The following is a 57251-nucleotide window of genomic DNA, read 5'->3' on the forward strand; positions in this document are numbered from 1 at the left end:
AAGTCGCGCGCTACGAGCCGATGCTGCCCTTCGAACCTGCCGTGATTGAACTTTCGCCAGCGGAGAGTCAATTGGACGCGTCGCTGGGATTTGGTTTTGCTCTTCGGGACGACCGCACCTACTGGATGAACGGTGCGCGGCCCGACGCCAGGGATCCGCGATCGCATGACATTCGGGGAGAGAGCTTCGAGCCGCCCGTGCAGTCGCGGAGCAGGCATCCGGAGGAAAACATTTCGGGGATTTCCAGCGATGACACATCGCTCTTCAACTCCTCCAGACGTCTGAGCATCGCGGAGCTGCCGCGGCAGGAGGTTGTTTCCATCGGTGAATTGCAGCATCTCGTGTCGGCGCGCCCGAATGCCGTCGGCAATCCCTGGGGCGGCGGTGTCAACGCGATATTTGATCAGGCCTTCCTATCGACCGTTCCGCGTTGGGCGCCATTTGACCCCTCCGATGAGGTCGCGCTTGCGAATCCGTACATTGAACTCCTGGCCCCCGCGACGATGCCGGTACCCCTGGGCAGCCCGACGGAGGTATCGCCGTCCTCGTCCGCAATCCTCATGGATCGTGATCATGCGGCGGAGTTCCTGCTTGTTCGCGGTGCATTCAACCTGAACTCCACGTCGGCGGAGGCATGGACGGGTGTGCTGGGGGGAATGAATATCGCAGACTGGGGTCATGGCGCCACTGGGGTCACCCATCTCAACAACGCTCATTTCCGGTTTGCCCACACAGCCCAGCACTTCAGCGCGGATCCATATCGAGCTGCCACCGCGGTTGATGCCTGCGCGCGTGGCGTGCGGACCCTGAGCCGGGAACAGGTGGTGCGCATGGCCGAATCGGTCGTGCGCTCGATTCGGATGCGTGGTGTGCCTTTCACAACAATCGCCGACTTCAGCAATTCGGGAGTCCTGGAGCAGGCGATTGCGGACGCGGGAATCAATGCCGAACTCCCAATGACCCTCGCGGGGTCGCCCGCATGGCTGTCCCAGGCCGACATTCTGAGCGCGATCGCTCCGTTCATCGTGGTGAGATCGGACACGTTCGTCATTCGGTGCTATGGCGATGTGAGAAATCCCGTCACCGGAGGCATCGAGGCGCGCTCCTGGTGCGAGGCGGTTGTCCAGCGGATCCCAAAATTGCGTCCGCCCGCCGATGGCAATGCAACGGATCCCCATGACGTCATCATGCCGGATCCCCTCCGTTATCCAACGGGGCGCGCATTTGTGGTTACCGGATTCCGGTGGCTCGGGCCGTCGGATATTTGAGCCTAGGGGGCCGCTGGATTGGGTTTGATCGGAATGGGAGTGGAATCGCGCGCGAGGCTGCGAAAGAAGAGCGAGTCCTTGGAGCCGAGATACTGCTCAAAAATGCCTGCATCGAGATTGGGAACATGGACGCGATCGGCTTCCTCCACGATGTTCAGACTGGGGAGATGCCAGGCTCTCAGGAGTTCCGGGAGCGAACCCATTGCTCCGACGACGAGCAGCAGCGCAAGAATCCTGCCCTCAAGCTGCCTGGCGTGCAGCGTGATTGAACGGGCAGCACCGGCCCAAAGCAGAAAGAGGGCGGGAATGGGTACGCGCATGCAGAAGTCGTTAAAGATGCCGAGGCGATAAAACGAAACGGAAAGCAGAACCACCGGGAGAAACCAGCAGACAAGGCGAGTCCATCGATCATCGGAGGCTCTTAGTTCACGGGCAAAAAAGTAAAAGATCCCCCATTCGAAGAGGTGGAAAAGCATGAACCGACCTCCGTCAGTGCGGATGTCAACGGCATCCCAAAGCCACGCTCGCGGGGGAGTGGATGTGGTGGAGTTGTAGTAGAGAATGGCCGCAAGAAGAATGGGAGCGGCGGCGAGATTCATCCAGTGAAGAGCCGCGCGACCGCGTCTGTCGACCAGGGCGAGCAGACAGAACGGAGCAAGGCCCATGACTGTGAACGGAGACCAGAACGCGGCGAGTGCGACCGGCAGGCCGATGCGGCTCAGACCGTCGTGCACGGGCAGCCGTGCAACCAGCAGGCCAATGACGAGCCAGGCTGCGATTGAATGCTGCGGCGCCCAGGTCAGCTGGGACATGTGTCCCGGAAAATTCAGAAAAAGCCAGCCGGCCCACCAATCGATGTGCTCCGTTCCCGCCAGCAGCGGCTCACCACTGACGAGTCGCTGTCCAAGGAAATCCAGACCGTTCGCGAACACGAAAATGATTGCGGTGAGCAGGGGTCTTTTCCTGACGAGCCGGATAAACCAGAACATTGCGAGGCAGACACCGAGCGCTGTCCACACAAGCAATGTGAAGCTTGCCCACCACCAACCGGCGACTTTTCCGACAAGTGCGGCCGGGAGATAATAGGCCAGGTAGTAGACAAGGGGAATTTCACTTTCGCCGACTTCGTAGGTGACCGGCCAGTGTGCCTCAACAAGATCCTTAAGAACGGCCGAATGCTTGTCCCAGTCCGGGTTCTGCAGGGTGAATCCGCCGGCTCCGGAATACAGGCTCCAGAGGCAGGCGATGGCGGCCACGATCACCAATGTCCAGAGCGGAAGGGCCGGCGCGGCATCCCCGCGCATGCGATCGGTTTCCCGCGGAGAGTTTGCCGCCTTGCTGGCGCCGGCGAAGGCGGATGCAAGGCACGCGGAAAGCGCCAATGCCCACATCCAATGCAACCAGCCCCAGATCCAAAGGACGACCGGGAAACCCAGGTAGGCCAGGGTCAGCAATTCGAGCCGCGCATCAAAGGCGGCAATGGGTGTCGATTTGTTGATCCAGCGGAAGGCGGGTGACGACATGGAGGGCGGCGTCGTATCAATGCGGATTGGTTCGATCAGCTAAAACGAGTTATGCGAATCCTGCGCAAGTCTTCTCCGATCGAAGTTGGTGCCAGAGGGCGGGATTGAACCGCCGACCAAAGGCTTATGAGTCCTCTGCTCTACCACTGAGCTACTCTGGCATTCCATTTTACCGCAATTACTTACAATTCAATTGATTCTCCAGTTGTCAATTGGCCGTTCGTCCCTGCGGCCTGCATCGAAATAATCCGATGGGCGGGCGAACAGGATTTGAAGCTATGTCGATCCTTGAATGTGTAAGAACGCGGACAGCGGACGGTATAATACGAAATTTTGCCGTCAAGGTTTCGTTGCAGGCACCCATCTGGCTGGGAAGGGCAACATCAGCCAGGGAAGGCCTCCCGCGCAAACTTGCCAGTGCCGAACGTCCCGCATTCAAAAGTGTGCGCAGATTGCTATGACCGCCAAGGACCACGCCAAACTTCCTGACATCCTCTGGATCGTCACAACGCAGTGGCGGGCACAGTCCCTGGGATATGCCGGCGACCCCAACGCGAACACTCCCCACCTTGATTCCCTGGCTAGACGCAGCGTGAACTATTCGCAGGCCGTCACGCCTCATCCGTTCGGACCCTTTGCTCGCGCCGCACTGCTCACCGGCCTGACTTCGCCGAAGAATGGAGTCCGCGAATACTTCGATCCCCTGCCGCACGGGAGCAGAACGATTGCGCATGAGCTGGGTGAACGCGGATATGACACGGCGTTCTTCGGAAAGTGGCAGCTCGGCGTGCGTGACAGGCAGGCTCCCCTGGTTGGAGAAACGCACGCCAGGGTCGTCATTCCAAAACACGCGCGGGGCGGCTTTCACGAATGGGAGGGCTTTGAAGGCGGATTTCTTCTCAATGATCCCTGGTTGCATGGTTCAGTTGAGCACCCTGTCCCATGCAGAGTGAGCGGGTATCAGAGCGAGGTTCTTGCAGACCGCGTCCTGGCCTGGCACGAGCGCAGAAAGTCGGATGCATCGAAGCCCTGGTTTGTGCTCTTGAGCCTGGAACCTCCCCATCCGCCGTATGACGCTCCCGCGAACGGAGTGCAGGCGCTCGACAGCGGCAGGATCGTGCTGCGCCCCAATGTTCCCCGCGGGGGCGAAGCAGAGATTCGGGCAAGGCGCGAACTTGCGGGCTATCATGCGCACATCACCGCGACCGACGCCGCGATCGGACGCCTGGTCGGCGCCCTGCCGGAGTCGGTCATCGTGGTGTTCACCTCGGTCCATGGCGACATGCACGGTTCGCACGGGCTGTTTCGCAAGGGCTGGCCGCATGAGGAAAGCATTCGAATTCCGCTGCTCGTTCGGAGTGCGCCCGTTCCGCCTGACACCATCTCCGTCAGTGACGAACCTGTCTCCCTGCTCGACCTTTTCCCGATGACACTTTCCTGGGCGGAAGGCAAAGCCTGGCGCTGCGAGCGAAGCGAAGCACTGATCTCCATGCCATCCGTCGTTTCGCTGCCGCATCAATGCGATCGCATCTGGAGGGGACGGAGGTCCCTGATGCGGAAGGTCGTCATCGCCGCGGACGGCGAAGACTGGCTGGACTTTGATCTGGCTGCGGACCCCCATGAACTGAAAAACCGGTCGCGGACCCGTGGTGGCGGAACTGTGTAGTTGAGGCGCCGATACAACTTCGGGCGGCTGACGGCTCCGCAACAGCAGGAACGTGTGCGGAATGCGCGGGCTTCCGCAAAATTGCCGCTTGCAGACGCCGGGCTTGCCTGCGCTCATGGCTGTTTTCACATGATTGCTCCTGAAACATTTTCCCATATCGAGAACATCAAGAAGCGTGCCGGCCACCTGTGGAGGTTTCTTTGACGTCGAGCAGAAGCAGCGCGAAATTGAGGCGATGGAGGCCCAGATGGGCGCTCCCGCATTCTGGGACAACAACGAGCGAGCCCAGAAACACATCGCCAAATTGAATGGGCTCAAGCGGGCGGTTGTGCCTGTCGCCGACTTTCACAGGAAGCTGGCGGACGTCGACGTGATGATCGAGCTCATCGAGGCCGCCTCGGAATCCGAACGCGAAGTCTATTCGACTGAACTCGACCAGCAGGTTGCGGCGATGGCCGTGGAACTCGATCAGATTGAGATCGGTGCGTTCCTGACGGGGCAGTTTGACCGTAACAACGCCATTCTCTCCATCCAGTCCGGGGCCGGTGGCACGGAGTCGAACGACTGGGCCGACATGCTCTTCCGCATGTACACCCGATGGGCGGATCGCCGGGGCTTCACAGTGGAGGTGCAGGATGTGCAGGCGGGGGACCAGGCGGGAATCAGCCGGGCGACGATGCTGATCAAAGGGGAGAACGCATACGGTTATGTGAAGGCCGAGCGCGGTGTGCATCGTCTCGTGCGCATAAGTCCGTTCGACTCGAACCAGCGGCGTCACACTTCATTCTGCGCGATCGATGTGATCGCGGAGATTGACGACGACATCAAGATCGAGATTCCGGACGATGAGCTGCGCGTCGACGTGTATCGGTCGTCCGGGAAGGGTGGACAGGGGGTCAACACCACCGACTCCGCGGTGCGCATCACCCACATCCCTTCGGGTCTTGTGGTCGTCTGCCAGAACGAAAGGTCCCAGTTGAAAAACAAGGCCTCCGCCATGAGCATCCTGAAGGCCAGGCTCTATGAAAAGCGGCTGGATGAGCAGCGGAGCGAAATGGAGAAGTTCTATGGCGAGAAGGGTGAGATTGGATGGGGAAGCCAGATCCGCAGCTATGTGCTGCAGCCGTACCAGATGGTGAAGGACCTGCGGACGGGTGTCAGCACCAGCGACACCCAGGGTGTGCTCGACGGTGATCTCGATCGTTTCATCACGGCATGGCTGCGCGCGGGCTGTCCCCGGCACAGAAACAAGGACATCCAGATGGACGAGTAGTCACCGGCATTCCGTGGGCAACAATCGTGCGATGCGGGTGCGAGGTTATTTCAACTCTCGAATGCTGGCCGGCGGCCGGGATGCTCATGCGGACGCCGGGGATGTGGATTCAACGCAAGTTTTGCGATTGCGGCCAAACTGGTGTTCCACGACGTTCGCATGCAATCCTCTCCTGTAGTCGTCGCAAGGTCATGCACCTTCCCCGGGGCTGCAATTACTTCACCGCAATCATGAAACTACTCCTGACCGCCGTGGCGCTCGCAATGGCTACTCCGCTCCTTTCGGCGGAGCGAATCGCTGTGATTCCCAAGGGAACCACGCACAATTTTTGGAAGTCAGTGGAGGCCGGTGCGCTTCGGGCGGGAAAGGAACTCGGGGTCGAAATCAAATGGAAGGGCCCGCTGAAGGAGGACGACCGCGCCCAGCAGATCAGTCTGGTCGAGCAATTTGTCGCCTCGGGAGTGTCAGCGATCGTACTCGCCCCACTTGATGACATTGCCCTGCGCGCGCCGGTGCGCAGTGCGGCGGAGAGAAAAATTCCCGTGGTCATTTTCGATTCACCTCTCAAGGCGGACTCCGGGAAGGATTTTGTGAGCCTTGTGGCGACAGACAACCGGCGGGGTGGCAGGCTTGCCGGGGAGGAGATGGCGAGGCTTCTTGGAGGAAAGGGGAAGGTCGTCCTTCTGCGCTGCATGGAAGGTTCGGCGAGCACCACCGACAGGGAGGAGGGGTTTCTGGAGGTGATTGCGCGAAGTCCGGGAATTGAGATCACCGTGAAGAATCGTTATGCAGGCCCCACCGTGTCCACCGCCCAGGATGCTGCGATGAATCTCCTCGACCGGATTCGTGAGGCTGATGGCATTTTCTGCCCGAACGAATCGTCCACGCACGGCATGCTGCTGGCGCTTCGCCAGACGGGACTGGCCGGCAAACGAACTTTCGTTGGCTTTGACGCATCGCCCGTGCTGCTGTCGGCACTGCAGCGCGGCGACATCCAGGCGCTCGTGGCCCAGAATCCGACCCGCATGGGATATCTTGGTGTCGTGACTGCGGTGAAGGCCGTTCGTGGCGAGCCGGTGGAGACATCCATTGACACGGGATGCGTGCTTGTCACGCGTTCGAACATCAATGACGCCGCGGTTCGAGAGGTGCTGGGAAGGTAGCCGTCAGGCGATGCCTGTTGCGCGACTCCGCCTTTCGGCGATTCACAAGTCTTTTGGAGCGACCCAGGCGCTCAAGGGGGTTGATCTCGAAATTGGAGCAGGGGAGGTCCATGGAGTGATCGGCGAAAATGGCGCAGGCAAGAGCACCCTGATGAAGGTTCTGGCTGGCGCCGTCACCGCTGACTCTGGTGTGATGGAGCTGGATGGCAGGCGTTTCGCGCCGGCCAGTCCGCTGGAAGCCCGGCGCGCGGGAGTCGTGATGGTGAATCAGGAACTCGCCATCGCGCCGCACCTGACGGTCGTGGAGAATATTGTGCTTGGCGACGAACCGGGGCGATTTTTTGTCAGGCGCGGCCAGGCGCGCCGGCGCGCGCAGGACGCGCTTTCCCGGTTGGGTCGATCCGACATCCCCCTGGATGCGCGTGCGGGGAGTCTTGGTGTTGCCGAGCAGCAACTCGTTGAAATTGCACGGGCGTTTGCGCTCGGCTGCCGCGTCCTGATTCTCGACGAACCAACCAGCAGCCTGACCGCTGCCGACGCCGCGGCGCTTTTCCGACTGGTCCGTGCGCTTCGCGATCAAGGTGAGTCGATCATTCATATTTCACACTTTCTCGAGGAAGTGCAGGTGCTGACGGATCGGTACACGGTGCTGCGCGATGGATTGACTGTCGCCACCGGTGAGACCTCGAAAAGCAATCCAAGCGAACTCGCCCAGCTCATGGTGGGACGAAGGATTGACGAACTCTATTCGCGCAGCCGGCGCACCCCTGGCGAGGTGGTCCTTCGGGCCATGACATTGAGGGGCCGGCGCCGAAACGTGTCCGCGAGCCTTGATCTTCGACGCGGAGAGGTGCTGGGAATCGCGGGTCTCGTTGGAGCCGGACGAAGTGAACTGCTGCGCATGCTCTTCGGCCTCGATTCACCGCAGTCCGGAAGGGTGCAGATTGAGGGTGACGACCGCCATTCAAACCCGATGCATCGCTGGCAGGCCGGAGTGGGAATGTTGAGTGAGGACCGCAAATCGGAGGGACTGGCCCTCAATCTTTCAATTGAAGAGAACCTCACGCTTCCCCGGCTTGGAGTCTGGTTGAGCCCCGGGCTATTGGAGACGGAAGCGGCCGGGTGGATCCAGCAACTGGGCATCCGCTGCACCGGGCCCCGTCAGGCTGCGATTGAGCTGTCCGGTGGCAACCAGCAGAAGATCGCGCTGGGGCGCCTTCTCAGAAACGATTGCGAAGTTCTGCTGCTCGACGAGCCGACGCGTGGGGTCGATCTCGGGGCGAAGCAGAGCATCTATCGACTCATTGACGAACTGGCTGGGAAGGGCAGGGCGATCATCATGGTAAGCAGCTACCTGCCGGAGCTTCTCGGCACCTGTGATCGCATCGCGGTCATGTGTCGTGGGCAACTGGGTCCGGCCAAGGACGTCGGGGAATGGGATGAGCATCGCATCATGCTCGCGGCATCGGGGTCGCATGGCGCAGAGATCACGTAGGGAGCCGCCTTCAGATTTGGACAACGATTCCACATGAAAGCAAAGAAGCTTCCTTCATCTGCCTCGGCATCGGTTGGCCGATGGCTCGCCAGCAGCGGGCCGGTGGTCGGCCTGCTGCTGGTGTGCGCCCTGTTTGCCGCCCTAAGGTACGAGACCTTCGTCACCTGGGACAACGCGGCGATCATTCTGCAGCAGACCGCCGTCATTGGAATCGCATCGCTGGGAATGACGCTGGTGATCATTTCCGGCGGCATAGATCTTTCCGTTGGCTCAATCATCGCCGTGGGCACCGTCGTCATCGCACTCTGCCTGACTGCAGGCATGCCACCCGGCATTGCGGCGGTTTGCGGCATTGCAGCGTCGGCGCTTTGTGGAGCGATCTCCGGCGCCTTGATAACAGGTCTGAGGCTTCTGCCCTTTGTCGTTACACTTGGCATGATGGGTGCCCTGCGCGGAGCGGCCAAGGGCATGGCGGCTGAGCAGCCCATCTACCCGGATGAAACGTGGTTGAGTGCATTCATGCGCCTGGGTGGAGTGGGATCGCTTCCCTTGGGCGTCTGGTTGATGCTTGGGCTTGCCGTCATGGTGGCGATCCTCTTGAGGCGAACCCGTTTTGGTCGCCACGTCTACGCGGTCGGCTCGAACGAGATGACGGCCCGCCTTTGCGGGGTTCCCGTCGAGCGGGTGAAATTCCTTGTCTATGTCATCGGAGCCGCCTTTGCAGGCGTGGCATCGGTTCTTCAATTCGGGTATCTGACAGGAGGGGACCCCACGACGGCTGTGGGGCTCGAGTTGAACATTATTGCCGCGGTCGTCATCGGAGGCGCGAGCCTGTCCGGCGGGCAGGGCGGCGTGCTCGGCACGCTGGTTGGCGCGGTCATCATGAGTGTCGTGGCAAATGGCTGCACAAAACTCGGACTGGCCAACTGGGTGCAGGAAATTGTCACCGGAATCATCATTGTCGCCGCGGTCCTGCTCGACTCGCTGCGCCGGCGATCGGACAGGCAGGGGTGAAGTGGGAATGGATTGGGCGGATGGATCCGCGGAGCGGGGCGCTAGCGTATTTGAACAGTCAATACATCCGGCTCCGCCGCCAGGATCGCCGCGATCTCCTGCGGAGTGGGGTGGTGCCGGTCCCTGAAGCGGATGTTCACCACACTGGTCTGCGTCTCGCCCCGGTTGTCGTGAAGGACCTCCGTGAGCAGCGGACTCAGGTGTCTGGATTGGAGCTTTTCGAGGATCTGTTCGTGTACGGCGGCCCCCCTTTTTGTCACCACAGTGAGTGCAAAAGTCTGTTCATTGCGGATTCGGGATCCGATGAAAGGCAGCGCGTAAAGAACGACCGCCGCCACAAGCACGCTGCACATGCCCAGGAACATCTGTCCGCTGCCGAAGCAGAATCCGATGACTGTTGAAAACCACATCAGCGCCGCCGTGGTCACACCCTGGACGGAAGGACCGTGCCGGATGATGACACCCGCCCCCAGGAATCCCATCCCGGTCAGAATTCCCGCACCGAGGCGACCCGGATCCGGACGCCAGCCCTGCGCAGGTCCACTGACGTGCGAGGTGTAGTAGATGTCGGAGAGGATCATGGTGATGGTTGCCGCCATGCAAACGAGGATGATGGTGCGAAGCCCCGCGGCGCGGCCCCGCCTCTCGCGTTCGAGACCGAGGAGAAGACCGGCGAGGAACGAGGCTGCAACGCGTTGAAGGATGTCGGCGATTTCCATGGCGAGACTGATCTGAAAGCGGGCCTGTACCTAGGACGGACCCGTGACGGAGGCAAGCGCACCGGAGCCATGTGAGGACACTGCCTGTTTCATGGGGCGAAGTTTTTTTGGGAAAATCCTAGTCAATCCTCTTCGGAAAGACTACCGTCAAGGTTCGCGCGACCGCATGCTTGTGCCTCAAGAGCCCCGCTGGACTGCAAGAGGCGCATGAAAAAAGTCGGCAGTCCCATTCAATCTATGAAACATGGCGCTATTCCAGGTTGGTTGCTGGCGGGATTCTTTGCAATGGCGGTGGCCACTCAGGCCGCGCCCATTTCCTCGGGCGAAAACAAGGATGGCACCATCATCGCCGGTGGCACGGAATCCTGGACCTTCACCGTCGCGGTGAACCAGACCATCGATCTTGCCGTCGGCGAACTCAGTGGCGGCACGAGTTTCAGTCCGAAAGTGCAGTTGTTCGGTCCAACCAACAATCTCATCACCTACGATTCAGGGGGGACGAGTGCGCGCATCAACCCGTACAGGGCGACGGTTGCGGGCACGTACACGGCCACGGTTTCCGGCTCGACGACAGCGCAGGCGGGAACCTATCGCCTGCGTCTTTACGTGACGCCTGGGGCGTTCACGGTGCCGGCTGGTGATGAGGGAGGGGCGCTGACCCTCGGATCAAATCACGCGGGCGCAATCACGGTGGGAGACCTTGACGCCTGGACAGTGAATGCGACGGCAGGAGAAACCATGGACTTCCGAATCGGCGAGGTATCGGGAGGCACGGCCTTCACGCCGCTCATCTATCTTTATGACCCGAATGGCGCGTCGGTGACCTACAACTACGGCGGCACCGATGCGCGGATAAATCACCGTGCGACGATCACAGGCACCTATACGCTGATCGTGGCCGGGTACAACGATGGTGACAATGGCACCTATGTCTTGAACGCGATCAAGAGCCCCGGAGCGTTTGTTGTTCCTGCTGGCGATGAAGGCGGACCGCTTGTATCCGGGCAGAATTACCCAGGCACAATCGCCGTGGGTGACCTCGATCCATGGACGGTCAATGTGACGGCGGGGCAATTTTTGAATTTTCGCGTTGGAGAGGTTTCAGGAGGCACGGCCTTCACGCCGCTCATCTACCTTTACGATCCAAATGGCGCGCAGGTGACCTACAACTATGGTGGCACGGATGCGCGGATTGGAGTGCGGGCAAATTTGAGCGGCACATACACTTTTGTCGTTGCGGGCTACAATGACGGCGACAACGGCACGTATCGACTTACATTCTCACGGTCACCAGACACCCCGGTCGTTCCTGCCGGCGATGAAGGTGGGCCATTGACCAACGGTCAGAACTATGCCGGGACGATTACGGTGGGCGACCTTGATATTTGGACAGTGAATGCGACTGCCGGCAACTATCTGCTCTTCCGAGTTGGGGAAGTGTCGGGTGGCACGGCGTTTTCACCCCTGGTCGCCCTGTATGACCCGAACGGTGCGCAGGTGACCTATGACTACGACAGCGTGGACGCACGGATCGCGCATCGTGCCAATCTGAGCGGGCTCTACACGTTCGTGGTCGCGGGTTACAACGATGGTGACCAAGGCACTTACAGGCTCACCTTCTTCCAGGCGCCGAATTCGCCTGTCGTGCCTGCGGGCGATGAAGGCGGGCCGCTGACCAATGGATTGAAACACACCGGCACGATCGCCGTTGGCGACCAGGACGCGTGGACGGTGAAAGCCAACGTGAATGACTACCTCTATTTTCGAGTGGGCGAAGCGTCGGGCGGCACCGCGTTCAGTCCCTTGCTCCATGTGTTCGATCCAAATGGTGCATTGGTGACCTACGACTACGATTCAGTCGACTCACGCATCGGCTTCCGCTGCAATATCGCCGGCACCTACACCGCGCTTGTGAGCGGATACAACGATGGCGATGCGGGCACCTACGACCTTCATTTTGTTCGCACACCTGTCACTCCACTTCAGGTGCCTGCCGGTGACGAAGGCGGAAACATTGGCAGCACGCCGGGAGTTGATGGAACGATCACTGTTGGCGATGCCGATGCCTATGTCGTGCTCGGAACCGCTGGCACGACGATCAACGTGACCGCAACGGAACTTTCCGGTGGGACCGCGTTCACGCCGCAGGTCGCCATCCTGGACACAGGCGGAAATATTGTTCGAAACACTTGGAATGCAACGGCCGCCACCACCACCTACACGGTCACAACGACCGGTCTGCATGTTATACTGGTGGCTGGATACAATGATGGCGATGCCGGCACCTATCGCCTCGTGATTTCGGGAGCATCGGCACCCGTCCTGCCCTCGGTCGCGGTGCAGCCGCTCTCACAGGGAGCGCCCCTCGGAAGCAACGTCACGCTCTCGCCAACCGTGGCTGGTTCAGGGCCGTTTGCGTATCAATGGAAGCGCAACGGCATCGAGATCCCTGGTGCTGAAAGTCTGAACTACACCCTCAGCAATCTCCAGCCCGCCAGCGCAGGCATCTACAGTCTGGTTGTCTACACGGAAGCCGGAACCACCGAAAGCGCGGGCGCGATTGTGGCACCGACGATCAGCACAAAGGTGACCGGGACCGCCTATGAGTTTGCCGGGGACATTCATCACCCCAACGGCAACGTCTACGATCAACTGCTGATAACCGGAACGGCGGCAACCTATACCTCCGATCCCGGGCAGATTGTGCGGGCTTCCTTCCTCGACTTGAATGACGACATCGTTCAACTTGAGTTCAGCGGACCTGGCTCTGTCACGGTCCAGATGGCGGGAGCCACCGGGCCTGCGACACCTGTCAAATACAACCAGCCTTCGGTGCAGTACATGCGCGGACAGGTGAGCATCTACCTTGTTGGTGCTACGGAGAACACGAATCTGGGCATCTATACCGTGGGGGTCATGACCAATCCCAACCCGGCGCTTTACGTCGCCGGTGCGAGTTTCGACGGATTTGCCGATCTTGGGTTGATCGCGATTCAAAGTCCTGACGGACGCTTCAGCGGCGTGCGCGTTGGCAGCACGGAATTGTTCGGCGACACGGGATACACGGGGATCTATGCTCCGGGCATTCGATTTGCAGGGCCGCTCAATCTCCACAACGTCTCCGCGAGCGGCACCGCCGCGCCATTCCTGCTGACGGGAACGATCGACACCGGACGGATCTCCATCACGGGAGGGGACCTCTTTCAGCCCAATGGCCGCGCTATCACGTTTGGCGATGTGTCCGACGTTTACATGGTCGCTGGAACCAACTCGCATGGAGTGCCGGCTCCGGCGCAGGTCAATCGCGGTGTGTTGATGCGGAACGGGGTAAACGTCACCAGCCAGGTCATTCACAACCCATAGGAAGGAATTGGCAGGAGGCAACGGACCGAGCGTTGCCCCTGCTTTTGGCCACTATAGGAAAATCCTGTAGGCAGGATTGCGGGTCTCGTCGGAGTACGGATAACCGAGATCCCTCAGGAAGCGTGCAAGCTGCTTTTCTGCAGATGGCAGGATCTGAAGGCCTGCGAGCACTCGTCCATGATCCGCCCCATGATTGCGGTAGTGGAAGAGACTGATGTTCCACTCGGCAGGCATGGAGGTGAGGAAACGCACGAGCGCGCCTGGTCGTTCCGGAAACTCGAATCGAAAGAGTCGTTCATGCCCGGCGAGCTCGGAGCGTCCGCCGACGAGATGGCGGAGATGCAGCTTTGCCATTTCATTGTTCGTGAGATCCATGGTTTTGAAACCCTGGCGGGAGAGATGGGCGGCCAGCTTGCTCCCCTCGCTCCGATCAGCCACCTGCACTCCGACAAAAATGTGCGCCAGGCGGGAGTCCGCGATCCTGTAGTTGAACTCGGTTACGTTTCTCCTGCCGAGTGTCTCACAAAAGCGCTTCAGGCTGCCAGGTGCTTCGGGAATGGTGACTGCGAACAGGGCTTCCCGATGCTCTCCCAGCTCGGCGCTTTCCGAGATGAACCGCAGGCGGTCGAAATTGAGATTGGCCCCCGACGCCACCGCGACAAGCGTCCTCCCCTTGATGCGGCGCTTTTCCACGTAGGCCTTGAGTCCGGCAATCGACAGCGCGCCAGCTGGTTCAAGGATGGCGCGACTGTCCTCAAAAACATCCTTGATTGCCGCGCATATGGCGTCCGTCCCAACGAGCACGATCTCATCGAGGTATCTTCGACAGAGGCGAAATGTTTCCCTTCCCACCTGTCTGACGGCGACCCCATCGGCAAAGAGTCCGACATGCTCCAACGCTTGTATCCGACCGGCCTGAATCGATCGGTGCATTGCATTGGAATCCGCGGGTTCGACGCCGATGACTCGAACCTCCGGCCTGACCTGCTTGACGTAGCTGGCGATGCCCGCCGCGAGGCCGCCACCGCCTATGGGAACAAAAATCGCATGCAGTTCATGCTGCAGCTGCTGGAGAATTTCCATGCCGATGGTTCCCTGGCCGGCGATCACATCCGGATCGTCGAAGGGATGAACCAGGGTCAGACGTTCGCGCAGCCGGATCCGCTCCGCCTCCGCGCTGGCATCGTCGAACGTGTCGCCGTGCAGGATGATCTCGGCGCCTCGTGCGCGCACGGCCCGGACTTTTACAGCCGGCGTTGTGACAGGCATGACAACAACCGCCCGGGTGCCAGCCCGCTTTGCGGCAAGAGCGACACCCTGGGCGTGATTTCCCGCCGAGGCGCAGATCACGCCGCGCGCGAGAGCGCCCGGGGAAAGCCGCGAAATCCGATTGCAGGCTCCCCGCAGCTTGAACGAATGAACGCTCTGCAGGTCCTCGCGCTTGAGCAGTACTGCGTTGTTGAGTCTGGCTGAAAGGGCGGATGCCTTGTCCAACGGGCTTTCGACAGCCACATCATAGACACGGGCCGTCAGGATTCTTGAGAGATAGTCCATGGGCGCTGGCGAGGCAGTGTGGAACGGGCTGATTCGGTCACTGGGTTGCCGTGATGCCTGCGGCATCGTGCAACATTTTCATTTCCGTTTCGGCAAGTGCGCGATTGAAAACCGCCAGACCGGCAAATCGGCCCATGGTGGCCTTGCCCTCGGGAAACATTGCACCGCCCGCATAACGGGCGCCGACGATGAAGTCCGAGCCACCCATCGGCTTTGAGCCGGCATGTTTGACCGGATCGTAGGAGAAAATCCCCCGCCCATGATAGTAGGGATTGAGGCCGCGGCTGCCGCCATCCGGACCTTCATGCAAAAAGTAGCGGTCGGTACGTTTGTGTTTCACTGGATCGAGCGTGCTTCGATCGAGCACACCATCGACGTAGGCGGAAAGCCACACGCCGTCATAGGTGAAACCGAGAGTGCACCAACGCTCCGTCGGAACATCGTGGGCGCTGACCGCATAGTCCGCGCACCAGGGGAAGGTGGATCCATCCGCCCGGCGCGTGACTCCGCCCTCGCTGGAGATGTGCGGGACGAGTTTGTTCGGACCGCCATAGGTTGGCATGTTGATCAGGAGCGCGTACTGGCGCGTACCGCTGTCGTCGGCGAACCCCTTTCCTTCGCTCCACATTCCGGCAATGGTCCGGCTGACAGCGAGATTCACCAGGCGCACGACAGCAAACATTGAAACCTGCGCCCGGGGTCCGCTGATGTTGAGGTCGCCGGTGTCCGCGTAGGCGATCTTGAGGAACTGATGTCCATTGAGTTGGGCGGAATAACCGGAAAATGCTCCGCCCTCCACGCGGGCGACCGGCCCGCCGACCTCGACGAGCGGATGCGGAAATCTTGTGCCAGAGGACAGGCGTGGCTGGCCCGCGGGTTCGCCGAATGTCCAAAACGCAACCAGTCCGGGCATTTTTTCCACAACGGCGCGGCCCTCACCCGGCGCGGCGGAAAGCACAGATGTGACCAGCAGGAGTAGAAACGACAGGCGGGAATACGGCGTTGCCGGGACGTCGGGCATTGGGAGTGCGAATGGTTGAATCAGCCTCGATTGCTTTCGGGCGCTGACAGGAACCCGGTGCGCAAGGCCGGTTCACTCAAAGCGCAGGGCGTCGATCGGGTCAAGTTTGGCGGCCTTGTGCGCCGGATAGAATCCGAAGGCAATTCCAACGAAGGCTGAGAATGCGACCGCACCCGTGACAGATGCGGTGGAAATCAGGACGGGCATGCCCGTTTGGATTGAAACAATCTGCGATGCCGCGATGCCGATGAGCACACCGAGGATGCCTCCGAGCATGCTCAGTATCATGGCTTCGATCAGAAATTGAATCCTGACGTCCCTGTCATGCGCCCCGATCGCAAGGCGGATGCCAATCTCGCGTGTGCGTTCTGTCACGCTGACGAGCATGATGTTCATGATGCCGATGCCGCCAACAATCAGGGACACTCCTGCTATCGAGCCGAGGAGAACCGTCATGGTTTTCGAGGTGGCAGTGGCGGCCTCGGCCAGTTCCAGCTGGTTGCGGACCGTGAAGTCGGGTTCCCGGTCTCCGCGACGCTGCTGCAGCAGGTCGGTGACATCCTGCTGGATGCGCGACATCATTTCCGGCGATTGTGCCTGGATGAGAATTGAACTCAAGTATTGCCGCCGCGCAATGCGACGCATGGCACTGGTGGTGGGCACTATGACTACATCGTCCTGATCCGAGCCAAAGAAGCTGAAGCCTTTCGACTTGAGAACCCCGAGAACCTTGAAAGGCAGGTTGCGGATGCGGATGGTCTGGCCAACCGGGTCGACGTCGGGATACAACTGCTGGGCGACTGTCTGGCCGATGACGGCAACCTTGCCGGTGCTGCGCATGTCGGCGTCGGTGAACATGTTTCCCTTGTCCAGATCCCAGGCCCGCACGCTGAGATAGCCTGGAGATTCGCCCATGACCGTTGTGTTCCAGTTGAGCCCGTTTGCGAGGATTTGCTGGCGGTCGCGCACTTCCGCGCTGATGGCGACAACGCCGAAGATTTCGCGCTCAATCGCCTCGGCATCCTCAAGCGTGAGGGTGCTTGCCGCCCCGAAGCCTCCCCGCATGCCCCCTGTGTTGGTGGATCCGGGAAATACAGTGATGACATTCTGCCCGAGGCTCGCGATCTGCGACTCCACCTGGTTCTTGGCGCCATTGCCGATGCTCACGGTCGCAATGACGGCTCCGACTCCGATGATGATGCCGAGCGCGGTCAGAATCGAGCGCATCTTGTTGCGACGAAGCGCCCGAAGCGCAATGACGGAGGTGGCGGTGATTCTCATGTCTGAACCTCAGGATGCCTGCGTCAGTTTTGCCGCGGCCTCCGCCTGGCGGATTCGCTGCATTTCAAGGTCGGAAAGCGAACGGTTCTGCACAGGCTCGTCGCGCACCAGCCGGCCGTCGCGAACGATCAGGTTGCGTTTGCAGAATCGTGCAATGTCCAATTCGTGCGTGACCATGACTATGGTTATTCCGCGCTCATTGAGTCTTTGGAAAACCCCCATGACCTCCACGGAGGTCTTCGAGTCCAGATTGCCGGTGGGTTCATCGGCCAGAAGGATCTGTGGATTGTTCACCAAGGCTCGGGCAATGGCGACGCGCTGCTGCTGGCCTCCGGAGAGCTGGTTCGGCAGATGATCGGAGCGGTCGGCGAGACCGACGAGCTCCAGGGCATCCATTGCCCGCTTCCGTTTCTCGCGCGAGGGGATCCGCCGCGGATTGTAGAGCATGGGGAGTTCGACATTTTCAAGCGCGGTGGTGCGCGCCAGAAGATTGAAGCCCTGAAAGACGAACCCCAGTTTCTGGTTGCGAAGATCCGCCCGCTCATTGCGGTCGAGATCCGAGGTGTCCACTCCATCGAGGAGATAGCGTCCCTTGGTCGGCCGATCGAGGCAGCCCAGCACATTCATCAGGGTCGATTTTCCAGACCCCGATGAGCCCATGATTGCAACAAACTCACCGGGTTCGATGATGAGGCTGATGCCTCGCACGGCATGCACCTCAACCTCGCCATTCGAGTAAGTCTTGTGAATGTCCTCGAGTTGAACGACGGCTTTCATGTCGCGCGTCGTCGAGCTAGAAGCGCCTGCCATGACTGCCACTGAAGGGATTGCTCGAGGGTCGGTTCGTATTGACTGGCGCCCCCCCCCCGTCGACGGTGATGCTTGTTATCAGGCGTTCGTTTTCCTCAAGTCCACTCAGAGCCTCCGTGTATGCGCCATCAGTAATGCCGACCCTGACCGAGACGGCCTCCGCCTTGGGGTGGTCTGCTGTTCCGGCGAGCTTGTAGACCGTGCGGGTGACGGCCTGGCCGCCACCGCGGCTGCCGAAGCGCTCGGGAAGTTCGATCCCGCGCTCCTTGGCCATCGCCTGCAGCCTGGCCATCGCATCAGCCGACGGAGGTCCGCTTCTAAAATCGACGCCTGCGTCAGCCATGAGCTGGCGCATCTGGTCGCGTCCACCGCCACCTCCCTTGGCTGCCCCGGCGGCCTTCTCGCCACCTGTGCCGGCGTGCTCCCGGTTCTCAGTGCCTGTGCCGGATCCTGCTGCATGCCGGGGCGCGGCAATCACATACTCCTCGGGCACTCGCGCACGGAGGGCGGCATTGGGAATACGCAGGGCATTCGGTCTGCGCGCGATGATGATGGCCACGGTGGCGGTCATGCCGGGCTTGAGTTTGAGGTCATCATTGCGGACTTCGATGATCGTGGCGTAGGTCACCACATTCTGGGCGGTTGTCGGAAGGTTGCGCAGTTGGACCACTTCGCCGTGGAACTGGCGGTTGGGATAGGCATCCACGGTGAAAGAGACATCCTGTCCAACCTCAATGTTGCCGATGTCAGCTTCCGCGACGGCGGCCTTGATCTGCATCTTGGTCAGGTCATTGACAAGGGTGAACAGGGTGGGGGCATTCAGACTGGCGGCGACTGTCTTTCCAACTTCCGCCAGGCGGTCAATGACGATGCCATCGATGGGGGCATAGATGGTGCAGCGGGAGAGGTCCGTCTTTGCATTCTCGACCGCCGCAGACTGGATCTGCAGCTGGGCGTCCGCCTGCTGAATCTGCGCCTCCGCCTGATCCAGGTCCTGCTGCGAAACCAGATTTCGTTCAAAGAGCTGCTTGGTGCGCTCGAAATTGAGTTTTGCGAGCGTGTGATTTGCCCGTGTGTTCGCGAGCTGGGCCTGCGCCTGGCGAAGGCGGGAATCATATGTCGCCGTATCGAGTCGCGCCAGAACGTCGCCCTTCTTCACCTTCGAATTGTAGTCAACCGCGACCTCGGTGATCTGGCCTGAAATCTGCGAGCTCACATCCGTTGTGATCACGGGTTGGAGATCGCCCGTGGATGTGACGGTCTGAATGATTTCGCCCCGGGACACCACGGTGCTCGCAATCTCAGGCGGTCGATCGTTCTTGCTTTTCCAGTAGTAGAATCCACCAGCGCCGAGCCCGGCAATGAGCAGGATGAAAAGGAGGATGCCGCCGAAGCTGCGTGATTTTGCCATTTAGTGAGGGATGAGTAAGTTCGAAAAAAAGTAAAGCGGGCGACCGCACGCGCTCCAACAAGGTGGATGTGGAATACTGATCAAGTCCCAGGAGCCATGCATGGAACCCGGCTGCTCCTGGCAAAAGAACATCGGTCCACGCCGTTTCAAACATGGACATCCGGTAGACGAGGATTCCCGCAGCGGGGTTACACATTCTAAAAACTAATTCTGATTGGCGATCCCCGCCCGTCAGTGGTTCTGCCGCCTGTGCGAGAAGGCTTCACTCAGGGCGACGGCCACGTCCTTCGGGACGAAGTGCGAAACGTCGCCTCCATATCTCGCGACCTGCTTGACCAAGGTCGAACTGCAGTAACTGAACTGTTCATTCGGCATGACAAAGAGTGTCTCAATTTCACTTTTCAAGTGCCTGTTCATCAGCGCCATATTGAATTCAAACTCGAAGTCCGAAAGCGCGCGGAGGCCGCGGATGATGGCATCGGCTCGTTGCGCGACGGCAAAATCGACCAGAAGTCCTCCGAAGGAGGTGACGCTGACATTCGCCATGCCGGCCAGATTTGGCCTGAGGAGCTCCAGGCGTTTCTCAACGCTGAAAAGAGGGCTCTTGCCTGGATTGTCGGCAACCGCGACTGTCACCCGATCAAAGAGCCTGGCAGCGCGGGCGAGGACGTCGAGATGCCCGTAGGTAATGGGATCGAATGTACCCGGATAGATGCAGTGTCGCATGGGGAGTGGATGATTGGAGTCGGAATGGGGTGAGTGCGGGAACGTGCGGTCTTGAGCAACGACAAGAAGCTGAAGTCAGGCAATTGAATTGGAGGTTGCCCTTGCAATCATCGCCGGGGGTGGATGTCTTCCGTTGGCTCCGCCGCGATGAACCTGCCCAATCTCATCACGTTGTCACGAATTCCCGCAATGTTTGTCATTGTAGGGCTCATGTACTGCGACTTTTTGGGCGCGGCCTCGATGGCCTTCTGGTTGTTCATCATCTGCGCCGTCGGAGACTGGTATGATGGCCATCTGGCCAGAAAAACGAATGCAGTGTCCACCTTTGGAAAGCTCATGGATGCGCTTGCCGACAAGATCATGGTGATTGGTCTGGTGATCGCGTTTGTCGACAAGAATGAGATTCCGCTGATTCTCGCGCTCATCACGTTGTGCCGCGAGTTCCTGATCACCGGAATGCGCATGGTCGCTGCATCGAAAGGTGTGATTGTTTCTGCGGATCGCGGAGGGAAGACGAAGACACTCACGCAATTGATCGCGCTTGGATTCCTGCTGGGCGCCCCGATGGCGGAGCGTGACTGGGCCCATTTCGTTCCCTTCGATCTGGGCATGCTTGCAAACGTGGCATCAAGGATCGGCCTCATTGCTTTCATCGTGGGCACGGCTCTGGCTGTCTGGTCTGGCTACCGCTACGTGATGAAATATCGGACGATTGTCTTCAGTGATGCTGGTGCCTGAGAATCGATTCATCTCGTGATCCTGAGGCCGCAGTCTCCCAAATGGATGCGAATCCTCCCGCGGTGGCTTGTACTTGGCGCGGCGAGGCTGGGCCCAATCGGCCTCATCAAACCGGCACCTGGGACCTGGGGTTCACTGCTCGGCCTCGCCTACTTCTACTTTGTCCTGGACAGGCTCGAAACGCCTGCGGCCATTGCAGCCAATATTATCGGCATAGTACTGGCCGTCTACCTCTGCGGGGAAGCGGAGGTGCGGCTGGACGAGCATGATCCTGGTGAGGTCGTGCTGGACGAGTTCGTCGCGATGCCGCTTTGCTTCATGGGCTGGACACGCGTGCAGGAGATTGCCGAGCCGTGGGGAATACTTCTGTGCGGATTCGCGGTGTTTCGCTTTCTTGACATCCTGAAGCCGTTTGGCATCCGGCGCCTGCAAATGCTGCCGAGCGGCTGGGGAGTGGTGATGGACGACCTCGCCGCAGCGCTGGTTGCATGCGGATTCATGCACTTCATCCACTACATCTGGCCCGAGTTGCTCCTGGAACTGCGCCCGCCCGCCTAACAGCCAGTCGGTGCCGTTCAGCGGTTGAGAAGGAAGCGCACCGCGGCAAAGTAGCCTTCGATCCCCAGTCCCGTTATGACGCCGATGGAGGCTGGGGCAGTGAGGGACTTTTGCCGAAATTCCTCCCGGCGGTGGACGTTTGAGATATGCACCTCAACCACGGGAATTGCTGAGCCCAGCAGGGAATCCCGCAGTGCCACGCTCGTATGAGTCAACCCGCCTGGATTGATCACGAGTCCATCGATTCTGGCGTCAGCCCAGGCGGCGATGCGATCAATGATTGCTCCCTCGTGATTGGATTGGAAAAATTCAAGGCTGGCCCGTGTGGCGAACTCCGAGCGCAGAGCCGTTTCGAGGTCTGCGAGAGTGGTGCGTCCATAGACATCAGGCTCACGCTTGCCCAGGCGATCCAGATTCGGACCATTGAGGATGGCGATGGTTTTCATCGTGCAGGTGGGAGAAAACCCGCGAATGCCACCCGGGCGCAAACCTTTGTTGAGATCGCTGCCATGGCTAGAGTGGATTGTCGGTCGCGATGAACTCCCATGGCAGCCCGAACCTCGTCGCCACTTCGGCGGCGAGTGCCTGCACGGCATGGACTTCGGTGGCGTAGTGCCCGCACAGGTAGAGATTGAGGCGGTTTTCCTGCGCAACCGAATACCATTCCTCGCGCAATTCACCCGTCACGAGCGTGTCGATGCCTTCCTTGATCATTTCGGGAATAGCGCTGTTTCCACTGCCGCTGCAAAAGGCGATTCTGCGTGGAGATGCCGAACCATGCTCGATTGCAAGCACCCGGGCGTACTTCCTGCGGATCTCCGAGAGCAGATTGGTCCGATTCCGCCCGCAGGGTCCCGAGCAGCCGATCGGCTCTCCCTCACGAATCAGGAACGGCTGATCGGGCGTGATCCCCAGTTGCCGGGCAAGCAGGGCGTTGTTTCCTATCTCTGGATGCGCGTCGAGCGGCAGGTGATTCGAGTAAAGCGCGCAGTTGCCCGCGAGCAGGGCATGCAGTCTGGCGTAGGTCGGACCGACAATCGGCCGCGGCATGTCCCAATACAGGCCATGATGCACAATAAGGAAATCGACGCCCCTGCGAACTGCAGCGGTGAAGGGCTCGAGGCCGGAATCAACGGCCGCGCCGATTTTGGTGACGGCGCCCGGGTTTGCGACCTGCAATCCATTGAAGGCTCCGGGGGCATCCTTGAATGCACCCATGCGGGTGCGTTCATCACAATAGGCGACGACGGATTGCAGCGTGATCATGCCGCTGCCTAACGAATGCGCGGGCAAAGGCGAAAACAAAGTTGGGACCTCTCCGCCGAGCCTCGCGCAATGCACCGCTTGTCAAATCACGGAGCGTCCCGCACCGCGAGCCGGCTTGCAACGCGTGAAGGGACGGCTTTCCTGCGGGAGTGATGGATGATCACTCGCCCGATTTGACCGACCCTGTCGACTTGATTGCCCATGCCGCCGCGCGCTTTGACGGACGGCCGACCTGGGATGAATATTTCATGGCCACCGCGGTGCTGCTTTCGACACGTTCCCCCTGTGAACGCCTTCATGTCGGATGCGTTGTTGTCAGTGGTGGAGACCGCCGGAACCGCATTGTTGCAGCCGGCTACAATGGATTCCTTCCGGGTGCGCCCCACTGCTCGCGTGTCCGCGATGGACATGAACAGGCCACGGTGCATGCCGAACAGAATGCCGTAGCGGACGCCGCACGCAGGGGCATCAGCGTCGAGGGGTGCACCGCCTACGTGACTCATTTTCCCTGCATCAATTGTGCCAAGATCCTCGCATCCGCCGGTATCGCTGAGGTGCGTTATCGGGCGGACTACCAGAACGACCCGTTGGTGGCCCCGCTGCTGGTTGAGGCGGGATTGAAGGTCACCCAGCTTGTCGGGCGTCCTCGACAGGACCTGATCGACAAGCCAGGAGCGGCGTTGAAAATTCAGGCCTGATGCAAGCAATTCCGTATCCGCCATGCGATCTGGAGTGAAAAAGACAATGCCTGAGAAGGAACTTGCGGGTTCCCTGCTGCTTGCGCATCCGTCGCTTCGAGAGCCGAGTTTTCGGCGCACGGTAATCCTATTGTCCTCCCATACGAGCGATGGAGCCATGGGAGTGGTCCTGAATCGCCCGCTGGGTCGGACTCTTGGCTCCCTCAATTCCTCCTTCGCATTGAGTTCCCTTGCTGACGTGCCCGTGTTTTCCGGTGGCCCCGTGCAGAAAGATCAGGTGATTCTCTGCGCGTGGCAGATCCAGCCGGAGGGCGAGGGGTTTCGGCTCTATTTCGGAATCGATGCAGAAAAGGCGGAGCATTTGCGCACAATGGGCGGCATGGAGCTTCGCGCCTTCCTGGGGTATTCCGGGTGGGGGGAAGGCCAGTTGGAGGGGGAACTCGAACACGAAAGCTGGGTCGTGGCCCCAATAGGCCCCAATCTTCTCGAATTGGAGGCCAATGAGGGCTTGTGGCGGGGACTGCTGTTTGCGCTGGATCCCGACTGGCGGATTCTTGCCGATGAGCCGGACGACCCCAGCGTCAACTGACTGCGGCCACGGGCGCTGAATCAGGCGCTGATGTTGCGCCAGCGCTGGCGGCGATGGCTGTACGGACCAGGGGAGTAGTCAAATGATACCCTGCTCGAGCATCGCATCGGCGACCTTCACAAAACCTCCGATGTTCGCCCCCTTGACGTAGTTGACAAAGCCGTCGTTTTCGCGCCCGTGATCCACGCATACGTGATGGATCGATTGCATGATCGCGTGCAGGCGGCTGTCCACCTCTGCGGCGGGCCAGGACATCCGCATGGCGTTCTGGCTCATCTCCAGGCCGCTCGTTGCGACACCGCCTGCGTTTGCGGCCTTGCCCGGTCCATAGAGAATGCGGGCCTTCAGGAAGTGCTCCACCGCTTCAGGAGTCGATGGCATGTTTGCTCCCTCCGCCACGCAGATGCAGCCATTCGCCAGCAAGGCACGGGCATCTTCCCCATTGAGCTCGTTCTGGGTGGCGCAGGGCAGTGCGATGTTGCACGGAAGATGCCAGGGGCGCTTGCCTGCATGATAGGGCAGGGAGTGGGCCTTGGCGAATTCCTCGATGCGTCCACGCCTGACATTCTTCAGGTCCATGACCCAGGAGAGCTGCTCCTCCGTCAAACCCTTCGGGATGTGCACCGTGCCACCGGAATCAGACAGGGACACCACCCTTGCTCCAACTTCCATGCATTTCTCCGCGGCGTACTGGGACACATTGCCCGATCCCGAAATGGTGACCGTCATGCCATCAATCACCCGCTTCTCATGCTGCAGCATGGCCTGCGCAAAATACACACAGCCGTAGCCCGTGGCCTCCGGGCGTATCAGGCTCCCACCGTAGCTGAGACCCTTGCCCGTGAACGTTGAAGTGACGTGGTTGGCGAGCTTCTTGTAGTAGCCATACATGTAGCCAACTTCACGACCGCCAACGCCGATGTCACCGGCGGGCACATCCGTATCGGGACCAACATGCCGGAAGAGCTCGCTCATGAAAGCCTGGCAGAAACGCATGACCTCCTCATCGCTTTTTCCCTTTGGATCAAAATCAGCCCCTCCCTTGCCTCCGCCCATTGGCAGCGTGGTCAGGGAGTTCTTCAAGGTCTGTTCGAACGCGAGGAACTTGAGCACTCCGAGATTGACTGAGGGATGGAAGCGAACGCCACCCTTGTAGGGTCCGATGGCACTGTTCATCTGGACGCGAAATCCGCGATTCACCTGAATGCGGCCTCGATCGTCGACCCAACTGACCCGGAATTGGATGATCCTCTCGGGTTCCACCAGACGTTCCAACAAGGCCTTGCCCCGATACCTCGGAGTTTGCTCGATATAGGGAATGAGCGTGTGCGCAACTTCCTCGACAGCCTGATGGAATTCAGGCTGGTGCGGATCGCGTGCTTTGACGAGGGCTAGGAAGTCGGCGAGTGTGGCCATGTAGGTTGAAACTTGATCGATGAATGATTGAGACGGACGGACCTCCACGGGAGACCCGGCGGCATGCGTTCACCTGCGCGAACGATGGCGCGGAAGATCCGAAGGATGAACATCACCGATGGTTTGTGCTTCTGACGACAAAAATTTTTGAAAACATTGGCGCAGCAACTGGCTCAGTTCATTGGCACAAACGATCTCCGTGTGAAACCGGGTGCCATCCTTTCCCATTGCTGGAGCACGCGCGCCCCGTAGCATTTCACGTCATGAATCCATTCCTGCGCCCTCCATCCGTCCATTTTGATTCCGGCCGGGAGCTCTGTTGATGAGTGCGTCGACGGGAGCGGGCTCGTTCAAGAGGAGCACGGGCTGGAGGGCTGCCGCGTCCGTGTTCTCAGTCATCATGGCGGCACTGGCGTCATTTTGGGCGGGAAATTCCGGCGCACCCCGCGAAATCGCGTTCATGTCCGGAATCTTCGTGCTGGCGGCCAGCCTATGGACAACGCAGGCCGTGCCGTTGTTTGCCACGGCGTTGATTGTGATCGTGCTGGAAATTCTGACACTCGCCAATCCTGGCGGCTGGCCTGGACTGGGATTCGCCAGCGGAGAGTCCCCATCCTATCTGGAGATAATCCGTGTAGCGGCGGATCCGGCGTTGCTGCTGTTTTTCGGTGGATTCGTCCTTGCGGAAGCGGCGGTGAAGGAAGGAGTGGACCGCGTCGTTTCCGGCTGGTTGCTCAACCCCTTTGGCACCCGCCCCTCCCGCGTGCTGCTTGGAGTGATGCTTGTCACACTGACATTCGGCATGTGGATGAGCAATACCGCCACGGCCGCAATGATGCTCGCCCTGCTGACACCTGCGATTGCGGGCATGCCGCGACAGGAGCCATTCAGGAAGGCCCTCATCCTCGGCGTCGCCTTTTCGGCCAATCTCAGCGGACTGTGCACACCGATTGCCTCGCCTCCGAATGCGGTGGCAATTGGATTTCTTCGCAGCGCCGGTCATTCAGTCAACTTCCTGGCCTGGATGGGAGCGGCACTTCCTCTGGCATTGCTCTCATTGGTGTTGGCTTGGGCCCTGTTGCTCAACGCATTCCCTCCTCGATCAGGACATTTGAAGATTGGCACCGGCCACGACCGACTCGAGGCGAAGGGCGTGACTGTTGTGATTGTTTTTGCAATGACGGTCGTCCTGTGGATCAGCGAGCGCTGGCACGGGCTGCCCGCAGCCGTGTCGGCGATATTTCCAGTCATCGTCCTCGCCACATCCGGAATTTTTACAGCAAAGGATCTTCGCGCCATCAATTGGGAGGTGCTTGTCCTTGTAGCAGGAGGCATTGCCTTGGGCGCTGGGATGCTCCTGACCGGGTTCGACCGGGCGGTTGTTCAGTGGCTTCCGGAAGGGGAGGGCGAATTGTTCTGGCTCACTCTTCTGCTCGGCGCCTCAGGCCTGGTCGGCGCATTCATGTCCAACACCGCCGCGGCAAACCTGTTTATTCCGATCGGCATGGCTATCGCGGCCACCGGCGCACTGACTCCGACTCACGCAGCCGTCAGCGTGGCGCTTGTCGCCTCCCTCACCATGCCACTGCCGGTCAGCACCCCGCCGAATGCAATGGCTTTCGCCCGGGAGGAATTCTCCCTGGGCGAAATGCTGCGGGTATCCCTGCCGCTGACCATTGCGTCCATTCTGCTTGTCCTGTTTGGAGGCAAATGGGTCATGCGCTTGTGGGGAATGATTCCCTAGCCGCCAAAGTGCCGGGCGTCCGGAGATCTCACCGGCTCTCCGGCCATCCGTAGGCGTCCATCATGACATGGAAGATGCGGGTGTTGGGAATGAATCCATGCAGGCGTTCCGCACCCGGGCCCTGGCCGGCAACGAGAATTTCCTCTCCGGCATGCTCAGTGCCGACGGCAACAACCGGCTTTTCCAACGGCCTCCTTGTTTCCTTTGCAAGGTCGGCCTCCAGCTGAGCGGCAAACGGCTCGCCTTTCTTGGCGCTGACGAGTCGAAAATTGAAGGAGTGGTCCGCGGCAAACAGGATGAGCGTGTTTTTCGGAGCTGTTGCGGCTACCTTTCGAATCAGGTTGTCCATGACGATGGCCCGTTTGATGCCTTGCAATGTCGCCTTTGTGTGCATGTCCCATTCAACCATCAGAAAGAACCCCTTGGGGTTGCGGGCGAGGGACTTGATGATCCCGAGAACGACGGGTTCAGGCTCGAAGTCGGGCCCGTCGTAAATGGCAGCGGCGCGACTGGTCCCATCGGGAATTTCGGAGGGATTGCCGAACACCTTGTATCCAGCCTTGCCGAGTGCCTGATCCAGGTTCCAGCCGGCCGCCTCCGTCGCTGCCGCCAGCTTTTTCCAATCCTTGCCGACAAGGAATTCAGGTCCGTTCCCAAAACGAGGATGCAGAGCCTGCTCGAAAATCTCGGCGCTCTTTTTCCGTGAATCGACATGCGCAAAGCATGCGGCGGGCGTGGCGTCCCATATCGGCATGTTGGTGACAACGCCGGTTGAAAGACCGCGTTCCTCGGCATATTCAAGAATCGTCTTTGCAACCCGCCCGTCGCCACCGTCCGCCGCCGGCAGCAGTGAAAGCCAGCCATTGTTGGTCTTCTGGCCCGTCACTATCGCCGTCATCCCTGCAGCCGAATCAGTGACCCAGGAATTCAGCGATGACGTGTCCGACAGCGCGATATGGGGCATTTGCTGGATGAAGAGGCTCTGGGGCCGGTCGTTCTCATAGATGCCTGCGGCATTGAGAGTGGGAATGCCGCCAGCGTCCCCGAGAAAGAGAATCACGTTCTTTGCGTGATTTTTTGCCGCCAGGCCAAGGCTGGGGATCAACAGTAGGATCAGGTATTTTCTCATGATGGAAATTTGGAATCGGCCGAAAATGCGCATTCGGGCAGGTGCAGACTGACGGGCCGACAGCGGGTGGCAGTGTGCTTAGACGATTCAGCACCGCCGCAGGTTGCAGGGTTTCATCAGTCCATTTGATTGCGCTGCTTGCAAGATTCCATATCGGGGATGTTTCGAGATCTGACTGCGCGATAAGTCCGCCGATGGGTTGACAGTGCCTTTGTAAGCCAACTGTCTGCAGCGGCGGGAATTCAGCAGAACCGAATTGGAGCCGACAATCGAGTTGACACGAACGCCGATGACCGGTGTTTTGAACCTTTTATGAAAGTCGTTTCCTCTATCAAATCCGCGAAGAAGCGTCACCCGGCGTGCCAGGTTGTTCGCCGTCGCGGCAAGATCTATGTGATCAACAAGGTCGAGCCGCGCTACAAGGCTCGCCAGGGCTGAGAAGGAACCACTCGCCGCATAACCTCCCATTTGTGTCATGAAAGCTGAAGGCCATCCCACGCTCAACAATGTGTGCTTCCTCGATATCGGTACAGGCAAGCGCTTCCTCACCAAGTCGACCATGAAGTCGACGCGAAAGGAGAAGATCGACGGCACCGAGTACCACATCATCGTTCGTGACGTCACGATGGACTCGCATCCGGCCTACACCGGCGAAAAGCGCCTGGTCGACACCGCGGGTCGCGTCGAAAAGTTCACGCACAAGTTCAAGCGCGGCACCAGCAGGAAATAGCCGGCGCCCCGCTCCGAAAGCTCCCAGGCCCTCCCGAAAGCGGAGGGCTTTTTCTTGGACAATTCTCAACCCCCATGGATGCACGACTTCTCCTTCTCGATTGTGACAGCACCCTGTCCGCCATTGAGGGCATCGACGAGCTTGGACGGGTCAGGGGGGAGGCGGTCTTCAGGCAGGTGGAGCAGATGACCCACGATGCGATGGAAGGCCGCGTTCCTGTTGAAGCCGTATTCGGGCGGCGCCTGCAGATCATCCAGCCTCGGATTCGTGATGTTCTTGAAGTGGGCCGGCGCTATGTGACCACCGTTGAACCGACTGCAGAGGCCATGCTTCGAACAGTCCGTTCGGCGGGCTGGACTCCAATCATCGTCAGCGGAGGATTCCGCCAGGCGATTCGGCCTCTCGCAGATCTGCTCGGAATCTCAAGGATTGAGGCCGTCGATCTGCGCTTCGACGCCAAGGGCGACTACGCAGGCTATGACGAGACGTTTCCCACAACACGTTCCGGTGGGAAGCCCGAAGTCGTCGCTGCACTGCGGCGCGAACTGCAACCGTCGCGGGTTGTCAGTGTCGGCGACGGTGTGAGCGACCTCGAGACCAAACCATTCGTCGATCGGTTTGTTGGATTCGGCCGGTACCTGCGTCGCGATCGAGTGGCCGGAGAGGCGCATGCCTTTGTCAGTTCCCTCGCCGACTTGCCAGCGATCCTGGAGCAGGTTGCCATCCCAGGCTAGCGCGCATTTCGCCGCATCGAACGTGATGATCGTGACTGATGCAGGAATGGATTTCAGCCGATGATCGCGCTCGCACATAGGGATTTTGGCACGCAGGGCAGACCATCGCTGGTGATACTGCACGGCCTGCTGGGCTCGTCTCGAAACTGGCAGACCGTTGCACGCGATCTTTCGCCGCACTTTCACGTCATGGCTCTCGATCTGCGGAATCACGGCTCGTCACCGCATGCTGACGACTGTTCGTTTGAAGCGATGGTGGGCGACGTCCTGGCGTGGATGGATCGCAAGAACATCCCGAGAACAACGCTGCTGGGGCACAGTCTGGGTGGGAAGGTGGCCATGCTCCTTGCCTGCCGGCATGTCGATCGCGTCGAGCGGTTGATAGTGGTGGATATCGCGCCGAAGGCCTATCTTTCGCACGCTCACCGGGCTGAATTTGCCGCCATGAACGAGCTGGATCTCGCAACATTGAAATCGCGGGGTGAGGCGGAGCTACGCTTCGAGGCGCGCGTCCCCGACTGGGGCATGCGAAAGTTCCTGGCCACAAACTTGGAGCGAACGGAGGACGGATCCTGGAGATGGGCGGTGAATCTTCCAACCCTCACACGGGCGCTGCAAACCCTTGAGGACAACTCTCTCCTGAGTCGCGATCGCTATTGCGGCCCGGCTCGGTTTATTGTCGGAGGGAGGTCGCGTTATGTCTCAGCTTCGGACGAATCAGAGATTCGCCTCCATTTTCCGCATGCATCACTGAAGCGCATTGAGAATTCCGGCCACAATCCCCATATGGAGGCGCGGGAGGAGTTTGTCGCGGAGGTGCTGGAATTTGCCCTGGAGGCCAATGCGGACGGACAGTTCCACCCGGGATGACGTCAGGTTGAACGCCGCGACCAGATTCGCAGGCTGCCAAGAAGGAACTGTTCGAGCGCTGCCGATTCGTTCAGATTGACCCGCAGGAGACCAGTCACGTGTTCGAGCCGATCAATGGCCGCGACAATCGCCCGTCGAACACGCTCGTCTCCGGTTTCCAGCTGTGAAACGGCGAAATCACGCGTACTCCTCGCGATTTCCGCGAACAACCGCGTGCGCAGTCCGATCGAGATGCCAGCCTCAAAAGCCTCGCTTTCATCGTCATCCATGTCCGCTGGCAATTTCTCCTTCATGCGACCCCATTCCTCTGAGGCGGCGGACTCGAGGATGGTGGCGAAGCGGGCAACCAGCCCGTAAAGGGAGAAAATGACATCGGCTGCGGATTTCTTGTCCGACGCCTGCACGACCGAGAGGCTTCCGATCCATGCGTGATAGTCCTTGATCCAGGCATCCCATCCCTCCGCCTTCACTCGCTCGGCTGACTGGGAAAAGCGGAAGTGCAGCACACGACTGCGGATCGTCGGAAGGAGTGCATAGGGCCGCCGTGTGAGAAGAAGCAGCGTGGTGTTGGCGGGCGGCTCCTCCAGGGTCTTCAGAAAGATGTTGGACGCCGCGGGATTCATGCGGTCGGCCTCATGGAGAATGGCGACCTTGTGCGGAGAAACACTGGCCGACACCTGGGTCCTGTTTATGAGCGCACGTGCCGCCTCCGCACCGATGATGCGCATTTTTCCGGCAGGCCTCGTCTGGAAGCAGTCTGGATGCTGGTCGGGATGGAATCGGGCCGACGACTCCTTCACATTCAGGATCCTATCCGCGATTCCAAGCGCCACATGTTCCAGTGTCGCGGGATCGTCGCCTGTCAGGAGAAGGCTGTGGGAAAGACGGTTCCGCCTGATGGCCCGATCAATGACCGCGAGTGCGGAGGTGTTTGCCAGAGAATCGTGCCAGGGCAGAGGATGCGAGTCGGAGTCCATTGTCTGCGGGATTTTCATCCGGGAGAAGAGACCGCTCAACTCTGCGGAACGGCCCACTCGCCACCATGCGTTCAGTCCAGGCGGTCCTTGATGGAGGCCCACACCTTCTTCTCGATCGCGTCCTCTGACTGGGTGCCGTCAATGATCACGAATCGCTCGGGAAGGCCTTTGGCGAGAACCAGGTAGCCTTCGCGCACCTTCGTGTAGAAGTCGATGTTTTCCCGCTCCATGCGATCCGGAAGATCGGACGCACGTCTGCGGATGCGCGCGAGGCTGACGTCCGGAGGCACATCCAGGACCACGGTGATGTCGGGAATGACCTGACCGACGGCAAAGAGGTTGATCTGGTTCACGGGGTCCATGGACAGATTGCGCGCCACGCCCTGGTACACTGTCGAGGAATCGAGGAATCGGTCGCTCAGCACGATGCACTTTCTGAGCAGGGCGGGAGCAATCACTTCTCGAACAAGCTGGGCCCGGGCTGCGGCGAATAGCAGAAGTTCCGTTTCCGCGCACATCTCCTCGCCCTTGGAATTGTGGACGATGATCGTGCGGATTTGCTCCCCAATCTCCGTTCCACCCGGTTCGCGAACCGTTACAACATCCCGCGAAAGAGACTGAAGATGCGCAGCCAGGCGCGCGATCTGGGTGGACTTTCCACTCCCCTCGGAGCCTTCAAAGGAAATGAGCTTTCCGGACCGGTTCTGTTTCGTGGGCATGAAGTTGAGATTGGCTTGGGTGAGGCGCCATGGCGAGGCACTGGGTAAAGCAGCCGCCTGGATGGACCTGAGATGAGCCATGAGCGAACTCAGCGCATTCGCCATCGGCAATCAGATTCGCAATCCATCCGATTTGCCATTGAATAGCCCGGACGGACCCCATCAGATGGCCGCCGTCCACGACATGTGGATTCCATTTGATGACGCCTCCCGTTTTTGCCGCTGCCAATCTCATAGATGTTTTTCTGCGCTGCGATATCGTTGGCCAGGTTCTTACCGTAGGGCTGGCCGTCTCGAGCATGATCGCATGGGCGGTGATGCTGGGAAAGCGCAACGAGCTTCACCAGTTGCGGGCCTACAATCTGGCCTTTGAGCAGCGACTTCGCGACGAACGCACGCTGCTCGACCTTCCTGAATCTTATCGCAACAAGAGAACCATTCCCTATGCGGATCTATTTGCAGACGCCGTGGAGTCGTACTGGCGGGCGGCGTCGATACTCAAGGAGAAGGGAGGCGATTCGAGTCAGGCCCGGCTTGAGCACACGGAGAATGCACTGCAGCGGGCCATAGCGAGGCAGACCCTGCGGTATGAAGCGTCCATGATTTTTCTCGCAACAATCGTTTCCGGCGCGCCTTTTCTTGGCCTGCTGGGAACGGTCTGGGGAGTGATGGAGGCCTTTGATTCGATTGCTTCATCAGGTGCGCAAAGCGCCAGCATTCAGAATCTGGCTCCTGGCGTATCCGCCGCGCTGCTCACAACGATCGCCGGACTCGTTGTCGCGATTCCCTCCGTGTTCGGCTACAATTTCCTGCTTTCGACGACGCGGCGCCTCATCACGGAGCTCGAAAACTTCGCAAGCTCGCTCGCCGACCGCATCGAACTGGAATCGAAGTAGACATGGCCAGAACCTTCAAGCGGCAGCGCGCGGCGCACCCCCTGGCTGACTTGAACGTCACCAATCTGGTGGATCTCGCGTTTGTTCTTCTGCTGATCTTCATGATGACAGCACCGCTCATGCAGCCCGAGCAGACAATGGCGGTGAACCTTCCCTTCGAATCGAAGAGCCCTCAGGCGCCCGTCGACAAGGATCAGCGCTATCAAGTTGTTGTCATCGACAAGGAGGGGAGGTTTTACCTTGGCAGCAATCTCGTCTCGTATGACGAGCTGGCAAGGCGACTGATGCTCCTCGGAGCCGAGCCCGAGAGCCGGAAGCTTGTCATACGCCTGCGCGCCGACCTCGGCCTTCAATTTCAACAAGTGGTCCGGGTCATGGATTTGCTGAAACAGGCAAACCTGCTTAGGTTCTGGATCGATACCCAGACCGAAAACTGACGACCTCTCCGCCGCAATGACCGCACGTTCGCCCAGCGCATTCGCCGCTTCGCTAGGGATTCATGCGCTGGCTGTGGTGATCATGCTGCTGGTGGCGCACCTGCTTCATCGCAGCACCGAGGATGGACCGAAAATCTTCACCCTGGTCGGCGGCGAAGGCTCAAATTACGCGGCAACGCAGGCGCCCGCCGCTGGCGAACCTGGGGCAACCGGGTCGGAACAGGTGGCGCTTCCTCCCATAGTCACTCCGGTTCGTCAGCCCGAACCCGAACCACCGCTAGCCGTTTCGCAGCAGGCCCCTGATCCGACAACCCTGAAGGCGGTCGAACCGGTCAAGCCTGCTCCGCCAGCAGTGACCAAGCCCGTGGATTTTACCAGGAACATCGTGCGCCTGTCCGAAAAGCGGAAGGCCAACATCGAGAAGAAATTCAAGGCGGACCTCGCAAGGGAGGCGAAACTGCAGGCGGAACGCGATCGGAAGGAGGCGGAGGCGAAGCGCGCGCAAATGACCAAAGCGGAGTTTGACAAGCTGAACAAGGCGGCAAAGGCGTCGACTTCGAAGGCCGCTGCAACCACGAAGATTCCGTCCGTCGCCGATGGCGTCCGCCGTGGCATGGCAGGAGCACCGCGCAGCTCGACGACGGAAGGAGCCGGAGGCACGGCTCAGGAGCGAGCCGATGCCGACATGATGTCCGCGTATATTTCGATGATCGTTGCACGGATCCGGCAGACGATGATGGCCGCCAACTTCAGCGCCATACTCTCCGTGGAGCTGCAGTTCAGCATTTCCTCAGGCGGGGTCATCACAGGTACACGCATACTTGGAGGAAGCGGCAGCAGCGACTTTGACCGTGCGGTTCTTGATGCGCTCAACACCGTCCCCAATCTTGGACCTCCACCCAATGGCAAAGGAGGCACTTTCAGCTTTCGGTTGAGCATGAAGGAGGATGGCGGATGAGTCAGTCCATCTTCCACCCGACGTTCTACTCGCGGGGGGATTGCGCTGGTGGACCCGATCAGAATCGAACTGACGACCTCCTCAATGCCATTGAGGCGCTCTGCCAACTGAGCTACGAGCCCGGAACCAACTGAACCCGGGGAAAATCAGTCTTCGGGAAACAAACGCAAGCGGTTTTTTGCGTGAGCGGACGATTCGACAATGCAGGCATCACGCTTCCTCGCACGCCAAATGCAATCGAGGTATGTTTGGCCATGTCTTTTAGGACTTGGTTTTTCCAGGCGCAGCCGGTTTTCTTGCGGGTTTCATCGCCATGGCCATAGCACTTCTATTTGCGGGGCAGGGAGCCCAGAAGATCGGAATGGGGAGGTCGCTTTACGAAGCGTCCGCATCCGCTCGTGCCCTCTACGATGAAGCCGACATGACTCTTGGCTGGAAGCTGACGCAAATCAGCTTCGAGGGCCCGGAGGCCGCGCTCACCGAAACAAAAGTATGCCAGCCTGCCTTGTTTGTCCACGGGCTGGCACTTCTGGCGGCGCTCCGGGAGGCTGGAAAAGTCCCTCAAGGCGAACCTACGGCGGCATTGGGGCTTTCGCTTGGCGAGGTGACAGCCTATGCGGCTGCCGGTGTGTTTGATTTCGCAACCGGGCTCAGAATTGTCGCCGAACGAGGCCGGCTCATGCAGGCGGCTTGTGAAAAAACTTCCGGAGGCATGGCTGCGGTTATCGGCGAGGAACGCACCCGGGTGGCCGAGCTTTGCCACGAGTTTGATCTTGAGGCGGCGAATTTCAACGCACCGGGTCAGATCATCATCTCCGGAGAAAAGGCGCGAATTGAGGCTGCAATTGCTGCCTGCAAGGAGCGCGGATGGAAACGCGTCATGGCTCTCAACGTCGCCGGCGCCTACCATTCCCGCCTGATGGAGCCGGCGCGCACGGAGTTTGCGGCCTTTCTCGAACCCATTCCCTTTGCCGCGCCGAAGCTGGCCGTGTACACCAACACGACCGGCGCTGCCATTCACGATCCTTCGGCCATCAAGGCTGCGCTCGTGAAACAAGTCGTGTCGTCGGTTTTGTGGGAGGACTGCATGCGCGCCGCGGCAGCGAGTGCAGTGGCGCAGTTCTGGGAACTCGGACCCGGCGGTGTGCTGGCGGGACTCGCCCGGCGCACGGACAAGGCCTGGCAGGTCAGGAGCTTTTCGGAGCACTCCGACATCGCATCGCTCTGAACCGTTCGCAATTTTCCCCCGGGAAGACAACATTTTGAGCCAAAACGAACCATCGCCTTCCGTGGACGTCCCGTTCACACGCAACTTCTGCATCATCGCCCACGTCGATCACGGCAAGACGACGCTTTCCGACCGGCTGCTGGAGTACACCAACACCGTCCAGCAGCGGGTGATGACGGAGCAGCACCTGGATTCCATGGACCTGGAAAAGGAGCGGGGAATCACGATCAAGAGTCACCCCGTCACGATGTCCTATCGCGCCAAGGACGGACAGCTCTACAAGCTCAACCTGATGGACACTCCGGGGCACGTGGACTTCTCCTACGAAGTCTCGCGTTCTCTCGCCGCCTGCGAGGGCGTGCTGCTGTTGATCGATGCAGCCCAGGGCGTCGAGGCGCAGACGGTGGCGAACGCCCATCTGGCGGTTGGTCAGGGTCTCAAGATCATTCCGGTCATCAACAAGATCGATCTTCCGAGCGCGAACCTCGAACTGTGCATGAAGCAGCTCGAGGACATCCTCACCATTCCCGCCGAGGAGGCGATTCTTGCGAGCGGCAAGTCGGGAATCGGCATTGAGGAGATCCTGGAGGCGGTCGTCACTCGCATTCCGCCGCCGCGGTGGGCGTCGTATCCGCAGGTTCGCGCCCTGGTCTTCGACTCGCTCTACGATTCCTACCGGGGCGTGATCGCCTACACGCGCGTGTTTTCCGGTGTGATCAAGGCCGGCGACATGATGAAGCTGATGAGCACGGACCAGCGCTCGGAAGTGAAGGAGGTCGGCGTGTTCACCCCGAAGATGTCGAAAACCGAGTCGCTTGAAGCGGGCGATGTCGGTTACGTGGTCTCCACCATCAAGGACACCGCCGACATCAAGATCGGCGACACGATCACTCTGGCGCGGCAGCCTGCCGGCGAAATGCTGCCGGGCTACAAGGAGGTTCGCCCGATGGTGTTCTGCGGACTCTACCCGCTGGACAGCTCGGACTACGAGAAGCTCAAGGCGGCGCTCGGCCGCTTCCGCCTCAATGACGCCGCGTTCGTCTATCAGTCGGAAAGCTCCGTGGCGCTCGGCTTCGGATTCCGCTGCGGCTTCCTCGGACTGCTCCACATGGAGATCACCCAGGAGCGCATCCGCCGTGAGCATGATGTGGAGATAATTTCAACCTATCCCAGCGTCGTGTACCAGGTCGTGAAACATGGCGGTGAGGTCATCGAGGTGGACAATCCCGTCAATCTCCCCGATCCGGGAACCATCACGGAGATCCGTGAGCCGACGATCCGCGCCTCCATTCACATCCCCAATGAAAACCTGGGCGACATCCTGGCGCTGGTGATGGAAAAGCGCGGCACCTGCGACCACACGGACACGCTCGACGCCAGCCGGGTGATGCTGACCTGCATGCTTCCGCTGAATGAAATTCTCGTGGACTTCAACGACCGCCTGAAGAGCATCACCCACGGCTATGGCTCGATGGACTACGAACTCGGGGAATACCGTGCGAGCGATCTCGTGAAGATGGAGATCCTCATCAATGGCGATCCTGTCGATGCCTTTGCGAGCATCGTGCACCGTGACAAGGCCGAGGGGAAGGGGCGCCAGTTGTGCGAGAAGCTCGCGGAGATCATTCCTCCCCAGATGTTCAAGGTGGCGGTCCAGGCAGCCATCGGCGGCAAGATCATTGCGCGCGACAATGTGCGTGAAATGAGGAAGGACGTCACCGCGAAGTGCTACGGCGGCGACATTTCCCGCAAACGCAAGCTGCTCGACAAGCAGAAGGAAGGAAAGAAGAAGATGAAGCAGATCGGGCGGGTTTCGATTCCGCCGGATGCCTTCATACAGGTCCTGAAGAATTGACGCGCCGCAACCACGCCGACTTCCACAATCGCACCCACTCCCGTGTTTGGCATATTCGCTTCCCCGCAAAAGAAACTGCGCAAACTTGCCGGCAACTGGCTGGAACTCTCGGACAAGGTCCGGAATTACCGGCGCGACGTCATGCAGCCGGCGGAAATCGCCGAGCTTCAGTCCAAAGCCGCGACGGTGCGCGGACTGCTCAGGGAGCAGGCGGACTCCTCCAAGCTCAAGCTGAGTCTGGAGGCGCTGGAGGAGACGCTGCGGCGGCATGGTGGGAAGGTCTACCCCAAGTCATCGCTTGTGGAGAACGTGGAGTTCTTCCTCGTTGCGGCGATTGTCATCCTGGGAATCCGGACCTACTTCATCCAGCCCTTCAAGATTCCGACGAACTCGATGTGGCCGAGTTATCACGGCATGACGCCGGAGGTGTTTCGGCAGACTGGGGACGAGCCGAATGTTGCTCAGCGAGCGCTGCGTTTTCTCATGCTCGGCGCCCGCTCTCGCCGGATAGACGCTCCGGCGAGCGGAGAAGTTGAATTTACCTATGGCGGCGGGGAGGGGCGCGGCATCATTTCAAATCGCGTCGTCAACGGCCGCAGCTGGCTGGTCCTGCCGACCAAACTCAAGGAGTACACGCTGTTCGTTGGCGGCGCGCCCGTGTCATTCACGGTGCCGCTCGATTTCGATTTCGACTGGGCCCTGCGCGAAGCATTTTTCCCCGGAGAGCCCAACCTCGAGGTCGCACTGGAAAAACTGAACGCCCGCGGTCAGTCCCAGATTCGGACCGTGAGCATTGCAGGGCGCCCGCAGAACCTGAGATTTTTCAAGACCGGCAGGATCGTGCAAAGCGGCGAGCGCATTCTTTCCTTCGACATACTGACCGGGGATCAGCTTTTCGTGGACCGGATGAGCTACCATTTCATCCAGCCCCCGATTGGCAGTGGATTTGTCTTCAGGACGGGAAACATTCCCGGCATTCGCGACACCCATGGCGACCAGTACTACATCAAGCGGCTGGTCGGCGGGCCTGGCGACGTGATCGAGATCCGCGAAGGCACGCTGGGCGCGCGCGGCAACAATTCAGCCATCGCGGCGGTGGCGCCAAACGACCGCGCAGGCGTCCTCATGCGCAATGGGAAGCCGATTGAAGGGGCGAAGGCATTCGAAAAAAACAACGAGCGCGACGGACTGTACGCCGGCTACATGCCTTATGGCGAACTTGCCCTGGGCAGACAGCTGACAGTGCCGAAGGGCAGCTTCTTCGCCTTGGGCGACAACTCCCGAAACTCCCTGGACGGCCGCTACTGGGGCTTTGTGCCAAGCCGCGATGTGGTCGGCCGCCCGCTTTGGATCTACTATCCGTTCACCAGTCGCTGGGGCCCGGCAAGGTAGTCCACAGGTCTGCGGAAGATCCCAGCCTGCCTCGATTCTGGGCGATTTCCCACCGTTGGAGCCACCAGACGTTTCCCCGCACGAATGAGTCGATCAAGTTGAGCCCGCGCCTGCGGATGGAGGGCATCATTCCGGTCCAGGAGAGCATACAGCCCGGAGGTGTCCGCAAACACGTCACGCGCCATAAAGCGTTTTGTCGATTTCCTCGTTGGAGATCCTGCCGCCGCGCCCGGCCACGGCGAACGAGTCCAGGTTCAAGAGCGGGTCGTCGGGAGACAGCCCCGTTTGATTGACCTTGAGTGGAGGCCCGAGTTGGGCGACCGGCTTTCCGTCGCGAGCGATGGTAATTGATTCGCCGCGTTCTGCGCGCCTGACGAGCCGGGAGAGATTGGTTTTCGCCGCGTGGATGTTGACCGTCATCAGACCAGTTTAGCTAATCTATCGGACTAAGGAAAGTTTATGCAACTTGACTTCAAGTAAGACGCGATTAGAGATTGCGACACCATGTTCCATCCGATCATCACCCGGCTGCGCGAATTGCTTCACGCGCAGCCCTTTCAACCCTTTACGATCACGATGGTGAACGGGAAGTCCTTCCATGTGCCCCATGAGGATTTCATGTTTGTCGGTCGGAGCGGAAATGTCGTTTTCGACGACGGTGAGCAGATTAGAAACATCAACCCAACCCTGGTGTCAGTGATCCTCGAAAACGCCGCTCCGAGCGCACGATAGGAATTCCTCAGCATGGGCTGGTTTCGCACAATAAACATTATGTTTAATAATCAGCCTTCGCACTCCTCCTAGCGACCACCTCATCCGGCTAACTGCGCGCGGGCAATGTCGGGCCGTATACAGAACTTGTAGCCCAGCAACAGCGCCATCCCCGCGATCACAAAGATTCCGGAGATTCCCGCGAAGATAGTGTCCAAGCCTATTTCACGCTTCAGATAACCAGCAATCAGCACACCTCCGCTCCCAGCAGCGGTTGAGACTGCGTTCATTATGCCGACACCACTTGCGCGAAATCGGGCCGGCACAATTTCGCATTGCGTTGGGTTGTCATTCGATTGGCCCACACCTCGGAGGCAGGCAAACATCCCCATGCACAAAGCTAGCACAGGCGGATTGGGGCTGCCGACAAAGACCAACAAGAACGGCGCAGCGAGCAGATAAAAGACTCCATAGAGCAGGAGTCGCTTGTGAGTTTCCCGACCCGCAAAACGATCGGATATCCATCCTCCAGCAGCGTTTCCCAACATGACCGAAAGTTGAAGGATGAACGCGCCGGCGAAGCCTGCTACCGTCAGGCTGACAGAATACTTTTCCCGAAAGTACAGTGGCAGCCAGCCAAAGAACACCCACATGCCAAAACCGGACAGCATGGATTCCAGGAGCAGGACATGGTACGTCCGCACACGAGCAAGGTACTTGACCGCTGTCAGGAATGTAACTTTTGCCGCAACAACTCCCGGGGGTGCCACATGAAATCCCTTCGCGGGAATCAGGAATTTCCTTCCTGAAAGCGCAAGCAGCAACCCTCCGATGCCCAGCATCCAGAATCCGGCCCGCCAGCCTAGATTCTGCGCCATGAAACCCGCGAAGGTTCCGCCTATCACCAGTCCAAAATTAATTCCGATGGTCAGCAAACTCATTGCCCTTCCTCGCGTTTCTGACGCATGAAAGTCGGCGATCAGCGCGACGGCTGCCGGCAGGAAAAGAGATTCTGTGATTCCCAGTGCGAACCGAAGCGCCAGAAGCACCGGCAGTCCTCCGGCCAGCCCGGTCAATGCAGTCACCCCGCTCCATGTTAGAATACTCCACATCACAAGTCGTGGCCGGGAGATCCGGTCTGCGAGCAGTCCCGCAAATGGGGAACCCAGCGCGTAGCTCGCCAGGAAGAGCGAATTGATCAGGCCAAGATCAACATCCGACAGCCCAAATTCGATCCTGAGCGATGCAAGAACCGCGGATATTGCGGCGCGATCACCAAAATTCAAGCTTGCGGCGACTGCAAGGAATCCGGCGAGTCTCCAGCGATAGACCCGCTCGGCGGCGGCCTGCGAGCGATCCGACTCGTCAATGGTCATCTCAGATCGCCGGAATAGCCGGCGAGCGTTTGATAGTGCGCTCGCAGCATGCCATCACGCAAAGGCAGCATCAGAATGAGTTGGTGTCGAATTCGAACAAGCTGGTCGGCCAGCTCAAGCGAACACGGCGCGCCTTTCGGTATCTTGGCAATCTCTCCGCAAATCCTGGCAAGCAATGATTCTTCCGTAATCGCGGCCAGCTTGTCCCGGGACCGTTGAATTGCCTCCCTGTTCGCCGGGTTACGCGGCAGTCCGCCAAGAGACTTTGCAAGGACAATCTCCACTTGGTCCGACAGGGATGCGGGATCAACGTCTTTCCGGCCCGCACGAGCCTGCACTATGGCCTCGGTGATGAGCCCCGTCACGTTTCGGTCTCCGGGCGTCATCTGCAGTCCTTGGATTTGGCGCGCGGCATCGAGCGCGCGACTGTCGTCCGAAAAATGCAGGGCCAGGTGAACCTGCATTCCGAGCAGGAGCTTCAATCCGGACGCATCGTGCGCCGGAGTCACCTTCAACCGCTGCTCGACGGATGTCATCAGGTCCCGCGCCCACGGCGCGAAGGCGGATTCATTGAAGGCAATTTCGAGGCCGGAGTTGGGCAGGATGCCCGGCGAGAGATCCGTCCCGCGCCCGGCAGACACAGCGCCCACTGCGGCTGCAAGCCACAAAATGGCACTGCGTGTCCGTGGGAACGCGGGAGAGCGACGAGATGGAGTTTTCATGGTGAATTCAGCGGCTGGCGTCTCTGTGATTCATCTGCTGCAGATGTCCAGCGTGCGAACCAGCGCTCACAGACTTCCCCCCGCGTGCGGTATCCGCCGGAATCTGCAAGCATGTCCTGCTCGGCGACGCCAAGCCGGCGCCAATGTTTTGCGGTGTCATGATCCAGCGGATCGTTACCTCGCGCGTCGAATCCCCGGAAAAAACCATGCACGGCTGCAATCTGAACCGCAAGAAGCCACGATTCCCTGCTCGCCATGTCGCAATCATTGAAGAATGAAATCATCACACCGTGTTGCACGAGTGTCCGCTGCAGAAGAGGAATCGAAACGTTCGCGGGCGCACATCGTTGCCGCGCAGCGAGGACGATCGTCCAGGCTGCGGATTCGGCCAGATGCATAAGTGTGGGTGTCTGCCGTATTGTTCCCCACCCCACATGGGTGGCTGACACCGTGCTCGCGACGAGGAGGTTGTTGATCCGCGGTGGAAGCAGGATTCCGAAAGAAACTTGACCAGGTCGGGAAACTTCCATCTGGAAGAACTGACCGTCGCAAAGCGCGCCTTTTCCCGGAAGTCTCATCGTGGTGCATGCCAGCGAATCGAGGGAGAACTCGGTGATAGCAATCGAGTCCGCATGCACCGGTGGTCGCTCCGCTCCGGGAGCCGCCAAAGCGTCATGTTCGCTGAAAACTGCGCGCCCGACAAGCCGTCTTGCCTCTCGAATGTACAATTGAGGGGGGAGATTGTTGTGTTCAACAAATTCATCGCGGGCGAGGCCCCACCTCCCTGCTTCGCGTCGAATGGCCGCGGGCACTTCGGAATCGTTCTGGAGAAACCACATCAGCCCCAGGGCATGGGATCGGTGCTCCTCCTCAATCGCACGACGGCCGCTTGCATCAGCGTGCGCGTAGTGTTTCCCCCCGCCAGTGAGATTTGTCGCATTCCAGCTTCTTTTCCGGTTGGGCAGCGCGTGGCCATGGAACAGGTGGTCCTTTCTTGCCATCTCCTCCAGCGAATAAATGAGGAACCGGTGGTGAAACGGCAGCGGAAGCCGCTCCTTGAGTTCCGGCGGCAGAAGTATGGGGGCGAAGCGCGCACGGTCGTAGCCACGGGGGGGCGCATCGGAGACTTCGCGATTGACGGGCTCATCCGTCAGACACAGTCGGTAACTGTAGCTCTGCACGTTGTCATCACCCTCGCCGGAGCTTTCCGGCAGGGGTGACGTCGTTGTTGCTCCGGCCGTGACGACATTCAATGCTCCCACGGTGGCGGCACTTGGAAACGATCCGTTGATCCAGCGCGTGAACAGACGGCCAGCGGATGGCTCTTGGCATTCGCTCCTGCTTTCCCTTCCCAGTCGGTATTTCACACCAAGCGCCGCCATGAGATCGCCTTCGTAGCTGGCTTCAACGAAGGAACGAGCCTCGACTTGCAGTCGCTCGCCGCCCTCCTCCCGCACGAATGACGCCATGCGCACGCATCCAACGCGCTCCTCCGCGCTTTCAAGCCGGTATCCGGCCCACCAGCGGACACGGGGTTCCGACTCAATCCACTCCCGGAGGACGCGTTCCGCGACATGGGGCTCAAAGGTTATCATCATTCCGGTCTGGCACGTACGCAGTTGTTCGGAATTTTGCCCGTAGCTATCACGATAGTGACCAACAATCCGTTCAATGAACTCCTGAAGCAGCGGCGCGCGGACTCCGCGATAGTGTGTTTCCACTGCACCCAGTGAAGGTAGCGTGCCACCCAGGAAGAGCGTGGGTGTGACCAGGTCCACGGTCAACCCCTCCCTCGCGCATCGCACTGCCGCGACGATTCCCGGGGCAGTACCGCCGTACACGACCACGTCAGTCTTGCGGCGGGTCGTCATTATCTGGAATGCCTCGCCGGCCCGGGTCCGACGGTTTCACCCTGCACGTATTCGGGAACAAGCTGAACCGCGCCTCCCTGGCCTCGCCCCCCGCTCATCACTCTCTGCACCGCCTGAAACAGCCTGCGGGCGAGCAGTTCGATGTTTACCCGGTAATGGGCCGGCGCCGGACAGAGGAAATGAAGGAAGGGGTCGTCACCCCGGCTCATCAGCGAAACTTCCTCTGGAATCCTCCAGCCCAGCGCGCTGAGGTGCGTCGCCACGGTCGCGTAGTGATGCGTGCGCGACACGATGAATGCCGTGGGGGGAGGCCGCATGCCCATGAGCCGGTCTATCTGGCGGCGAAGAGCCGTTACATCGTCGTCCGGGCGGGAGATCACCATCGCGTCCGCGGCCTCCGCCTTCTGCTTGTCCGCGCGAGATTCCGGGTTCCCCGGGCGCCTGCGGAGCCCTTCATGGAATCCCGCCATGCTCTCCTGGTCGCCCGCCCGGTCTGAGTCGAAGTTCACGAGGACGATTCGCCTGTGCCCCCTTGCGAACAGTTGGGCCGCCGCATGCCGCACCGTGGCGCGGTAGTCGATGCCGACGCACGGCAGGTCAACGCCGGGATACCGGTTGCCGTAAAGCACCGCGGGGGTTCGCGAGGCGTTGAGCCACTCCTGAAGCCTGCGATCCGCCATGATAGCCACCCAGCACGCATCCGGACGTCCGCGCAGAATCCGCGGCATCACGAGTCTCGGGTGGGTGCGCGCAAAGCGCCTGCCTTCGAACGTTTCAACATGCAGCCCCGCTTCGGCGCTCAGACCACGGAGGATGTCCACAGTCTGGATCACATGCGGCGGCATGGAGTAGATGCGCTCCGGGCATACGATGCCGAGTTCGCCGCCCCGAACTGCCCTGGCAGCCCGCCTGACCCTGCCCGGCCGCCGGATCGCATATCCGTTTCTTGGGGAAACCTCCAGTTCTTGGGCAGCGACGAGTTGCGTAAGCGCTGCGCGAAGAGTCGGGCGGCTGATGTTCAGCACTCGTGCGAGCGTGCGTTCGCCGGGCAGATGATCCCTCCACCGACCCGCGGTTATCTCGCGACGAAGGAGGGTGGCGACCCGGTCGGGGAGAAATTCTCGCGAGGGCGGAGCAATCGGCTTCATGCGTCACGCCCCAGATTGGAGAGTTTGTGTTACCAGGCGAGATTGGGGTTCTGGTCAATCCAACTGACCAGCAATCGCGAATTTACCGACCGTGCCATCCAGCTATGCTCCGCCTGCCAGTCAGCCGCCTGCCGCACCCCAGTCCCCATGAGAATCCTACACACTTCATTGGCTGTCCTCCTCCCTCTCCTTCTGTCCGGCGGACCCGCAATGCATGCACAGGCCACCTCGACGTCCTCCTCCACGCCAGCGCAGCAGGAGCCCGAACCAATTCAACTCTCGGTCTTCGAGGTTACTTCGCAGACCGAACGCGGCTATGCAACAACCTCCTCTCTCTCGGGTTCGCGGGTCGCCGTTCCGGTCGTGGAGCTTCCCGCATCCGTGATCACGCTGAATCAGAAGCTCATCCAGGACACCGTTGCGATGACCAGCGACGAGGTGCTCAGCCTCGTGTCGGGGATATCCGTTGCGGCACGAACGACCAGCCAGAACCTGTTCTCCATGCGTGGATACACGGTTGCCAGCGCGCAGCGCGATGGGTTCCCCGACAGGATCATCACAGCTGCAGGCGGATTCGACTTTTCGTACATCGAGCGGATCGAGGTTGTGAAGGGACCCTCGGGAGTCCTGTACGGCACCCATAGTCCCGGCGGCATCGTGAATTTCGTGAGCAAGCGACCGCTTGCCCGTCCGCGCACATTCGTCAGCGCCACGATCGGATCGTATGACACCTGGCGGGGCGAGTTGGATCATTCGGGCTTTCTGGATGGTGCCCGCAAGTTCGGTTATCGGCTGGCGACTGCATTCTCAGACACGGCCGGTCCGATGCGTTTCCATGCGGAGCCTGACGGCGGGTATCAGGCGTACAACCCGAGTTTCTCCTATCACTTCAACAACGGCCTGCAGGTCTGGGCATGGGCCGCTGTTGTGCGCGACCGGATCAACCGACTGGCCCGCACCGTCCACGGGTTTGCCGAAGGTCCAGGTCACGGACGCGCGCTGCTCCGTGAGGCGGATCTTCCGGGAAACAACATCTTCAACAATCTGGTTCACCTGGAGTCGGACAACTTCGAGGTCGGGGCCATCAAGACGATCTCCCTCAATGGTCTCGAGGTGGACGTCCGTGCCATTGCCCGCCAGTATGATCTCAACAGCGATCCTAGCAGAATACGGGGCATCGGCCCGGGAACGGACGTGTTCCTTGACGCGAGCAATCAGGTCATAGGAATGGATTCGCGCAACGTGAGCTACAGCGATGCCGCCGGACGCCTTGCGAGCGTGGCGCGGCGCCAGGTGCGTTTCGACTCGCGGCTCAACTCAACCGATGGACGGGATTTCGCCCTCGACATAAATTTCCGATTTAGACTGGGGCCGACAAACCATCAGTTCCTTCTCTACGGGTCTTACGGCACGTCTGACGACCATTCGAAGGATGATGCCTACGACGTCACCAGCAATGCCATACTCACCTCGCTTGGCGCGAGTAAGTCGGGTAACATTCTCTACTTCATTGTCCGGCCTTCGCCCACCTTCAAACCGACCCCTCAGCAGATCCTTGACGTCGCCAATGTGCGCACGGTCCGGAACACCGTCGTCCGTGAGGACAAGTCCAGCGCCTTCGGTTTCATGGAGAGAATGTCGTTTCTTCGTGATCGAATTTTTCTGGTCGCTGGAATGCGGCGAAGCGAAATCGAAACCACGACTGCGCAGATCGTCGGCAACCAGACGCAGGATGCCGAGAACACCCGCGACAAGACCTGGACCGGAAGTTACGCCGCACTTGCAAAGGTCTACCAGGGAGGGCCCGGAACGGCCTCCCTCTTTTACAACAACAACGAGACATTCACTCCGGAATTCTCGATCGACCGGCGGCTTGCAACCTTTGGAAAGCGGTTTCCCAACCGCATCGCGTCCACTGACGAATTTGGCCTCAAGCTCGACATGTTCCGCTCCCGGGCGGTCGCAACAATCTCATGGTTCGACAACGAGGAGAACAACGGCCTGCTGACATTCAACGACGAAACCGGCGCCATCACCGGGATTCCAATCAGCAGTTATCAGGCTCCCGCCGGCGTTCGCACAACGAAGGGATGGGAGATGGATTTGAACGTGAACCCGCTGCCTGGCCTTGAGATGTTGATTTCCTACGGCAAGGTTGATCCTAAGCTGGAAAATGGCACCAAAGCCTCATCCATCGCGTTCGACACACTTTCCCTTCTCGCCCGGTATGAGTTTTCCCGAAACGTCCTGCGGGGCCTGTCAGGCACTTGGATCTACCAGCAATGGGGCGATAGCATGCTCAATACGCGCACTGGCTGGCGGCTGCCCGGCGGCGAGATACACACCGCCGTTGTTGGATACGGCAGAGGACGATGGATCCTTCGTCTCAGGATTGAAAATGTTTTCGACAACATATCCACCCTGCCAAGCGAGAATGAGACAGCGATCGGCGTGACACGCCATCGAAACTATCGACTCGGGCTGACTTTCAGCTATTGATGCATGCCACGGCGCGCCACCTTCAAATGCCGACGGTTTCCCATTTCGCAATCCTGCGCCTGATCCTTGCGTTTTCCGTCATGTTCACGCTCCTGGAGCCTGCGGCAGCACTGGCGGAAGAGCGACGGCCCAATATTCTCCTGATTACGGCCGACGATCTCAATTGGAACTCGCTTGGCGCCTTCGGCTGCCCCGTTCGCGAAACAACTCCGCACCTCGATCGTCTTGCGGAGTCTGGAATTCGCTTTGCGAAGGCGCACGTCACCATCGCCCTTTGCGCTCCCAGTCGCGGCGTCATGATGACGGGACGATATCCCCACGCATCTGGAGCGACAGGATTTGGTCCCATGCCGGCAAACGTGGCTACTGTACCCGAAATTCTGACAGATGCCGGATACCTTTGCGGCATCATCGACAAGGTCGGTCACCTCAATCCCGCCGCGAAATACCGGTGGTCGGCGACTTACAGCGACACGGGCAACGGCCGAAATCCATCGCGCTTCGGCAAGTTTGCCGCAGAATTCATTTCGCGGGCGCGGGAGGCGGGCCGACCGTTCTTCCTGATGGCGAACTCACGTGATCCGCACCGCCCTTTCGCAGGAAGCAGGCAGGAACGGCAGTACATCGACGCCCCGCGAAACAATGACGAACGCAATTGGGCCAGTCCGAAAGCTGTCGCCCTCATGTCGCTTCCGTCGCGGACATACACACCGGATGAAGTGGTGGTCCCGGGATTTCTGCCCGACGTCCCTGACATCCGGGAGGAGGTGGCTGACTACTACAATTCGGTTCGGCGCTGTGACGACACCGTGGGAGCGTTGCTGAAGGCCCTGGACGATTCGGGCATGAGGGATCAAACGCTGGTGGTTTTTCTCTCTGACAATGGCATGCCCTTTCCATTCGCCAAGTTCAGTTGCTATCCAAACGGCACGCACACGCCTCTGATCGTCCGCTGGCCGGGCTCGGTCGGACCGCAGCAGACCAACGATGAGATGATCGCTGGAGTCGACCTTGCACCAACGCTGCTGGAGGCAGCCGGCATCACGCCTCCCGCTGAAATGGACGGCCGGTCGTTTCTGCCGCTGCTCAAGGGAGAGCGGCAGTCGCGCCGCGATCGCGTCTTCACGGCATTCTACTCGACGCTGCTTCGTGAAATGGTGCCGACCCGCGCGGTCCAGACTCGTCGATACGTCTATATTTTCAATCGCTGGGCGGACGGGGCCACGCAGTGCCAGAATGAATTTTACAAGGGCCCCGCGTTGCCCGCCATGATTGCCTCAGCTCGCACCGATCCTGCAGTCGCCCAACGGGTGATTCACTTTCTCTTTCGGGCTCCGGAAGAGCTTTACGACGTAGATCGTGACCCCGACTCACTGCACAACTTGGCGGATAGTCTTGAACACCGGGAAACGCTTGAACTCCTCCGTCGCGATCTGGAGGAGTGGATGCGGCGGACCAATGATCCGGTCCTGCCGGATTTTCGTGCAATGCTCGCGGGACGCCTTCCACCGATGGGGGGACCGCCTGATCCCGGTGCCGGCAGGACTTCGTCAAGCCACTAGTGTTCTGTCGCGGAAATGACTATACATATATCATGCGGCCTTCTTGCGCGGCTTTCGCCGGGTGCAACCGGGCTGGATGGCCTCGAGCCGGCGACGACAGCGTTCGATCCTGGCAAGGATGTCCTCCGCCTTGGCGGTCCAAACAAATGGCGTGGGCTCCTGGTTCCATTGCTCGATGAAGCGGGTGATCGAGTTGATCAGATCGGGAACACTGGAGAAGCTGCCGCGACGCACCGCCTTGCCGGTGAGTTCGGCAAACCAGCGCTCCACCAGATTGAGCCAGCTCGAACTGGTGGGAATGAAGTGCAGTTTGAAGCGTGGACGCCGGGCGAGCCAGCGCTGCACCCGCTCGTGTTTGTGGGTGCCGTAATTGTCGACGATAAGATGGAGCTCGTCCGCCTCGGCATATTCCGCGTCGATTTGTCGCAGGAACTTCAGGAACTCGATGTGCCGGTGGCGCGGGAAGCAGTGGCCGCTGATCTTGCCGGCGGCCACGTTCAATGCGGCAAACAGCGTGGTCGTGCCATGGCGCACGTAGTCGTGCGTCCAGGTGCCGCAGCGACCGCGCTTCAGCGGCAGGCCTGGTTGCGTGCGATCCAGCGCCTGAATCTGGCTTTTCTCGTCCACGCAGAGCACCACCGCGTTTTGCGGTGGGTTGAGGTAAACGCCCACCACATCGAGCAGTTTGGGCACAAACTGTGGATCGCGGGAGAGTTTGAACGTCTCCTGTCGGTGCGGCTGCAACCCATGCTCCTGCCAGATACGCGCGACTGTGCTCGCATGCACGCCCTGCGCCTTCGCCAGGGTTCGCGCGCTCCAGTGCGTCCGCCCCGGCGGCTTCGTGTGCAGCGTCGCTTCGACGATCCTTTTCGCCAGCCCTCGGCGCGGCTTGCGCCCGCGGCCATTCGCCACGTCCCACAATCCTTGCGGACCTGCGGACACAAAGCGCTGGCGCCACAGCCGGCAGGTGTGCCGGTTCACCTCCAGCTCCTCCGCAATCGTGGCATCGTCCAGCCCTTCGGCCTTGCGCAAAATGATCCGGCAGCGCTTCACCACCTGCTGGGGCGTACCGTGCGCGCCCACCCAGCGCTCCAAAACGCCACGTTGGTCTGCCGTGACCGTCAGAATCGTCGGTTTCCTGCTCATGCTTGCAGGTTGAACGATAACGACTTTTAAGTCTAGTCATTTCAGCAACAGAACACTAGCACCATGACGCTTTTTTTCAAGCGAACAGCGCTTTCGATTCTCAGCCTCTGTGCGCTGTCTGCTGCCGCAGCCCACCTGCTCGCCTCGACTGATACCGCGCCCGCCACCGCGCGCCCAAACGTCCTCTTTGTCATCATCGACGATCACGGTGCAAATCTTCACGATGTGTTCCAGCGCTCCCAAGTGCACACACCAAACCTGCAACGGCTCGCCCGGCGAAGCACCTGGTTCACGCACGCCTATGTCGATGCTCCGGCATGCGGCCCCTCGCGCACGGCGTTCCTGACAGGGATGCACGCGTTTCGATCCGGCGTCTACTACAACGAACAGGCCTACAGACGAACCAAGGCACCGGTGTCACGGGTGACGACGCTTCCCGGCCAGTTCCTGGCCAATGGATATCTCACCGCCGGCTACGGCAAGATCGCTCACAACAGGTTTTTGGAGGACGATGTCGGCGACTATACGCCCGGTTACTACAAGATGCTCAACCGGCCGGCAGACGTCACATACACCGACAAGGCGCTGCTGCGGGAGGTCATCCCAGGAACACTGGTCAAGGCTTGGGTTGACAATTGGTCGTGGGGCGTCCTGCCGGATGATTGGGATCGCGCAGACTCCACGAAGCTGCAGCAGGACACGGAAGAAGCCAACCGAGTCATCGCCCTGCTGGGCCGGAAGAATGCTGCACCGTTTTTTGTCGCTCTTGGTTTCTGGAAACCGCATGTCTCGTGGACTGTCGCCCAGCGCTATTTCGACAAATATCCCCTCGACGCCATTGAGCTTCCGGCAGGATACCTCGAGAACGATCTTGACGATGTGCCAATGCCAGCTCGCTGGCTCGCCCTGCACAGAGGTGAGCATGAATTCATCCTGAGCCACGGCCTCTGGAAGAAGTGCCTGCAGGCCTACTATGCCTCCATCTCTTACGTGGATGAGCAGATCGGCCGGGTGCTCGATGCCCTTGATCGGAGCGCGTATCGCGACAACACCATCGTGGTCTTTCTTTCGGACAACGGCTGGCACAGCGGCGAAAAGAACCACTGGTCAAAGTTCTATCTCTCCGAGCTGGCCTGCCGCGTCGCTCTTTCCATTCATGTCCCGGGTCGCCCCGCCCAGGTTTGCGACACGCCTGTGAGCGCGCTGGACCTGTACCCCACGCTTCTCAGCCTTGCCGGTCTTCCGCGGCCTAAGACACACAGGCTCGACGGAGTTGACCTGTCGTCGCTCCTTGCAGATGGCAGCCGTGAGCGGGGCAGTCCGGTGCTGTCGACATTCGGGCCTGGCTGCCACTCGGTGCGAAATGCTCGCTATCGCTATACGCGATACCGCAACGGTGACGAAGAACTTTACGATCACAGCAACGATCCCAATGAATGGCACAATCTTGCCGCTGACAAGAGCCTGGCCGCGATCAGGCGCGCTCTCGCCGATTGGATACCTGACAAGGATGCTCCGGAAATTGAGTTCGACGTTCCTCGCGGCTCCAAGCAGGCGATGAACGTGTGGTCCGAGGAGGCCTTTCGATGATTCGGAGCATGCTTTTCTCCGCATTGCTGCTCGCTGTCGCATCGCACAAGGTCGCGGCGGCTATTCCACAGGATATTCTTTTCATTCAAGCCGACGACCTCGGCTGGAGCGACCTTGGCTGCTATGGGAACGCTCATGTCCGCACGCCGGCGATAGATCATCTGGCGGCAACTGGCATGCGCTTCACTCAGGCGTATGCGGGAGCTCCGGTATGCACGCCCTCCAGGGCCGCCACGATCACCGGATTGCATGCCGCGCGACTGCATTGCACGGGGCAGGCTTCCTATCGTGGAGACGACTCCCCGAGCCGAGTGTTCGCATCCCTAGACTTCAAGACCCACTTTCCAGCAGGCACTCCGACACTGGCACGCACTTTGCACGCCAGTGGCTACGATACCATCATTCTCGGCAAGTGGGGGTTCGACGACAACCCGACGGACCACGGGTTCTCAGAGATTTTTTCCGGCCCGGATCGAGTGTTGATGGAGCGCACCGTGGAGCTCCTGTCCCACACGGCACAACGACCTCGCCTCATCTACCTCAATTTTTCCCGGCCGCACATCCCTTTGCGACCCGATCCAGCCTTGCTCGCAAAATATGAGAATGCAGCGGACAACGTCAGCCGGCGTGAAAGCAATCCAGCCTACGCCGCGGTCATTGAAGAAATCGATGGCGATGTTGGGCGGATTCTGGATGCCTTGGATCGCAAATCCGCCGCAGCGCGCACTTTGGTCATCTTCACTTCGGACAATGGTGGATACCTTGGCACGGAAGAAGAAACCATCACGTCCAATGCGCCGTTGCGGGAAGGAAAGGCCAGCCTCTACGAAGGAGGAGTGCGCGTACCTCTGATCATGCGGTTTCCGGGAATGATAGCACCGGGGTCGTTGTGCACTGCGCCGGTTCATGCAGTGGAGTGGCACGCAACAATTGCTGAACTCGCTGGCCTCGGGATTCCGCCAGGGCTCGACGGAGGGAGTTTTGCCGGACTTCTCCAAGGGGGCGATCACGGCACCCGTCCAGCAATGTTCTGGCACTTTCCCCACTACCGGCGCACGCGCCCGGGAATCGCCGGGAGTCCTTCCTCCTCCATGCGCGAGGGAGATTGGAAACTGATGCATTTTTACGAGGACGATCATGTCGAGTTGTACGATCTCGCCTCCGATCCATCCGAAACCCATGACCTCGCGTCTCGTTTTCCGATGCGGGCGGCTGCGCTCCGCGCGCGCCTAGACTCCTGGCGAACTCAGGTGGGTGCGCAACCCCCGGTGCGCAAGTCGCGAGGGACGCTGCCCATGGACCGGTAGATCCGGTCGTTTCCGCTTCAATGATTCTGCTTCAGTCTCGAACCCTGTTGATCCTTGTCGCCGCAATCATTTCTTGCGGTGCCGTTCGATCTGCAGGCGAGCTGCCCGGCGCCCCCAGTCTCCTGGCGATTCCAGGCATTGAGAAACGAATCATTGTTGGTGCAACCAATGTCGCGCCGAAGAATGGTGAGCAAACGGTGATACGGCTCAGAAACGGCCAGTTGCTGCTGCTTTGGTCGGAGTTTCTCCGCACGGACCTGCTTCCGCCCGCGGAACGTCCGCCGCCCTCGCCCCTGCGCCGCAGTCCGACCGGCGACGACGGTTATGCGCGCATCAGCGCAATGACTTCTGCGGATGGTGGAGGGTCCTGGTCGAGGCCCTGGGTGGCGGTCGATGACAAGGATGCGCTTGTGAACTGCATTTCACCAGGCCTCACACGTCTCAGGGACGGTCGATTGCTCCTGGCCTATTCATGGAGGAGCGGCGGAACTGACAAAAGGAACTACGGCAATTGCGCGAAGATGGTCCGCACTTCCTCTGACGAGGGAAAAACATGGTCGGAGTGCACTCGCATTACGCCGGACAATGGGGAATACAACACCGGTTGCCACGACCGTGCGGTCACCTTGGACAACGGACGTGTGATTGTCCAATGTCACACGATATTCCCACCAGCGATCGCGCGGCCGGGACCCGGCTACCGTTCGACATGCATGGGAACCTACTTCGCCTATTCCGACGATGACGGGAAAACTTGGGAGCGCAGTGCGGTCACCCTCGATCCAATCGCCGGTCATGGAGGCCGCTTTGAGGAGGCCGGATTCGTGCAGCGAGTGGATGGGTCCCTCGTCCAGTTCATCCGCAACTGGCACGGTCAGTCGTTCATCTCCGAATCAACTGACCGCGGCACAACATGGAGCGCACCCAGGCCTTCAGGCGTTTTCAGCGCGCTGGCGCCTACCATTGCCGTCCGTCTCCCCGACTCCTCCGATCTTCTCATGATCTGGAATCCCACTTGGAATCCCGAAGCCAGAATTGCGGGCATCCGATCTGTTCTGGCATGCGCAGTGAGCCGGGACGGCGGGCGAACATGGGGGCTGCCAAAAGCGCTTGAAACCAATCCGGATCAATGGGCCGAGTATCCGGGGGTTACATTCGACGGAGACGTCGCGTTGGTCCACTACCGGGTCTTCTCGCTTGATCGAAACCGATGCGACCTCGTTCAGGCCAGGGTTCCTGTATCCTGGTTCCGCTAATTGCTCGGACAGGTCTGAACGAATGAATGCGCTCCGGCGAGCTTTGGACAAAGCAAGACCGCACACCCCATAAGTGATTCAATTTCATGAACGAATCATCCTGCACCCTTTCGCACAGCGAATTGCTGGAGCTCAAGCGTTGGAACACACCGACCATCTACAACGGTTGGGAGCAGATAACCCGCTGCAATGCCGCAAACGAAGGGTTCAATCGCGAGGAGACCCGCGATTTCATTCCACAGATGGGCCCGATGGTGGGTTACGCGATCACCGTCATTGTGGAGCCAAGCAAGGCCGAGCATCTCCGGGCAAGGCCCAACGCATGGAGTGAATACCGTCGCTATGTTGCAGATCAGCGGAAACCCGGAATAGTTGTGGTCCAGGACAGGGACAAACCCGCGGTGCACGGAGCCTTCTGGGGCGAGGTCAACAGCAACATCCATCGATCGCTTGGATGCGTCGGGACAATTTGCGATGGCGGAATCCGCGACCTTGATGAGATGAACAACGCTGGATTCAAGGCGATTGCGCGGCGCCTGTGCGTTGGGCATGCCTATTCGTGTCCAGTGGAATGGGGGGTGCCGGTGGATGTTTTTGGGACCAGGATTCTTCCGGGTCAGCTGATACATGCTGACAAGCACGGATTTCTGGCTGTTCCGTTCGGAGAGGAAGGCGCGCTGCTTGAGGCCGCTCGCTTCATGGACAGCAATGAATGTCGAACGCTCATTCCAGCAGCACGCGGTGAAGCAGGCCGGACTCTCCGCCAGATCTGTGACGACATCGATGCCGCCGGGGCGAAATTTGGCGCGAACGCGCGGGAAAAATTCAACCGCCGGGGGGAATGGTGAGAGCAAGCACCACCCGCCGACGCCATCGAGCTGGATGTCATGCTCCTCCGGTTGAGTCTCCTGTTTTCTGATCCGCAGGAATCAATCCTTCGATCAGGCGCTGGCTGGCGGCCTCACCTCCATCGTCCAAGACGTAATGTCCGGCATCCCGCAGCAACGTGACTCTGGCTTGCGGAAGGAATCCCTTCCATTCTTCCAGGAAGTGCCGGTTGAAGCAGAAATCCTTTCCTCCCCACACGATGCTCACGGAATGGGAACGGAACTGGGAAAGGCCGTTTTCGACCTCCTGAAGCGTGGAATGGGAAACGTGGCCCCGTTCGAGCGGGATGTCCTTCACGAAGGCGTCCACCGCCACGCGATTGGCCCAGGAGTTGTACGGCAGGAGGTATCCCCGTCTTTCAGCGGCCGTCAGGCGCCGGGCGTGCATGGCCATGCTTGCGGCCGGGCCGGCGAAGCCGTTCAGGCCGCGGACCAGCCAGGTGCCAAAGGGTCGCGAGCGACACAAGGCTATGCGCCTGGGAATGCGTTGCGAGCGGAACGCAGCTGTATTCAGAATCACAATACGGCCAATGCGCGCAGGGTTCTTCACCGCCAGCCCGAAACCGATCGCCCCGCCCCAGTCGTGAACGACCAGGTTGATTCGATTGATGCCCAGCCCATCCAAAAGCCCCTCAAGGTCGGCGATGCGGGTGGCGAGCGTGTAGGGATAGTCCTCCGGCTTGTCAGACAGGCCCATGCCGATGTGATCCGGCACCAGACAGCGCCAGCGCGATCGGAGCGCCACTACGGCATTGCGGTAGAAGAACGACCAGGTCGGATTCCCGTGCAGCATCACGACGGCCTCGTCGCCGCGGGGGCCTTCGTCCAGGTAGCTCATGCGCGCGCCATGAGGCGTGGTGAACACGGAAGGCGTGAACGGGTACAGCGCGCGCACGTCCGGAGGAAGCGAATCGATCGTCACCATTCGAGCGCGAGCATGAGGCAGTTCAGTCCGCTTCCGATTCCCAGCAGTGCCACCCGCTGCCCCGGCCCGACTTCACCGGCTTCGATGGCCGCGGCGAGCGTCGCCGGAAGCGACACCGAGCCCATGTTGCCAAGGGTTTCAAAGGTGGAGAAATCTTTCGCCAGATCGAGGCCGAGCGTCTCGTACAGCCTGCGCCGGTGCGTGCTTCCCACCTGGTGGCAGATGTATCGCGAAAAATCCGCGGGGTCTGTGTCCACGACCCGGCGGAATTCATCCCAGGTTTCCCTTGCCAGGGCCACGCCTGCGTCCAGCAGCCGCTCTGAATCCGTCTGCATGGCCAGCGAGTCGGCCCCATGAGTGTCGCCCTTGCAGAGTTCGCTGTGCGCCGTGGCCGCCCGGGCCACGCCCCCGACCAGACGGTGCGCACCGCGACCACCAACCAGCAGCGACCGGTGGCAGACCACCGCCGCGACCGCACCCGAGCCGATCGTCAGGTTGGCGAAATACGGTTTTATTTCGTTTCGCGTCAGCGGACGTTCGAGCAGAGTGGCAAGAGTCTGCTCCACCAGCGGGCGTCCGTTCTCGCCGGCGACAATCAACGCGCAGCGGATCTGCCCCGCCTCGATCATGCTTCCCGCCACGGTGAGTGCGTTGAGAAAGCCCAGGCAGGCGTTGGAAAGATCAAAAATCTGAGTGTGTGCCGGAAGGCCGATCTTCCGATGAGCGAAAGAGGAGGTGGCCGGCTCGAGCATGTCGCGGCACACCGCACTGTGAATGAAGAGGTCGATCTGTTCGGGCCGCACACCCGAGCGCGCGAGCGCTGCGCGCCCCGCCTGTGCGCTGGCGTCGGAAGGCAGTGTTCCCTTTGCCCAGACTCTTCGCTCGCGTATGCCCGTCATCAGCTCGAGCCTTCCCTCGGGCAAATTGAGCCGCTGGTACAACGGCTGCAGGCGGCGCTCGATCTCCGCGGAGGTCAGCACCTCCGTCGGCAGGGCTGTCGCCAAAGACTCAATGCAGGTGTGTTCGAAGC

The 57251-nt window shown here is 60.0% G+C and carries 51 protein-coding genes and 2 tRNA genes (2 of these 53 cut by a window edge); 29 read left to right on the forward strand and 24 right to left on the reverse strand.

Features of this window, described 5'->3' with window-relative positions; translation table 11 throughout:
* Positions 1–1268: the 3' portion of a hypothetical protein gene (locus HS122_11015; GenBank protein ID MBE7538931.1), read on the forward strand. The gene continues 1558 nt to the left of window position 1, outside the view; the window shows 1268 of its 2826 coding nt (coding positions 1559–2826); its start codon lies off the left edge, out of view; the stop codon is at positions 1266–1268.
* 2 nt (positions 1269–1270) lie between these two features.
* Here the strand turns inward: HS122_11015 and HS122_11020 are convergent, their stop codons facing one another.
* Both HS122_11020 and HS122_11025 read right to left on the reverse strand, forming a co-directional pair.
* The gene (locus HS122_11020; GenBank protein MBE7538932.1) at positions 1271–2791 is read right to left on the reverse strand and encodes a hypothetical protein; all 1521 of its coding nucleotides are present in this window, start codon (positions 2789–2791) and stop codon (positions 1271–1273) included.
* An 86-nt stretch (positions 2792–2877) separates the two neighbouring features.
* Positions 2878–2952: transfer RNA gene (locus tag HS122_11025), tRNA-Met, on the reverse strand.
* A 296-nt stretch (positions 2953–3248) separates the two neighbouring features.
* On the opposite strand from HS122_11025, the gene HS122_11030 reads away from it, so the two are divergent.
* From HS122_11030 to HS122_11050, 5 genes are all read left to right on the forward strand, one after another.
* The gene (locus tag HS122_11030) at positions 3249–4457 is read left to right on the forward strand and encodes a sulfatase-like hydrolase/transferase (GenBank protein MBE7538933.1); all 1209 of its coding nucleotides are present in this window, start codon (positions 3249–3251) and stop codon (positions 4455–4457) included.
* A gap of 129 nt (positions 4458–4586) precedes the next feature.
* A protein-coding gene (locus tag HS122_11035; GenBank protein MBE7538934.1) for a peptide chain release factor 2 occupies positions 4587–5730 on the forward strand; the annotation gives its coding sequence in 2 pieces (ribosomal slippage) (positions 4587–4658 and positions 4660–5730; 1143 coding nt in all).
* A gap of 230 nt (positions 5731–5960) precedes the next feature.
* Positions 5961–6893, forward strand: coding sequence for a substrate-binding domain-containing protein (locus tag HS122_11040; GenBank protein MBE7538935.1), 933 nt, complete (start codon positions 5961–5963; stop codon positions 6891–6893).
* 10 nt (positions 6894–6903) lie between these two features.
* Positions 6904–8388, forward strand: coding sequence for a sugar ABC transporter ATP-binding protein (locus HS122_11045; GenBank protein MBE7538936.1), 1485 nt, complete (start codon positions 6904–6906; stop codon positions 8386–8388).
* A gap of 33 nt (positions 8389–8421) precedes the next feature.
* Positions 8422–9402, forward strand: coding sequence for an ABC transporter permease (locus HS122_11050; protein ID MBE7538937.1), 981 nt, complete (start codon positions 8422–8424; stop codon positions 9400–9402).
* Positions 9403–9443: 41 nt separating this feature from the next.
* Here HS122_11050 and HS122_11055 read toward each other — a convergent pair whose 3' ends face one another.
* Positions 9444–10121, reverse strand: coding sequence for an MgtC/SapB family protein (locus HS122_11055; GenBank protein MBE7538938.1), 678 nt, complete (start codon positions 10119–10121; stop codon positions 9444–9446).
* A 237-nt stretch (positions 10122–10358) separates the two neighbouring features.
* On the opposite strand from HS122_11055, the gene HS122_11060 reads away from it, so the two are divergent.
* Positions 10359–13484 carry an immunoglobulin domain-containing protein gene (locus tag HS122_11060; GenBank protein ID MBE7538939.1) on the forward strand — a complete coding sequence of 1042 codons (3126 nt, stop codon included), beginning with the start codon at positions 10359–10361 and terminating at the stop codon, positions 13482–13484.
* A 51-nt stretch (positions 13485–13535) separates the two neighbouring features.
* On the opposite strand, the gene ilvA is transcribed toward HS122_11060, so the two are convergent.
* From ilvA to coaD, 6 genes are all read right to left on the reverse strand, one after another.
* The gene (ilvA, locus tag HS122_11065; GenBank protein ID MBE7538940.1) at positions 13536–15104 is read right to left on the reverse strand and encodes a threonine ammonia-lyase, biosynthetic; all 1569 of its coding nucleotides are present in this window, start codon (positions 15102–15104) and stop codon (positions 13536–13538) included.
* Positions 15076–16059 carry a hypothetical protein gene (locus HS122_11070; protein ID MBE7538941.1) on the reverse strand — a complete coding sequence of 328 codons (984 nt, stop codon included), beginning with the start codon at positions 16057–16059 and terminating at the stop codon, positions 15076–15078. Before HS122_11070 ends, ilvA begins: the two co-directional genes overlap by 29 nt.
* A 72-nt stretch (positions 16060–16131) precedes the next feature.
* Positions 16132–17340 (reverse strand): ABC transporter permease, encoded by a 1209-nt coding sequence (locus tag HS122_11075; protein ID MBE7538942.1) that lies wholly within the window; start codon positions 17338–17340, stop codon positions 16132–16134.
* A gap of 9 nt (positions 17341–17349) precedes the next feature.
* Entirely contained in the window at positions 17350–18117 is a 768-nt protein-coding gene (locus HS122_11080) for an ABC transporter ATP-binding protein (GenBank protein ID MBE7538943.1), read from the reverse strand.
* A gap of 16 nt (positions 18118–18133) precedes the next feature.
* Entirely contained in the window at positions 18134–19561 is a 1428-nt protein-coding gene (locus tag HS122_11085) for an efflux RND transporter periplasmic adaptor subunit (GenBank protein MBE7538944.1), read from the reverse strand.
* Between the two features lie 231 nt (positions 19562–19792).
* Positions 19793–20287, reverse strand: a complete 495-nt coding sequence (gene coaD, locus HS122_11090; GenBank protein ID MBE7538945.1) for a pantetheine-phosphate adenylyltransferase — start codon at positions 20285–20287, stop codon at positions 19793–19795.
* Positions 20288–20434: 147 nt separating this feature from the next.
* Between coaD and pgsA the strand changes: the two genes are divergently transcribed.
* Complete coding sequence (gene pgsA, locus HS122_11095; protein MBE7538946.1) at positions 20435–21025, forward strand: CDP-diacylglycerol--glycerol-3-phosphate 3-phosphatidyltransferase; 591 nt, start codon at positions 20435–20437, stop codon at positions 21023–21025.
* 45 nt (positions 21026–21070) lie between these two features.
* Positions 21071–21583 (forward strand): phosphatidylglycerophosphatase A, encoded by a 513-nt coding sequence (locus HS122_11100; protein ID MBE7538947.1) that lies wholly within the window; start codon positions 21071–21073, stop codon positions 21581–21583.
* A 17-nt stretch (positions 21584–21600) separates the two neighbouring features.
* On the opposite strand, the gene aroQ is transcribed toward HS122_11100, so the two are convergent.
* Together aroQ and HS122_11110 are read right to left on the reverse strand one after the other, a co-directional pair.
* Positions 21601–22029: a type II 3-dehydroquinate dehydratase gene (gene aroQ / locus HS122_11105; protein ID MBE7538948.1), complete on the reverse strand. Its 429-nt coding sequence runs from the start codon at positions 22027–22029 to the stop codon at positions 21601–21603.
* 67 nt (positions 22030–22096) lie between these two features.
* Positions 22097–22849, reverse strand: a complete 753-nt coding sequence (locus tag HS122_11110; protein ID MBE7538949.1) for a Nif3-like dinuclear metal center hexameric protein — start codon at positions 22847–22849, stop codon at positions 22097–22099.
* Positions 22850–23001: 152 nt separating this feature from the next.
* On the opposite strand from HS122_11110, the gene HS122_11115 reads away from it, so the two are divergent.
* The gene (locus tag HS122_11115; GenBank protein MBE7538950.1) at positions 23002–23547 is read left to right on the forward strand and encodes a dCMP deaminase; all 546 of its coding nucleotides are present in this window, start codon (positions 23002–23004) and stop codon (positions 23545–23547) included.
* Between the two features lie 46 nt (positions 23548–23593).
* Entirely contained in the window at positions 23594–24136 is a 543-nt protein-coding gene (locus HS122_11120; protein ID MBE7538951.1) for a YqgE/AlgH family protein, read from the forward strand.
* A gap of 78 nt (positions 24137–24214) precedes the next feature.
* Here HS122_11120 and gdhA read toward each other — a convergent pair whose 3' ends face one another.
* Positions 24215–25552: an NADP-specific glutamate dehydrogenase gene (gdhA, locus tag HS122_11125; protein ID MBE7538952.1), complete on the reverse strand. Its 1338-nt coding sequence runs from the start codon at positions 25550–25552 to the stop codon at positions 24215–24217.
* 322 nt (positions 25553–25874) lie between these two features.
* Here gdhA and HS122_11130 point away from each other — a divergent pair, with 322 nt between their 5' ends.
* On the forward strand, positions 25875–27296 hold the full coding sequence (locus HS122_11130) for an SLC13/DASS family transporter (protein MBE7538953.1): 1422 nt from the start codon (positions 25875–25877) through the stop codon (positions 27294–27296).
* A 28-nt stretch (positions 27297–27324) separates the two neighbouring features.
* On the opposite strand, the gene HS122_11135 is transcribed toward HS122_11130, so the two are convergent.
* Complete coding sequence (locus HS122_11135) at positions 27325–28425, reverse strand: alkaline phosphatase (protein ID MBE7538954.1); 1101 nt, start codon at positions 28423–28425, stop codon at positions 27325–27327.
* Between the two features lie 312 nt (positions 28426–28737).
* Between HS122_11135 and rpmJ the strand changes: the two genes are divergently transcribed.
* The 4 genes from rpmJ (at position 28738) to HS122_11155 (ending at position 30759) form a co-directional block, all read left to right on the forward strand.
* Entirely contained in the window at positions 28738–28863 is a 126-nt protein-coding gene (gene rpmJ / locus HS122_11140; protein MBE7538955.1) for a 50S ribosomal protein L36, read from the forward strand.
* A 37-nt stretch (positions 28864–28900) separates the two neighbouring features.
* Positions 28901–29155, forward strand: coding sequence for a 50S ribosomal protein L31 (rpmE, locus tag HS122_11145; protein MBE7538956.1), 255 nt, complete (start codon positions 28901–28903; stop codon positions 29153–29155).
* A 74-nt stretch (positions 29156–29229) separates the two neighbouring features.
* Complete coding sequence (locus HS122_11150) at positions 29230–29889, forward strand: HAD-IB family phosphatase (GenBank protein MBE7538957.1); 660 nt, start codon at positions 29230–29232, stop codon at positions 29887–29889.
* 60 nt (positions 29890–29949) lie between these two features.
* Complete coding sequence (locus HS122_11155; GenBank protein ID MBE7538958.1) at positions 29950–30759, forward strand: alpha/beta fold hydrolase; 810 nt, start codon at positions 29950–29952, stop codon at positions 30757–30759.
* 2 nt (positions 30760–30761) lie between these two features.
* Here HS122_11155 and HS122_11160 read toward each other — a convergent pair whose 3' ends face one another.
* Together HS122_11160 and HS122_11165 are read right to left on the reverse strand one after the other, a co-directional pair.
* Complete coding sequence (locus HS122_11160; GenBank protein ID MBE7538959.1) at positions 30762–31736, reverse strand: DNA polymerase III subunit gamma/tau; 975 nt, start codon at positions 31734–31736, stop codon at positions 30762–30764.
* 71 nt (positions 31737–31807) lie between these two features.
* Entirely contained in the window at positions 31808–32455 is a 648-nt protein-coding gene (locus tag HS122_11165) for a dTMP kinase (protein MBE7538960.1), read from the reverse strand.
* Between the two features lie 200 nt (positions 32456–32655).
* Between HS122_11165 and HS122_11170 the strand changes: the two genes are divergently transcribed.
* From HS122_11170 to HS122_11180, 3 genes are read left to right on the forward strand one after another with little or no spacing between them, the layout of a single operon-like run.
* Positions 32656–33351, forward strand: a complete 696-nt coding sequence (locus HS122_11170) for a MotA/TolQ/ExbB proton channel family protein (GenBank protein MBE7538961.1) — start codon at positions 32656–32658, stop codon at positions 33349–33351.
* A gap of 2 nt (positions 33352–33353) precedes the next feature.
* Positions 33354–33788, forward strand: coding sequence for a biopolymer transporter ExbD (locus tag HS122_11175; GenBank protein ID MBE7538962.1), 435 nt, complete (start codon positions 33354–33356; stop codon positions 33786–33788).
* Positions 33789–33804: 16 nt separating this feature from the next.
* The gene (locus tag HS122_11180; GenBank protein MBE7538963.1) at positions 33805–34746 is read left to right on the forward strand and encodes a cell envelope integrity protein TolA; all 942 of its coding nucleotides are present in this window, start codon (positions 33805–33807) and stop codon (positions 34744–34746) included.
* A 46-nt stretch (positions 34747–34792) separates the two neighbouring features.
* On the opposite strand, the gene HS122_11185 is transcribed toward HS122_11180, so the two are convergent.
* A tRNA-Ala gene (locus HS122_11185) sits at positions 34793–34868 on the reverse strand.
* Between the two features lie 191 nt (positions 34869–35059).
* Here HS122_11185 and fabD point away from each other — a divergent pair.
* The 3 genes from fabD to lepB all read left to right on the forward strand — a co-directional run bounded on the left by fabD (position 35060) and on the right by lepB (position 39221).
* Positions 35060–35974, forward strand: a complete 915-nt coding sequence (gene fabD, locus HS122_11190) for an ACP S-malonyltransferase (protein MBE7538964.1) — start codon at positions 35060–35062, stop codon at positions 35972–35974.
* A 61-nt stretch (positions 35975–36035) separates the two neighbouring features.
* Positions 36036–37829: an elongation factor 4 gene (gene lepA / locus HS122_11195; protein MBE7538965.1), complete on the forward strand. Its 1794-nt coding sequence runs from the start codon at positions 36036–36038 to the stop codon at positions 37827–37829.
* A 42-nt stretch (positions 37830–37871) separates the two neighbouring features.
* Positions 37872–39221, forward strand: coding sequence for a signal peptidase I (gene lepB, locus HS122_11200; protein MBE7538966.1), 1350 nt, complete (start codon positions 37872–37874; stop codon positions 39219–39221).
* Positions 39222–39395: 174 nt separating this feature from the next.
* Here the strand turns inward: lepB and HS122_11205 are convergent, their stop codons facing one another.
* Complete coding sequence (locus HS122_11205; protein MBE7538967.1) at positions 39396–39644, reverse strand: type II toxin-antitoxin system prevent-host-death family antitoxin; 249 nt, start codon at positions 39642–39644, stop codon at positions 39396–39398.
* Positions 39645–39725: 81 nt separating this feature from the next.
* Between HS122_11205 and HS122_11210 the strand changes: the two genes are divergently transcribed.
* Positions 39726–39953, forward strand: a complete 228-nt coding sequence (locus HS122_11210; protein MBE7538968.1) for a hypothetical protein — start codon at positions 39726–39728, stop codon at positions 39951–39953.
* A gap of 80 nt (positions 39954–40033) precedes the next feature.
* Here HS122_11210 and HS122_11215 read toward each other — a convergent pair whose 3' ends face one another.
* The 4 genes from HS122_11215 to HS122_11230 are packed head-to-tail and all read right to left on the reverse strand — an operon-like array spanning position 40034 to position 45049.
* A complete protein-coding gene (locus tag HS122_11215; protein ID MBE7538969.1) occupies positions 40034–41308 on the reverse strand; it encodes an MFS transporter in 1275 nt (424 codons plus the stop codon).
* Positions 41305–42030 carry a hypothetical protein gene (locus tag HS122_11220; protein MBE7538970.1) on the reverse strand — a complete coding sequence of 242 codons (726 nt, stop codon included), beginning with the start codon at positions 42028–42030 and terminating at the stop codon, positions 41305–41307. Before HS122_11220 ends, HS122_11215 begins: the two co-directional genes overlap by 4 nt.
* Complete coding sequence (locus HS122_11225; GenBank protein MBE7538971.1) at positions 42027–43901, reverse strand: FAD-dependent oxidoreductase; 1875 nt, start codon at positions 43899–43901, stop codon at positions 42027–42029. The genes HS122_11220 and HS122_11225 overlap by 4 nt, the downstream gene beginning before the upstream one ends.
* Complete coding sequence (locus tag HS122_11230) at positions 43901–45049, reverse strand: substrate-binding domain-containing protein (GenBank protein ID MBE7538972.1); 1149 nt, start codon at positions 45047–45049, stop codon at positions 43901–43903. Before HS122_11230 ends, HS122_11225 begins: the two co-directional genes overlap by 1 nt.
* A gap of 147 nt (positions 45050–45196) precedes the next feature.
* Here HS122_11230 and HS122_11235 point away from each other — a divergent pair, with 147 nt between their 5' ends.
* Complete coding sequence (locus HS122_11235) at positions 45197–47548, forward strand: TonB-dependent receptor plug domain-containing protein (GenBank protein MBE7538973.1); 2352 nt, start codon at positions 45197–45199, stop codon at positions 47546–47548.
* A gap of 26 nt (positions 47549–47574) precedes the next feature.
* Positions 47575–49110 (forward strand): sulfatase, encoded by a 1536-nt coding sequence (locus HS122_11240; protein MBE7538974.1) that lies wholly within the window; start codon positions 47575–47577, stop codon positions 49108–49110.
* 30 nt (positions 49111–49140) lie between these two features.
* On the opposite strand, the gene HS122_11245 is transcribed toward HS122_11240, so the two are convergent.
* Entirely contained in the window at positions 49141–50256 is a 1116-nt protein-coding gene (locus HS122_11245) for an IS630 family transposase (protein ID MBE7538975.1), read from the reverse strand.
* 63 nt (positions 50257–50319) lie between these two features.
* Between HS122_11245 and HS122_11250 the strand changes: the two genes are divergently transcribed.
* The 4 genes from HS122_11250 to HS122_11265 all read left to right on the forward strand — a co-directional run bounded on the left by HS122_11250 (position 50320) and on the right by HS122_11265 (position 55257).
* Positions 50320–51846 carry a sulfatase gene (locus HS122_11250; protein ID MBE7538976.1) on the forward strand — a complete coding sequence of 509 codons (1527 nt, stop codon included), beginning with the start codon at positions 50320–50322 and terminating at the stop codon, positions 51844–51846.
* A gap of 8 nt (positions 51847–51854) precedes the next feature.
* Complete coding sequence (locus tag HS122_11255) at positions 51855–53153, forward strand: sulfatase (protein MBE7538977.1); 1299 nt, start codon at positions 51855–51857, stop codon at positions 53151–53153.
* A 20-nt stretch (positions 53154–53173) separates the two neighbouring features.
* Positions 53174–54409: an exo-alpha-sialidase gene (locus HS122_11260; GenBank protein ID MBE7538978.1), complete on the forward strand. Its 1236-nt coding sequence runs from the start codon at positions 53174–53176 to the stop codon at positions 54407–54409.
* An 86-nt stretch (positions 54410–54495) separates the two neighbouring features.
* Entirely contained in the window at positions 54496–55257 is a 762-nt protein-coding gene (locus tag HS122_11265) for an RraA family protein (GenBank protein MBE7538979.1), read from the forward strand.
* Between the two features lie 37 nt (positions 55258–55294).
* On the opposite strand, the gene HS122_11270 is transcribed toward HS122_11265, so the two are convergent.
* Complete coding sequence (locus HS122_11270) at positions 55295–56221, reverse strand: alpha/beta fold hydrolase (protein MBE7538980.1); 927 nt, start codon at positions 56219–56221, stop codon at positions 55295–55297.
* A protein-coding gene (locus HS122_11275; protein ID MBE7538981.1) for a 3-oxoacyl-ACP synthase III crosses the window boundary here: on the reverse strand, positions 56215–57251 show its 3' portion. Its footprint extends 4 nt past the window's final position; 1037 of the gene's 1041 nt are visible here — the last part of the coding sequence; its start codon lies off the right edge, out of view; it ends in the stop codon at positions 56215–56217. The genes HS122_11270 and HS122_11275 overlap by 7 nt, the downstream gene beginning before the upstream one ends.

Source organism: Opitutaceae bacterium (genome assembly GCA_015075305.1).
Lineage (GTDB): Bacteria > Verrucomicrobiota > Verrucomicrobiia > Opitutales > Opitutaceae > UBA6669.

Excerpts from the sequence above, each read along its gene's own strand:
- gdhA (MBE7538952.1), bottom strand. The coding sequence starts at position 25,552 with ATGGCCACACTCGCCGACTTCCTAGCCCTCGTCAAAGCACGCGATCCG.
- HS122_11135 (MBE7538954.1), bottom strand. The coding sequence starts at position 28,425 with ATGAGAAAATACCTGATCCTACTGTTGATCCCCAGCCTTGGCCTGGCG.
- HS122_11250 (MBE7538976.1), top strand. The coding sequence starts at position 50,320 with ATGACGCTTTTTTTCAAGCGAACAGCGCTTTCGATTCTCAGCCTCTGT.
- HS122_11175 (MBE7538962.1), top strand. The coding sequence starts at position 33,354 with ATGGCCAGAACCTTCAAGCGGCAGCGCGCGGCGCACCCCCTGGCTGAC.
- HS122_11075 (MBE7538942.1), bottom strand. The coding sequence starts at position 17,340 with ATGAGAATCACCGCCACCTCCGTCATTGCGCTTCGGGCGCTTCGTCGC.
- fabD (MBE7538964.1), top strand. The coding sequence starts at position 35,060 with ATGGCCATAGCACTTCTATTTGCGGGGCAGGGAGCCCAGAAGATCGGA.
- HS122_11060 (MBE7538939.1), top strand. The coding sequence starts at position 10,359 with ATGAAACATGGCGCTATTCCAGGTTGGTTGCTGGCGGGATTCTTTGCA.
- HS122_11245 (MBE7538975.1), bottom strand. The coding sequence starts at position 50,256 with ATGAGCAGGAAACCGACGATTCTGACGGTCACGGCAGACCAACGTGGC.
- HS122_11270 (MBE7538980.1), bottom strand. The coding sequence starts at position 56,221 with ATGGTGACGATCGATTCGCTTCCTCCGGACGTGCGCGCGCTGTACCCG.
- HS122_11030 (MBE7538933.1), top strand. The coding sequence starts at position 3,249 with ATGACCGCCAAGGACCACGCCAAACTTCCTGACATCCTCTGGATCGTC.
- HS122_11235 (MBE7538973.1), top strand. The coding sequence starts at position 45,197 with ATGAGAATCCTACACACTTCATTGGCTGTCCTCCTCCCTCTCCTTCTG.
- HS122_11160 (MBE7538959.1), bottom strand. The coding sequence starts at position 31,736 with ATGGACTCCGACTCGCATCCTCTGCCCTGGCACGATTCTCTGGCAAAC.
- HS122_11210 (MBE7538968.1), top strand. The coding sequence starts at position 39,726 with ATGTTCCATCCGATCATCACCCGGCTGCGCGAATTGCTTCACGCGCAG.
- HS122_11110 (MBE7538949.1), bottom strand. The coding sequence starts at position 22,849 with ATGATCACGCTGCAATCCGTCGTCGCCTATTGTGATGAACGCACCCGC.
- rpmJ (MBE7538955.1), top strand. The coding sequence starts at position 28,738 with ATGAAAGTCGTTTCCTCTATCAAATCCGCGAAGAAGCGTCACCCGGCG.
- HS122_11265 (MBE7538979.1), top strand. The coding sequence starts at position 54,496 with ATGAACGAATCATCCTGCACCCTTTCGCACAGCGAATTGCTGGAGCTC.
- HS122_11045 (MBE7538936.1), top strand. The coding sequence starts at position 6,904 with ATGCCTGTTGCGCGACTCCGCCTTTCGGCGATTCACAAGTCTTTTGGA.
- HS122_11170 (MBE7538961.1), top strand. The coding sequence starts at position 32,656 with ATGACGCCTCCCGTTTTTGCCGCTGCCAATCTCATAGATGTTTTTCTG.
- HS122_11155 (MBE7538958.1), top strand. The coding sequence starts at position 29,950 with ATGATCGCGCTCGCACATAGGGATTTTGGCACGCAGGGCAGACCATCG.
- aroQ (MBE7538948.1), bottom strand. The coding sequence starts at position 22,029 with ATGAAAACCATCGCCATCCTCAATGGTCCGAATCTGGATCGCCTGGGC.
- HS122_11240 (MBE7538974.1), top strand. The coding sequence starts at position 47,575 with ATGCCGACGGTTTCCCATTTCGCAATCCTGCGCCTGATCCTTGCGTTT.
- HS122_11260 (MBE7538978.1), top strand. The coding sequence starts at position 53,174 with ATGATTCTGCTTCAGTCTCGAACCCTGTTGATCCTTGTCGCCGCAATC.
- HS122_11215 (MBE7538969.1), bottom strand. The coding sequence starts at position 41,308 with ATGACCATTGACGAGTCGGATCGCTCGCAGGCCGCCGCCGAGCGGGTC.
- HS122_11100 (MBE7538947.1), top strand. The coding sequence starts at position 21,071 with ATGCGAATCCTCCCGCGGTGGCTTGTACTTGGCGCGGCGAGGCTGGGC.
- HS122_11150 (MBE7538957.1), top strand. The coding sequence starts at position 29,230 with ATGGATGCACGACTTCTCCTTCTCGATTGTGACAGCACCCTGTCCGCC.
- HS122_11070 (MBE7538941.1), bottom strand. The coding sequence starts at position 16,059 with ATGCCCGACGTCCCGGCAACGCCGTATTCCCGCCTGTCGTTTCTACTC.
- pgsA (MBE7538946.1), top strand. The coding sequence starts at position 20,435 with ATGAACCTGCCCAATCTCATCACGTTGTCACGAATTCCCGCAATGTTT.
- HS122_11020 (MBE7538932.1), bottom strand. The coding sequence starts at position 2,791 with ATGTCGTCACCCGCCTTCCGCTGGATCAACAAATCGACACCCATTGCC.
- HS122_11085 (MBE7538944.1), bottom strand. The coding sequence starts at position 19,561 with ATGGCAAAATCACGCAGCTTCGGCGGCATCCTCCTTTTCATCCTGCTC.
- HS122_11115 (MBE7538950.1), top strand. The coding sequence starts at position 23,002 with ATGGATGATCACTCGCCCGATTTGACCGACCCTGTCGACTTGATTGCC.
- coaD (MBE7538945.1), bottom strand. The coding sequence starts at position 20,287 with ATGCGACACTGCATCTATCCGGGTACATTCGATCCCATTACCTACGGG.
- HS122_11255 (MBE7538977.1), top strand. The coding sequence starts at position 51,855 with ATGCTTTTCTCCGCATTGCTGCTCGCTGTCGCATCGCACAAGGTCGCG.
- HS122_11050 (MBE7538937.1), top strand. The coding sequence starts at position 8,422 with ATGAAAGCAAAGAAGCTTCCTTCATCTGCCTCGGCATCGGTTGGCCGA.
- rpmE (MBE7538956.1), top strand. The coding sequence starts at position 28,901 with ATGAAAGCTGAAGGCCATCCCACGCTCAACAATGTGTGCTTCCTCGAT.
- HS122_11165 (MBE7538960.1), bottom strand. The coding sequence starts at position 32,455 with ATGCCCACGAAACAGAACCGGTCCGGAAAGCTCATTTCCTTTGAAGGC.
- HS122_11220 (MBE7538970.1), bottom strand. The coding sequence starts at position 42,030 with ATGAAAACTCCATCTCGTCGCTCTCCCGCGTTCCCACGGACACGCAGT.
- HS122_11080 (MBE7538943.1), bottom strand. The coding sequence starts at position 18,117 with ATGAAAGCCGTCGTTCAACTCGAGGACATTCACAAGACTTACTCGAAT.
- HS122_11040 (MBE7538935.1), top strand. The coding sequence starts at position 5,961 with ATGAAACTACTCCTGACCGCCGTGGCGCTCGCAATGGCTACTCCGCTC.
- HS122_11130 (MBE7538953.1), top strand. The coding sequence starts at position 25,875 with ATGAGTGCGTCGACGGGAGCGGGCTCGTTCAAGAGGAGCACGGGCTGG.
- HS122_11230 (MBE7538972.1), bottom strand. The coding sequence starts at position 45,049 with ATGAAGCCGATTGCTCCGCCCTCGCGAGAATTTCTCCCCGACCGGGTC.
- ilvA (MBE7538940.1), bottom strand. The coding sequence starts at position 15,104 with ATGCCGCAGGCATCACGGCAACCCAGTGACCGAATCAGCCCGTTCCAC.
- HS122_11225 (MBE7538971.1), bottom strand. The coding sequence starts at position 43,901 with ATGACGACCCGCCGCAAGACTGACGTGGTCGTGTACGGCGGTACTGCC.
- HS122_11180 (MBE7538963.1), top strand. The coding sequence starts at position 33,805 with ATGACCGCACGTTCGCCCAGCGCATTCGCCGCTTCGCTAGGGATTCAT.
- HS122_11055 (MBE7538938.1), bottom strand. The coding sequence starts at position 10,121 with ATGGAAATCGCCGACATCCTTCAACGCGTTGCAGCCTCGTTCCTCGCC.
- HS122_11120 (MBE7538951.1), top strand. The coding sequence starts at position 23,594 with ATGCCTGAGAAGGAACTTGCGGGTTCCCTGCTGCTTGCGCATCCGTCG.